This window comes from Planococcus sp. YIM B11945 (genome assembly GCF_050864155.1).
GTDB lineage: Bacteria > Bacillota > Bacilli > Bacillales_A > Planococcaceae > Planococcus.
In genome coordinates this window covers 56,178-113,848 of record NZ_JBOZWR010000008.1, presented here as the reverse complement: position 1 = coordinate 113,848, position 57,671 = coordinate 56,178, and the positions used below count along the sequence as shown (strand labels likewise).

Genomic DNA, 57,671 nt, shown 5'->3' with positions numbered 1-57,671 from the left:
ACGAAGGCGATGTTGTTTTGCTTGAGAATGTCCGCTTCCACCCGGGCGAGGAAAAAAATGACGAAGAACTGGCAAAAGCATTCGCTGCTTTGGCAGACGTGTTCGTCAATGACGCGTTTGGAGCAGCGCATAGAGCGCACGCTTCCACTGCAGGAATCGCCAAGTATTTGCCGGCTGTCTCCGGCTTGCTGCTTGAAAAAGAATTGGACGTTTTGGGCAAAGCGTTGTCTGAGCCGGATCGTCCGTTTACCGCTATTATCGGCGGGGCAAAAGTCAAAGACAAAATTGGTGTAATCGACAATTTGCTTGATAATGTCGACAATCTTTTGATTGGCGGTGGCTTGTCTTATACGTTTTTAAAAGCGCAAGGCATGGAAATCGGCCAATCGCTTTTAGAAGAAGACAAAATCGATTTAGCAAAGTCATTTATTCAAAAAGCGGAAGAAAAAGGCGTGAAGCTGTATTTGCCAGTTGACGTAGTCATTGCTGAGAAATTCTCGAATGACACCGAAACGAAAGTGGTCAACGTCGATGAAATTCCAGCGGATTGGATGGGCTTGGACATCGGGCCAAAAACCGTGGAACTGTATGCAGGCGTTATCGCCGATTCAAAACTGATCATTTGGAACGGGCCGATGGGCGTGTTTGAAATGAGTTCATATGAAAACGGCACAAAGTCGGTGGCCGATGCAATGGCAACAACGGAAGCGTATACCGTAATTGGCGGCGGCGATTCTGCGGCGGCAGTGGAACAATTCCATGTTGCGGACAAAATGGACCATATTTCCACAGGCGGCGGAGCTTCGCTTGAATTTATGGAAGGCAAGGAATTGCCAGGAGTCAGTGCATTATCGAACAAATAAAGTAAAAATGAGGAGGGGCTTTTTTGAGAAAACCAATCATTGCAGGAAACTGGAAAATGTATAAAACGTTTGCGGAAGCAAAAGAATTTGTTGAAACCGTAAAAGGTCTTGTACCCGATGCAAACAAGGTGGATTCTGTAGTTTGTGCGCCTGCTTTATTTTTACAGCAATTGGTATCATCTTCAGAAGAAAGTGCGCTGCAAATTGGTGCACAAACAATGCACGAAGAAAAAGAAGGTGCTTATACCGGCGAAATCAGTGCTGCTCAATTAGTCGATATTGGCGCAACATACGTCATCATCGGCCATTCAGAGCGCCGACAGTATTTCAACGAAACCGATTTATCGGTCAATAAAAAAGTTCATGCGGCGTTTGCTGCAGGCTTAACGCCGATTATGTGTGTGGGCGAAACGGACGAGCAGCGTGAAAACGGCGCAACGGCTAAAGTAGTCGAAACTCAAGTCGAACAAGGCTTAGCGGGATTGTCCGAACAGCAAGTGGCTGAACTGGTCATTGCGTATGAACCAATTTGGGCAATTGGCACAGGCAAAACAGCGACGGCTGAAGATGCCAACGAAGTATGCGGCACGATCCGCAGCAAAGTGGCTTCTTTATATAATGAAGAAACAGCCGGAAAAGTCCGCATTCAGTATGGCGGCAGCGTGAAACCGGCAAATATCGAAGAGTTGCTGGGCATGGAACATATCGATGGCGCTTTAGTAGGCGGCGCAAGCTTGGAATCAGATTCGTTTGTGAAATTGTTGGAGGCGGGTTTACATGCGTAAAGGCGAATATCCTGCGGCCCTCATCATTCTTGATGGATTCGGTTGCAGGAAAGAAACGTTCGGCAATGCCGTAGCGCAAGCGAAAAAACCAAATTTTGATCGCTTATGGGAAAATTATCCACATAATTTATTGACGGCATCTGGAGAAGCGGTCGGTTTGCCAGATGGCCAAATGGGCAATTCAGAAGTGGGCCATTTGAATATTGGTGCCGGCAGAATTGTCTACCAAAACTTGACGCGCATCCATAAATCTATTCGCGACGGCGACTTTTTCATGAACCAAGCTTTTGTGGAAGCTATTACGAACGCCAAAGAAAATGGCAAAGCTTTGCACATCATGGGGCTGTTGTCGGACGGCGGCGTCCATAGCCATTACGAGCATTTATTTGCGCTATTGGAATTGGCGAAGCAGCACGGCTTGAAAGACGTTTATGTGCACGGATTTTTAGACGGCCGCGATGTCGGCCCGAAAACCGCACTAGGCTATATCGAACAAGCGGAACAAAAAATGGCGGAAATCGGCGTCGGGAAATTTGCTTCCATCAGCGGACGGTATTATGCCATGGACCGCGATCAGCGATGGGAACGCGTCGAAAGCGCCTACCAGGTGCTGGTTGATGGGAATGGTTCTACTGCATCATCGGCTATTGAAGGCATATCCCGGTCGTACGATACAGACGTTGTGGATGAATTTGTGGTGCCATTTGCCATTGTCGAAGACGGCAAACCGGTAGCGACCATTCAAACAGGCGACTCGATCATCTTTTTCAATTTCCGTCCGGACCGGGCGATTCAATTGACATCGGCTTTTATTCGGGAAGATTTTAGCGGTTTCCCGAAAAGCGTCAACCATCCGGAAAACATCTCGTTCATCACGTTTACAAGCTACAGCGACGACCTTCCGACGCGCGTCGCATTTTCATCCCAGAATCTTGAACAAACGGTCGGAGAAGTGATCGCAGCGAACGGCATGACTCAGCTGCGCATTGCTGAAACCGAAAAATACCCGCATGTTACGTTCTTTATGAGCGGCGGCCGTGAAGATCTTTTCCCGGGAGAAGAACGAATTTTGGTGAATTCTCCAAAAGTGGCGACTTACGATTTGCAGCCGGAAATGAGTGCGTACGAAGTAACGGACCGCTTGGTTGAACAAATTGAAGCCGATGCACACGATGCCATTATCTTGAATTTCGCCAACCCGGATATGGTCGGGCACAGCGGCATGCTGGAACCGACCATCCGCGCGATTGAAGTTGTAGATGAATGTTTAGGCCGGATTGTCGACGCGCTCCATGCAAAAGGTGGAGCAGCCATCATTACGGCAGACCACGGAAATGCAGATGAAGTAGTAACGATTCAAGGAATGCCGATGACGGCCCATACGACCAACCAAGTGCCGGTCATCGTCACACGGCCGGATGCGGTTTTACGGGACGGTGGCGTCTTAGCTGATTTAGCGCCGACGCTTTTGAAATTGCTGAACATAGCACAACCGCAAGAAATGACTGGAAAACCATTATTTTAAGGAAAAGGGAGCTGTTTTAAATGCCAATTATCACTGACATTCTTGCACGCGAAGTATTAGATTCACGAGGAAACCCAACAATCGAAGTAGAAGTATTCACAGAAAGCGGCGCATTTGGCCGCGCAATCGTACCTTCAGGCGCTTCAACAGGCGAACACGAAGCGGTTGAACTTCGCGATGGCGACAAAAGCCGTTACCTTGGAAAAGGCGTACTAAAAGCGATTGAACACGTAAACAACGAAATTGCAGAAGAACTAGTTGAAAATTTCTCAGTTCTTGACCAAGTTTCCATTGACCAAGCGTTGATCGAATTGGACGGCACGGAAAACAAAGGACGCCTGGGAGCCAATGCAATTTTAGGTGTTTCAATGGCCGTAGCACACGCTGCAGCTGATTATTTGGATGTTCCTCTTTACCAATACTTGGGCGGCTTTAACGCGAAACAATTGCCAGTGCCGATGATGAACATTTTAAACGGCGGAGAACACGCAGATAACAACGTCGACATCCAAGAATTCATGGTTATGCCGGTTGGCGCAGAATCTTTCCGCCACGCGCTTCGCATGGGATCTGAAATTTTCCATAATTTGAAAAGCGTATTGAAAGAAAAAGGCTATAACACATCTGTCGGCGATGAAGGCGGATTTGCACCAAACTTAGGATCGAACGAAGAAGCGCTTCAAACAATTATGGAAGCAATCGAAAAAGCTGGCTACAAACCAGGCGAAGATGTATTGCTTGCAATGGACGTGGCTTCTTCTGAAATCTACGATAAAGAAAAAGGCGTGTACAACCTTCCAGGCGATAACACTGTTAAAACGTCTGCCGAAATGGTTGATTGGTACGAAGAGCTTGCAAACAAATACCCGATCATTTCAATCGAAGACGGTTTGGATGAAAACGACTGGGAAGGCCATAAATTGCTGACTGAACGCATTGGCGACCGCGTGCAATTGGTTGGAGATGATTTGTTCGTTACCAATACGAAAAAACTGGCACAAGGAATCGAACAAGGCGTCGGCAACTCGATCTTGATCAAAGTAAACCAAATCGGCACGTTAACGGAAACGTTTGATGCCATCGAAATGGCGAAACGCGCGGGCTATACAGCCGTTATCAGCCACCGTTCAGGTGAATCGGAAGATGTTACGATTGCCGATATCGCTGTAGCGACAAACGCTGGCCAAATCAAAACAGGCGCGCCTTCACGTACAGACCGCGTTGCGAAATACAACCAATTGCTGCGCATTGAAGACCAATTGGATGATACAGCTAAATATTTAGGATTAAAAACATTCTACAACTTGAAAAAATAAGCGGCAGCCTCCTTTTTTCTATTGCTATTGTCTTAGTTTGAAAAGTTTGATAAACTAAGAGATGTTGTCAGGTTCTTTTTGCAGGAGGTGGAATTTATGCATACGTTGTTATTGACTTTACTCGTCATCGTATCGCTCGCATTGATCGTTGTCGTATTATTACAATCAGGGAAAAGTGCAGGTCTTTCAGGAGCCATCTCCGGTGGAGCTGAGCAACTTTTTGGCAAGCAAAAAGCTCGGGGGATTGACTTGATCCTTCACCGGGTAACGATTGTACTTGCTGCCTTATTCTTTATACTGGCTATCGCCGTGACGAAAGTTTAATGTAGATGATCTACGCCTAACCGGTCTTTGGTTAGGCGTTTTCTTTTTAATATGTATTCATTCGATATTCCGCAAAACCGCTGCGCGAAAACCGTGTGCCCCTGCAGCGTTACACGCTTCGTCGCAAAGGCATTGCCCAAACTTCTTTCGGTCAATACCTTTCCTGCGGGATCGCGCCGAACTAACTCGGGCGAATGCCCGAGTGGATTTCGGCACTTCGTCGCTACGCTGCCCCGCGGAAGTCTCCGCAGTTTTGCTCCATATCAAGAAGCTAATTCGTCATACTATATAAATGTATTTTTATTATCTATGGCGATATCGTATTTAGTACTTTCAAATATCGTTTTATGTAGATAGTTGCATAATTTATACTAAGTTTTTAATTAATTATCTGGAGGGATTTTGATGCGCATTTCGCAGCCAAAACCATTTTTCTTTAAAGCAGGGCCGCGTGCGGTTTTGCTGCTTCATGGATTTACAGGAAATTCGGCCGATGTTCGGATGCTTGGCCGGTTCCTTGAAAAAAACGGTTACACGTCAATCGCTCCTCATTACGCCGGGCACGGGGTAGCACCGGAAGAGTTGCTGGGCACCGGGCCGGTGGATTGGTGGAAAGATGTTGAAGCCGCTTATCAAAAGCTGAAAGACGAAGGCTATGAAGAAATTGCAGTCGCCGGATTGTCATTAGGCGGCGTATTTTCTTTGAAAGTGGGGTATACATTCCCTGTAAAGGGGTTAGTTACGATGTGTGCGCCAATGTTTATGAAGACGACCGATTTGATGTATGAAGGCGTTTTGAAATACGCGCGCGAGTACAAGAAATATGAAGGAAAAACCCCTGAAGTTATCGAAGAAGAGATGAAGAAGTTTCAAGAAACGCCGATGGAATCGCTTGCCGACCTTCGCGCGTTGATCGCAGATGTCCGGGCACACGTGGATTTGGTGTATGCGCCGTTGTTTGTGGTCCAGGGCTCTTTGGATGACGTGATTAATCCCGAGTCGGCCAATATCATTTATGAAGAAGCCGAATCGTTTGATAAGAACATGAAGTGGTACGAGAAATCCGGCCACGTTATTACGCTTGACCAGGAAAAAGAACAATTGCACGAAGATATACTCGCATTTCTCGATTCACTCGAATGGAGTGAATGAGACCGCCAGAAGGAGGAAATTACATGGGAACAAATGAATTATCGCTCGAAAAGCGTTTACTGACGTTTATGCGCGAAGATGCTTACAAACCATTGACTGTCCAAGAAATAGAAGAGCAGTTCGGGTTTGATGACGCGGATGAATTTAAGGAATTGGTGAAAACTTTGGTGCGTTTGGAAGAAAAGGGGCTTTTAATCCGCTCTAGAGCCAATCGCTACGGGGTTCCTGAACGCATGAACTTGATGCGCGGAAGATTTATCGGCCACCAAAAAGGCTTTGGCTTTGTTGCGCCGGAAGAAGCAGGCATGGACGATGTGTTCATTCCGCCGAACGAAGTGAATGGTGCAGTGAACGGCGATACGGTCATGATCCGAATTTCAGAAGGGTCATCAGGCGACCGCCGGGAAGGCTCGATTATCCGCATCCTTGAACGCGGCACGACGAAAGTGGTCGGAACGTTCCAAGACAATAAAGGCTTTGGCTTTGTCGTATCCGATGACAAAAAAATGAACATTGATATTTTCATTGCGAAAGAAAATACCCTTGGAGCCGTCGATGGCCACAAAGTGGTTGTGGAAATTACCGACTGGCCGAACGGGCACAAATCGGCAACCGGCATGGTAACGCAAATTTTGGGCCATAAAAATGATCCCGGCGTGGACATTTTGTCGATTATCCATAAATACGGCATCGAAACCGAGTTTCCGGAAGACGTATTGGAACAAGCGAATAATGTTCCAGAATCCATTGATCCCGCAGATTTGACGGATCGCCGTGATCTTCGCGACCAGCAAATCGTCACCATTGACGGAGCAGACGCGAAAGACTTGGATGATGCGGTGCAAGTGGTGAAATTGGAAGACGGCACGTATAAACTCGGTGTCCACATTGCTGACGTCAGCCATTACGTAACGGAAGATTCGCCGATTGACCGGGAAGCATACGACCGGGCAACGAGCATTTATTTGACAGACCGCGTAATTCCGATGATCCCGCACCGTTTGTCGAACGGCATTTGCTCGTTGAATCCGCAAGTGGACCGCTTGACCTTGTCGTGCGAAATGATTTTCAACGATATGGGCGAATTGCTGTCCCACGACATTTTCCAAAGCGTTATCAATACGTCTGCTCGCATGACGTATACGGACGTTTACGAAATTTTGGAAAACGATAATCAGGAGCTAAAAGAAAAATACGCTGACCTTGTCCCGATGTTCCAATTGATGGGCGAATTTGCAGCAATTTTGCGTGAAAAACGCATGCGCCGCGGCGCCATCGATTTTGATTTCAAAGAATCAAAAGTCTTGGTGGACGAAGAAGGCTATCCGGTTGATGTAGTGGTCCGTGAACGTACGGTTGCCGAAAAACTGATTGAAGAATTCATGCTGGCAGCGAACGAAACGGTCGCAGAGCATTTCCACCGCATGGAAGTGCCAGCGCTTTACCGGATCCACGAAGATCCGAAACCGGAAAAACTGCAGCGCTTTTTCGAATTTGTAACAAACTTCGGAATCGTCGTCAAAGGGACGAGCACTCAAGTGCACCCGGCTGCTTTGCAGCAAATTATCCGTTCAATCGAAGGGCTTCCTGAAGAGCCGGTTATTTCAACGATGATGCTTCGGTCCATGCAGCAAGCGAAGTATTCTGCTGAAAGCTTAGGCCACTTTGGTTTGTCTACTGAATTTTATACGCATTTCACATCACCGATCCGCCGTTACCCGGATTTGATCGTCCACCGATTGATCCGCACGTATTTGATCAACAAAGATTTGTCGAAAGCGACAATCATGCACTGGGAATCAAATATGGGTGACATTGCGGAACATACATCCGAACGCGAGCGACGCGCAGTCGAAGCGGAACGCGATACCGATGCATTGAAGAAATCGCAGTACATGCAAGATAAAATCGGCGAAGAGTTTGACGGCGTGATTTCATCCGTTACGAACTTCGGATTGTTTATCGAATTGCCGAACACAATCGAAGGCTTGGTCCACGTATCAAATATGACGGATGATTTCTATCGTTTCGATGACCGTTCGATGATGATGATCGGGGAGCGCACAAACAAACAGTTCCGCATCGGTGATGAAATCAAGATTAAGGTCATTGGAGTTAAACCGGAAGAGTCGTCGATCGACTTTGAAATTGCCGGCATGATCCAAAGCCCGCGCCGTCCAAGAAGAGATTCACCGAAAGTGATCCGGGCGACGAAAAAAGAAGGCACCGGAACGAAAAAACAAGGCGAAGCGGGTCCAACGCGCAAGCCGAAAAATCCAAAGAAAAAGTTTTATGAAGACGCCGCTAAAAAATCAGGGCGCAGAAAGAGAAAATAAAGGAGCGGCTTAATCGCCGCCCTTTTTCAACTTTATACGGGGTGAGAAAAAATGGCTAAAGGTGAAGGAAAAGTTATCGCGCAAAACAAAAAAGCCTCATTCGATTATTTTATTGAAGAAACGATCGAAGCGGGCATTGTCTTGCTCGGAACTGAAATCAAATCAGCAAGAAAAGGCAAAGTGCAATTGGTCGATGCGTTCGTGCGGATCCGGGGCGGAGAAGCTTGGATTTCAAATATGCACATCGCGCCATACGAACAAGGCAATATTTTCAACCACGAGCCGACGAGAGTCCGTAAATTATTGCTGCACAAAAAACAGATCAATGAACTGATTGGCGTTTCTAAAGTGCAAGGCGCCAACATCATACCATTGAAAATGTATTTGAAAGACGGCTATGCCAAAGTGCTGCTCGGCGTCGGTAAAGGTAAGAAAAACTACGACAAGCGCCAGGATTTGAAACAAAAAGACGCAAAACGCGAAATCGACCGCGCGATGAAAGACCGCAGCCGTTAACACTTGCTGTCTGACCATTATTGTCTTATAATATTGATATAACACATGCACAGAAGTTCTTCTTCCGTGTTCCTTTATAATGAGGGGACGTTACGGATTCGACAGGGATGATCTGGGCTTGGGTTGCGCGTCGGAGGATCGGCTTCGTTACCAACGTACCTATAATAACAGGCAAAACAAACCAAAACCTAGCATTCGCAGCGTAAGCTCGGATCTGCTTTATTCATCCATCGCCCATGTGGCTGGATAAAGCTCAACTTTAGTGGGATACGGTCGGCAGTGCCACTTGAGCTGCCGGCAAGAGATTTTCAAGTTAGTGCCCAGGACGCCCGCCTATTGGCAGATTGGCGCATGAAACCTCAATAAGTAAGCTACACGCGTAGAGGCTCAAGTAGCGGAGTTTCTGGACGCGGGTTCGACTCCCGCCGTCTCCATAGATTAATTTCATGGAGTTTCATAGAACGTCAAAATCCTTGATATACCAAGGGTTTTGGCGTTTTTTGATGTCATGGAGTTTCATGTAATATCAAAAAAACCTAGTCAAAAACCTAGTCAACCTAGTCAAAAACCTCGTCAGTAACCTCGTCACTCAGTGATGGAAAGGTTAAATACTTTTCGAATTTGTCGATTGTTTCAGCTTTTGCTTTTTTCGTTACGTGCGCATAGACATCTAAAGTTGTTTTTACATCCTTGTGGCCTAACCGGTATTGAACTTCTTTAATCGTAGCCCCAGCTTCGAAAAGAAGAGAGCAGTGCGTATGACGTAAACCATGGGTTGTTACTGGATCCAATTTGTATTTTTTTAATATACGTTTCAGCCATGGATAGGTTTTATTAGGTTCGTGTATTTGATTTTCTGTATTAGGAAAAATGAATTGATTTGGTTTTAATGTATTAAAGCCACGCTTGAGGTATTCCATCGCTAATTCGTGTTTCCACTCTTTCAATAGCTGCATCGTTGTATTATCCAGTTTAATGGTGCGAGGCAGTCCATTCTTTGTTGGACCTAGATAAAGACCTTGCTCTCCACGAGCGATTGCTTTATTAATTCGTATCTCGCTGCTAGTGAAATTAATATCTCTCCACATAAGGGCAAAAGCCTCACCTTTACGCATTCCTGAATAAGCAAGAAGGTGGAAGAACGCATAACGTTTTAAATTGTTTTCCTTTTTAAAGCAATTCAGCAATTCTACCAACTGTTCCCGGTTATAAAAATTTTCATTTTCCTCTTCATCGATTGATATCTGTTTTTTCACGACAGGGATTTCGACTAAATTAAACGGATTTCTGTCAATAAAACCGCGTTTCATAGCAAAGGTCAGAACTTTAGCTGCATAGGCTTTAATCATCGTAAAACGTTTTAATTTTTTTGCCCACTGATTCACGTGCTTTTGGCAAATCGCTACATCAATTTTGTCGATCTTGTAATGACCCATAGTCGGCAAAATATGATTCTTAAATATGCGAACTGTTTTTAAGAATGTACTATCTTGAACAGTATTTTCATAATGCTCAATGTAGATGTCATACACATCCTGATAGGTTTCTGTTGCCTGCTTCTTATAAGAGCCGCTATTGATTTCTCCTTTTAACTTAGCCATTTCATCCTTTGCTTCTTTTTGTGTTTTAAAGCCTCGACGCGTGGTACTTAGCTCTTTACCGGTTAATGGATCAACACCAATATAAAGATGGAACATATACCGTGTTGCGTTGTTTTTGAGTTTATAGCTTTTAATCGTTGTTTGCTTACTCATTCTGTTCCTCCTGAATGCTTACGGAGATAAGATTTGGAGGGAGTAGTTAATATAACTACTCCTATATTTTATATTGAAGATTAGCAGTACACAAATAGCACTTCGATAAATCAAGGGTGTAAAGAATAAATGCTTACTGGATATTGAAAAATGAGAAGACGGTATATTGGAAATATAAATAAGACCACATACATTTGAGATTTCAAATGAATGCGGTCTTATCTTTTTTCTTCCTCAGGTAGTAAGGCATTAATAATTCATGTATTCAACAAATAGTTTTAGGGTATCATCTTTAATTTTATCGGTGTGATGAATATAAGTTTTTGTTGTAGTATCTCTGCCAGAATGTCCTAAGCGTTGCTGAATGCCTACTAAATTAGCTCCTGCTTCAATTAATAAAGTAGGATGCGTGTGCCGGAAACCATGTGGTGATAAATGCTTTAAATGATTTTGATCTTGAATAGTCCGACCCCATTTCCAAGTATATGAAGGTTGGATAAGTTGGTTTTTTGTATTTGAGAATATTAATTGTTTTTCGGCATGTTGGCCTAATAAGCCCAGGGTTTTCTCTTGTTCCTGTTTCCATTCTTTTAAAATCTCACTAGTTTTTAAATCAATTTTAATAATACGAGCTTCTCCGTTTTTTGTATCTCCTAAAAATATCTTGCTATCCTCATCTATAGAAATGGCCTTTGTAACATGGATTTCCTTATTTTCAAAATCTATGTCATCCCAATGGAGTGCTAAACATTCGCTTTTTCGCATACCTGTATAGCCTAAAAGACGGTAGAATACGTGAATTTTAGTTTTTCTTTGATTCTTTATAACTTCTAAAAAGGATACCAATTCTTCTCGGGAGTAATATTTGTTTCCTTTAGTTGATTTTTTTTGTTTAGGAGTATCAACTAATTTAAATGGATTTGATTGAATAAAACCGAGTTTAATACCATAAGTCATTACCATAGAAGCGTATGAAACTACAGACTTATAGTTTGTAAGTTGTTCCACCCAGTTAAATGCATGATGCTCACATATCTTAAAATTAATTTTATCAATTCGAAAACTTCCTATAGCAGGTAAGATATGATTTCTAAATAACCCAGTAGTTTTTAGAAAGGTGGAAGGTTTTACTTTTTTTCTGTAGACAAGAGTCCATTGATCGTAAATTTCTTTATAAGTGATAGTTTGCTTCTTTTTGTATGTGCCATCTCTAAAAGAACTCTTTAGCTTATAATATTCTCTTTGAGCTTCTGTATCCTTTTCAAAATTTCGTCGAGTTGTGCATACTTCTTTTCCAGTAAGAGGATCAACTCCTAAGTAAATTTTAAACATATAACGTGTCTCTCCATCTTTGAGTTTGTATGGTTTAATAGCCGGGTTAATGTACATTATGTTCCGTATCTCCTTATTTAAAAACTATATTCTTTGAAAAAATTATCAATTTCTGTTTTAGAAATTCGTTTTAGACTATCTACTTCTGCGATTTTAAGACCTTTTAGTCGGAATTTGATTAGAGTATTGTATGAAACTCCGGCATACTTTGCTCCTTCTTTTAGGGTCAGCCACTCTGTATTCGATTCTTTTTTTGCAAGCATTTTTATTATTTGTAGCAGCATTTCTTGAACTTCAATTATTTGCATTATTAATCTCCTTCAAATTGTTTGATAGTTTTTTATTTAGCAATATGTTAAGCACCTTAAGGCGTAATTCATAATAACTTCAAGATTTTAAGATTTTAAGAGTAAATCTAATTTTTTTAAACATTTTTCATTTTTTCTGTACATACAAAAGAATTTATATTGAAAGTTGAAATTTTATTATCAAGGCTGGAATAGCCGCTCTTAGTTTTTAACTTCATTAAAGCAACATTGGTATTATATCTATAACTTTTACTCATTCGAATACTTTTTCCAATTCAAACTAAGAAAATTTATTACTTGATATACTTCTTATAAGTGGAGTTGTGATGTTGTTAATTCCATTCGAGAAATAATCTTCTGTCTGTATCTCTCCAAAACTGTTCGGAAAAGTGCTTAGAAAATGACGAACGTTCGTAAAGTATTTTGATACTTTTACGAACGTTCTTTATCGTGTGTCCAGTATATTTTAAGGTGTATGGAAAAGTGTACTTTACGAACGCTTTTTATTTAATGAAACTTTAAATTTAAAACATTGTAAAACGATGTACATTGTTATACGATGTAATAAAGGTTTGAATGAGAGGGTGAGCTTATGGATAAGGAAATTATGAAGGGGAGCATTGATATTCTGCTTCTTTCCCTGATGAACAAACGGGACATGTACGGCTATGAAATGGTAAAGGAATTAAAAGAAAGCAGCGAAGAACTTTATAGTATGAGCGAAGGCACGTTATATCCAGCCTTAAAGAGACTGGAAATAAAGAAGTTTCTCGAATCGTACTGGGAAGAATCGAACACTGGGGCAAGACGAAAATATTATCAAATCACAAATGACGGAAAAAAAGAGTTGGATAGAAAACTGAAAGAATGGAAAAAAGTTAGTGAGTTAATCAATGTGTCTACGGAGGGGAAATTATGGGACAAGACATCAAAACCTATCTTGAACGAATCGTAAGCGGACTGGATTGCAGCAATAAAGAAAAACAAGACATTACGGAAGAATTGTCTGGCCATTTATCCATGTTGGTTCAAGAGTATGAAGAAAAAGGATTTGCGCCAGAGCATGCAGTTGCTAGGGCTTTAAGGGATTTCGGTGACGTCGAAACAATTAAATCAGGTTTGCAAAATTCCATTTTGCCCAAGAAGAATTTTTTTCATAAGTTGGGATGGCTATTCTTCGGGATATATTCTGTTGTTGTTCTTTGGCAGTTGCTCATATTTAGGCTTCTCGATCGCTTGGCAAACCAAGATTCATTCAACAGTTATTTCCGTATATACGATGAAGCAGACGGTTTTTTCAGTGCAAAAACATGGAGTTTAAACTCGAATATTGTTCCGTTCAAAAATACCTATCACTATATGGCAGAGTCACAAAATTTTAACCTGGATATTGTTCTTCAAAATACTTTAGGGAATATAGCAGTTTTTGTTCCTTTGGGGATTTTTCTGGTCCTGTTGTTTAGGCGCTTTCATAGTGTCACAAAAGTAGCGATGCTTGGGTTCACCATAACGGTCACGATTGAACTTGCCCAATTCTTCCTGCGAGTCGGTCAATTTGATGTGGATGATATTATCTTAAATACGACGGGTGCTATCCTAGGCTATTACGTCTTCAAGAGTTTCATTAAGACCTGGAGACTTTTACAATCTTCAAAATCTGAAAAAAGCATCACCTAAAGAACGTAGATCCGAATTAATATTGGTTTACATATCATCAAATTATCGGAAGAGAAGAAGTACGAGGATAAATCTCATTTTACTTTTGTATCTATAAGCAGTCCCTTTGAATGTATTTAATCAAATTATTAGAGTCATAGAAATGGAAATAACTATTTAAAAAAACTTACTTTGGGAAAACAAAGTAAGTTTTTATTTTACTCTATTCTTCTATTTAATACTTATCTTGCTTTACTCGGTGTCTTCCTTCCTCAAATTCTCGAGCTTCTTCATTGTAATAATCACTTATTTCAAGGTTTTTATAGGTAGCAGAAGCAGTGTCATAGACGACATCAAAAAATACTTTTAATTTCGATTCATAAGTTTCAGGGTGTATTGCTTCAAGTGCATCCTCTGCAGCTGTAGTCATAACTTGAATTTCGGCTATAACTGTTCCGCTTACAATAAATTCACTACTTATAATATTTACTCCTCGTATTTCAACCTCTGCAAGATTAAATACATTAATATCTGATACTATCCTATGGAAAAGATTTACGTCAATCCAAAGTTCATTAGATAATTTATCATCTGAATCATCCATTAAATATTCTGTTATATAATTTTTTGTTGATTCTAGTTCCAAAAATTCCATAAAGAGAGCAATGTTCCATGGCTGCTTTCTGAGAGACTCAAGTAATTCATTAGTAGCTTTATATGGTTCCATAAAAGACGCATTAAGCACTGCATGCATATCTCTAAACAAAATAAACCGATTTGATCTTTCTTCTAATTCTTCATGAATTTTTCCTTCTTTATTAAAATAATCGCTTGTATTTCCAGTTATTAGATAACATTTTTCTAATTGTCTTTCTTCTGCTAATTTAGCATATGAAAACCATACTATAGCATCACGAAACTCTTGTTTGGATTCTGTAAATGGTTTTATTCTATGGATTGAACGATGTACTAAATCGGGTAGAAAATCATTGCAGTAAGGCACAATATTTATTACGCCTTCTACCTCCAAGCTTTTGAAATACGAATCATAGCTGTTTAAAATATCTTGTATACTAGGAAGTGGCACGATTGGGACATGTATTTGTGGAACTTGGTTAACAGCCCTATGTCCATCTTTGATTTTGTTTAATTGGTCATTCATGAATGTACTATATTGTCTTCGTGTTTCATCTAAAACTACAGTAGATAGATATATAGGGAAATTATGTTGCTGGCAAATGTTTAAAAATTCTTTGCTTAACTTATTGTTCATAAATACATCTTTACCGTTTTGAAATACTGTAGAATCTAAAAAGAAATTCATTTGATACCTCCAAGAGTTATGTGTTTTGTAAAACTTCTATTCATTCGTTTAAAGAAGGCGATTTTTTGGATAATCAAAATTTTATGTTAAATAGAATTTTAGCTTACTCTACAGAAATATTTACAGCTAATTGAAAATGAAAAATCTAAAAAAATGGTCTAAAGATATCAATCAAAGGAGGCAGATATTCAAATCCTTTACCTTTAAATAACTTACTATTGAGTGAAAAACTTTGTTCCAGCTCTACCGGCGATTCTATCGGATAGAATGCTCTGGGTGAATTAGAACTTGGTAAATCCAAAGCTTCGTCTAAAGTCAGATCTTTACCTACTTCGTGAAGATAACTCACTTCTTTTGTTTATTTGTATAGTGTTCTAATAAAATTTTTCTGAGTCTAATATCTTCTTCAAGGGAATGAATTTTAACTTCTAATTCAGTATTAAGTTTGCCGGTCGTTTTTTTCTTTAATCTAGGTAGTAAGTATTCTTTATCAAAATTGCTCTGTAGCAAGGCGTATAAACCCGCTAAAGTTGCAAAATAAGTAAATTGTTCATAAACAGATTTAGACTCAAGTAAATTCATTAATACTATTTTGTCATCTATATTCTGAGTTGCTTCAAAATAAGGAAATACTTGATATCCAATAAGAAATATAAATGTGTATGTTAAGAAGCCAATAAGAACAAAGGAAGTTGCCACTAGAGATATAACGCTGCTTTTAGATATTTCAATTCTAAGAAAGTCTCTAAAAGTAATTACCGAAACTATAATTATTATTACTTTAAAGAAAAATAAACTCATGATTTTCTCCTAACCAAAAAAGATGTAAAATTTCTGTATTACCTGATTCTTCTTAACTCATTTAATTAATTCCACCCATATTCCCTGAAAATATCGCTGGTATTTGCTTTTCTATAACGATACTGTATATTTCAAAGCATACTATTTCAAGCCTTCTATACGTAATAAAAGGGACTTTTCCAAACTGGTTTATACCATTTACAACCTCTAACATTGACAGAGTAAATCGAAATGTAGAACCTCGTTCTGAAAATTACTGCCATGTATCGTTACGATAATTTTTTACAGTTCTTGCTAAATATAATTGTATCATTTGGGCTGACTGGAGCGGACATTAATTTGTAGTTTTCATACTGAATCATGTCCTTTACTATAAAGTCTGAATCAGCCAATTACTTTCCAGCAACAGATTTACATTTGCCGGCAAATTGATCCCCTGCTCCATGAACCGCTCCTTTAATTGAATCACTACAAACATGGCAAAAGCATGCCTATAGGATTGCTCGAATCATAGCGATGGCCAGTAGATTTAAATTATTCATTTTTACTCAGTAAGTCTAAACAGAAATACTCCTTTCATACTTAAAACTATTGTCTTCTTACGTAACTTTTAATGTTAATTAAATTAGAATCTAACGTAAACTTAAATAGGAAACTAAGAGCAAGTTCTAATCTCTTCCTCTACCTAAAAAGTTTAGATTTATTCGTCAAACAGTGGCTTAACGAATAAATATTACCCAAGTTAAGTTTACATATGAGGGAGTATCGGAAGCCATTAGAGAGAAAGAAAATGCTCTTATTTCAGCATCTTCTTTCTCTTTTTATACTTTATTAATGAAAATAAAATGCGACTATCCGTTTACAAACAGTGATTAAAATTAAATCGATTGCAGGGCATATGCCAAGCTCCCTATCATGATAAATTTTAAAAAACCTTATAACTGACTTAAAGGTTGAAATAAAAAAAGGTAAAAACAATCTAAGTTTAGGAATTGTTGTATAATTTAGAAAAGGATAAAGCACTCTTTTATAAAGTGCGATTGTAATATGTCAAAGGGGATGTAGTATGTCTAAAATTAGCGAAGATGTTATTGTGGAAGAAGAATATCAAGAGGAGAAAAGTGAAGAAGAACTAGAAAAAGACAGAATGAAGAGGGAAGAAAAAAAGAGCAAAGCCGATGAATTATGGAAAGCTATTCAAGCTGGTGATAATAAAACTCTCACTACTCGGGTAGCAAACATTTTGAATAGATATCCAGATACTAGAGATTCGGATCTCACTCTGCAAATGCAATATTGGAGAGTCTACAATGGGTTAGATTCCGAGAATATTGATATAAAAAAACTATATAAACTAGAAAAATTGACCTCTATTGCTAGAGCAAGAGCTAAAATACAAAATGAGTATGAGCTTTTTCAAGCCCGGGATGAAGTAAAACGGAGAAGAAAAACGTTAGAAGAGCAAGAAAAAGAAAGTCAGTTATTAGATAAGCCCTCTTATGATTCACTTGAAGTTTATTCTGATGAAACTGGCAAAACTGGAGACTATGTTTTTGTTGCAGGTTTTTGGTTTTTAAATGCGTCAACGAGTTCAAAAATTCAAAGGGATTTTTTGAAGTGGTCAAGTGAGAAGGAAAAAGCGGGCGTAACGATACCGAATGAATTTCATTTCAAAGATTTATCAAATACCAGCCATGATCAGTTGAAACTCTATAAAGAGTTTTTCAATTTTATTATTCAAAATGGAGAAATGGTTAGTTTTAAGGCCGTTGGAGTGAATCAAAGAAAAATTAAGCGAATGCCGGTTACGGAGTTAGTTATCAAGCTTTACTATCAATTTGTCAGATTAGGTGCTGAACATGAAATTAACTCCGAACGAATTTCTCTACCGAGAAAAATTAATCTCACAAAAGATCAAGATGGAGAAAGCGAATTAGTCATTGAGACTATCAAGCAGGAATTAGGAGATAATTTTAAACTTCATTATGACGATCGATTAATAATGGACCAATTAATTACGATGGATTCTCATAAGAACATCTTTTTACAATTTGCAGATTTGTTCGCAGCAGCCATTAATAGGAAATACAACAATCCAGGGAATAACAATAAAGATGAACTAGCTAATTATATTCTAGAATCTGTTAGGTTAAATGAGATCAAATTTGCTGCTAGTACAGTTGAAGAAGAGAATATTGATGCGAATGATAACAGCGATCACTCAGTTTTATTCTTATTCGACTAACAAGAAAATGTTTGTTAAGTAACCATGATATTTATTTGACGAACTATTCAAATTAAAGTAAATTAGCTGTATTCTCATATATTAAATCATTGAATTAAGATGTTTTCAAAGTCAAAAGGAGCCTAGAAAATGTTGATTAATGAAAAACTCTCTCTCCTTTATAATGATTGGCAGAAAAAGCATCCAGGCCACTTTATAGCAGGTGGAGTTGTAGATGAAAGCAGATATGAAGACAGTAGAACCAAGATTTTATTTCTGCTTAAGGAAGTGAATGATACCGAACAAAAAGAGAATTGGTCTTTGGTTCAATTAATGCAAGATCAAATCAGCAGCTTAAAGTTTTACCGAATCTGGGCAATTGTTGGAATATGGATTTTTGGACTACAACAAGGGTTCCCTCCTTATAAAATACTGCTTCCAAACCATCCAGCAAGTATCACAGATGGTTTGTTAAGCATTGCTACAACTAATCTTAAGAAAACAGGTGGAGCTGGCCAGAGTAACCCAGAAGAAATAAAAGAACATGCGCTGCTTAATAAAACTTTATGGATGAAAGAAATTGAAATTATGAATCCGGACGTCATTATTTGCGGTGGCACCTTTTCAATCATTCAAGAAATATTGGGATTCGAGATAACTGAATGCGATTCAGGAGCAAATATTGGAAAACATGAAGATAGGCTTTTTATCGATTTTAACCATCCAATGTATCGGATTAGTCCAAAACTGTTTTATGCTTATTTTAAAGAAACGATGCAAACTTTAGGTTATTAAAAAGGAGAAGAGAGCATTTGAATAGAATGAATTCCTTTACTCAATCCACCGTACCACCAAAAATGGCAGGTTATTTTGTGGATGGTAGTCCTCCAAATATCAATGAAGCAATTGAAAAATTCTCACTAGCTTACAAAAAACAACCACTCTTGGTAAATGAAATGCTCTTTCTTCATCAAAAGGGAATGGAATCTTACGCCGAAAGTATTCGGATTCCTCATTCAGAAACCATTGGAGAAATCTATATGAGAGAGATTTTTCTTACAAATGACAAGAAAAATTTCTTTTCCTTAAGGTGGTCCATTGTAAAGGCTCAGAAAACGATTCAAGAACAAAAAAGACATAAAGAATTCCACCCAGTCACCCTTATGAATATTGCACAAGATGAATTGAATGAATCTCATTTTTCAGTAGCAATACACAATAAGAAACCTGGTATCTTGATTAGCTATGAACCTTGGTTAACCAGTCCTTATTTTCACTTTTTAATTGATGGGAACCACCGGATTGCAGCCAAAGCCCAAAAACAACCGAAAAATGCTCATTATCCAGTTATGATTCTAAATTCCAAAGAAACCTTTGAAACGCTTTATCATAGTTCTGATCAAGCATTCTTTCTCATCCACCTTTTATTTACCTTGAGTATAAATTTAAATGCACATCATTCTAATTTTAATGAGCTAAGTTCTATTTATAGAACATATAAAAATCTAAGTTCGGTATTAAAAAATCAGGGTCATCTTTAAAGAGCTTAATACGAAGATAAAACAATTAACATATGAGAGCTTATTGGATGCGGAGAATAACAATTATTAACATAACGGAGTTTGAGACCGCGAAAAATTATGAATACAAACAAAAAGGAGCGGAAAAATAAATGCCGCTCCTTTCTATTATATAATTTATGCCTCATCTAGAAATCCGAATTCAATTTCAAATACATCGATAGCCTGATGTTCAATTAAATAATCTTGAGCTTCTTCAGGACTAAATGCTTCTATATCCATATCTCCAGTTTTAGAAATTCCATTGGTTTTAGACATTTTAGACATAGCACCACCTTCTTTTAATAAAAAGTATGATCCTTTTTTTGTTTTATATAGAGCCTCGCTATAGTAATTTATATCAGTGGTATATAATTTATTGTCATAGTGATAAAGCCTCGTTGCAGTCTCGCTATTGTACAATTTGTCATTAATAATTTTCTTCATTTTTATATTCTCCAGTCATTTTTTTAGATTTTTTTATAATAATGAAACTAACTCCTCAATTGCTTACTTAATTAAAGTCTCCTTTCTACAGCCTTTTATTTTTGTTATCGTAAGCATTAATATTATAGCTAGCATTTTGAGCTATTTGAATACTTAAAGAAAGGTTTTTGTTACTTATGTACGAGTTTTGACATTTAGAAAAAGAGTGCGGAAATTACGATTATCGCACTCTTTTTTTTTATAACTCTATATCAGGCACTGGTATTCCTCTATTTTTCTAATCATCACAGCCATTTGACATGATACATACCACGTATGGCCACCTACATTATGATAGTTCAGACATAAATGTGGAGGATATTTGCAGAGCTGTCATTGGCATCTTGTTTATTAATTTAATTTGCTAAGGATGAGTTTCTTCTGTTATATATGTGTTAAATAGCCAACCGACATTTCTTATGGAAATCTCCTTTTAAAACATGGTAAGGTATATAGAAATGATGAAGATAAAACGAAGTGGTACAATAATCACATAAAATGTTATCTTTCAAGATAGGAGAGTAATATGGTTTTTAAGTTCTGCCACACTACCGAACAAATCACAAACGAAAACATCTATGGAAGAATTGGTGTTTAGAAGAATATAAATACGAGGGTAAATAAAAAGGGTAGAAGATGCTTGAGTGAAGAACGAAAATCACTAGTACTAAATGTAGATCATATTCTTCAAAATCAGTTCTTGTTAGCTGACTACATAATGGTTCCTGAATATCAAGAGAAGCTTGAAAATGCATCGGTTTCAGATATTCGAAAGGTTATGATGCATTTTCAAAACGAACAAAACGTAGAGGAATTTGCTTCTATTTTTAAAAGCGGATTGTATGAACAATGCACTAACAACAAAAATCGCAACTCTAATTATGATTTTTTGAGTTATTCAAAGCAGTATATAATTTGTAATTTAATATTAGAAAGCAAAATCAGACGGTTGAGGCATTCATCAATGCCATTAATCAAATACATATGAGTGTACGGTTAGAAGGTTTAATAAAAAGTATAGATAGCAAGAAAGATGATATAGAAAGATAGGTGATAACATGATTCTACGTAGATTAGGAAATATCTTCAATGACACCGTTGGGGGAGCTGCTAAAAGTGGAGTGAATGTTGTTAGTAGAGCAGTATCTTCTAAAAACGAGAACGCGGGAAAATACCTTGGCGAAATTGGTCATGTAGTGGTAGACGCTTCAAAAAATGCAGTTGATTCTGTTACCCAATTTGGAGATGGAGCCTTACATACAGGGTACGGTTATATAAAGAAGGATGAACTTCATAAACAACAAGGGTTACACGATTTAAAAGACAGCACTGGAAGAACAATCAAGGGAATTGGAACAGGAATCAAATACACCGTTAAAAGTGCTGGTGTTACCGTTAATGGAATTAGAACCAATGACCGAGAACAATTAGTCAAAGGGTTAAAAGATTTAGGTAAAGTGGCAGCAGTAACAACCTTTGCAATAGGTATCGTAGATATTGTAGATGGAGCGGATAGTGTAGAGGCACAAGAAATTGAAACAAGAAATGACCATTTAGCTGGTTCCACTCACCTAGAAACAGGTGTGCCTTTTGAAACCAAAGTAATCGAAACTCCTTCTGGAGAAGTGGTCGAAGGTTTATTCCCTGTCTTTGATTCTCAATTTAGTGCGGTACTTGCAGAGGAAATGTATTTAGAATCCGATAACACTCATTTTAAAATTGCTAATGAAACGTTATATCAATCTATCATGCAAGACTCTAGCCTCGCTAATCAGTTAGGTCTGTCTCCTTCTGATGTTGAAGCTCTTTCCCACAACGCTACTCCTAGTGGCTTCGACTGGCATCACCACGAACAACCGGGAATTCTTCAGTTAGTAGATGAAGAGGTACATCAAAACACAGGACATACAGGTGGTCGAGAAATATGGGGCGGTGGATCTGAATACAGATAATTTCACTAGCTAGAGAAGAAAGGGGATTTGGAAATGAAAGCAGAAGGAGCTATGTTAATCATGTTTGTTTTAATGGTTACTTTGTTGTGGTGGAAAGTTATACTGCCGATTATTGAACCATTAATAATCATAATGTTAGCATTCTTTTTAATAAAATACATATTAATACCATTGGTCGTTTTCTTATTGGGGAGTATATTATTCCCCCTCGCTCTTTTTTTGGCAAAGGCAGCACTTGTATTAATAGTGCTTTTTATCGTATTTCTGATATTAGGGAATCTGTATTTGAAATTTATTGGGGAAAAATCTCCCCAATAACTAATTAATTCCTTCCACCTATAGTAGAGGGGATTTCTATTAAGTGATTAAGTAGACAAACCCTGCAGCAGTAGCGATCAAACAAAAGGCTCCAATCAAAGCAAAGAACATCCATATAATTGCTACCCATGTATCGCGAAGTGACTCTTAACTCCCTCTTTCTCAAATTTGAAATATTAAATCCAAACTTCGGTCTTATTTTAATAGGGTTTTTGTTAAAAAGTTATTATTTCTCTTTATTATTTAATTCTTTTTTGTTGTTAAATCATGTTTATTTAATAAAATAAGAGTGCGGAAATAGCCAATATCGCACTCTGCTATGTTCTAAAGGAAATTTTAATAGCGTAACTAATGTATCTGTAATTGAAATTGTTAATGCTTAAACTAAAAAACATTTTTTTGATTAAGTTTCGAAATAGCGGATCAGCATTGAATTATATAAAGTCAAAAGGGCAACGTAATAGCCGTTGTCCTTTTTGCATGTCAAAAAATAAAATATCACATATCGTAGTAAAACGAATATCCGGAATTAGGAACAAAAGATTTAATAAAAAAAAATTTTGAAACTTATCAGTAGCGCAGTTATTCATATAAAGACAGCGATCAAGATTTAAAGTAAACGCACATTAATTAATAGTTACTAATAGACGTCACTCATTGTCGATACTATAAAATAACGCCATATATCAAGTTGCATAGGTGACATCCGTTAGATTAGAGACGTCTAAGAGTATCTACTACTGGTAACTCTTATAAGTAACCATGTGTAATAGTCACCTTTAGTGGTTACTTATAAGAGATACCATGCCTGGTAAACATAAAGAATGTCATAGAGGAAGAAATATTTAAATATATATGAACAGCTAATTGGATGCAGCCATTCGATAAAACTATGTATATCACGTTTTAAAACCACATCTAAATTTAGTTTATGAAATACTTTGCGATTTTTGAACCAGTGGTTAAGTAAATAATATATAGGAGAGTGCCGCTAGTTATAACAAAGCAGAGATTTTTTGATTTCGATAAAAGAGGCATATTTCAACCGTGCTTCTTAATCACGGGGAATATATTCATTCACGCGAACTTTATAGAAATTATTAACAATACGATCTAAACTGGTATTCAATCAGTTCGCTAACTGCAGTCGAGTTATTTATTGTTCATATCATTTTATCGAAGGAAAGGTTGCTACAGGTGAAAGAAACGGTATTAAATTCGATTTGAATAAAACTTCTCACAAACTGTTTTTTATTCTTCTAAACAGTGTTCCTATAACGGAAGTAGGTCTTTTTTGGCATAAGTGCTTCTCAAACTTGTCCTTCTTCAGAATTTAAGAAAATTACCCTGTCATATTGATTATGAAGAATATAAGAATAATCCGATTTTAAAAGAAGCAACAGGTAATCCAGCTGCTTATATAAATGTAGTCTAAGAAAGGTACTAGATTTAAGTTCTTTAAAACATTGCTAGTTAGCCTACTGATATGGTTAGCAGTCAAGAACTAAAAAAGAATTTTTTAAAAAGTCTTCAAAAGAGAATTTTAGACGATAAGATATCTAAGTAATAGCCACGTTCTTTTATTTTAAACAATTTAGCGCTTTGAGAGTAATCAGTTTTTCGGTTTAAAATACTATATTACTTAGAGCAAGTTGGTTACTTCGCTGATATATCTCCTAAGTAACATAGTTACCTAGGAGTCAACAATAAAAGAGAAAGAGGGGTGAAAAATTAAAGCGAGGTTTTTACACCAATTTAAATAGAAAAGGAGAAAAAAATGAAAGATAAATTTATCATGAAAGGAAAGGGCAAATCAAGGATTGAGGTGAACGTGGGTGAACTTTTAATGTTGAATTATTTAGAAAAGCATCATTTACTATCAACCGAGCAGTTATTTAAATGTTATACCAAAATATATTTAAGTGAAATTCATCCGTATGCATTTAAAAATCGTCTAAGAAAATTTGAAGAATTTAAGCTTGTTAGATCTTCTAACTTTGCAGAAGGATTTGATGGAGAAAGATTTAAGTATTATACCATTGGGACTGCTGGTATTGATCTATTGATAAAAGAAAAACTATTATCTGATGACTATAATAAGAATCGAATATACCATCGTTTAAACAAAAAAAATGTTCTGCATTTTCTCATGACACAAGAAGTAGTTTTAGGTATTAAGTTGGTTTTAGAGGAAAGACAGAACATGCCAGTCTATAAAGATATGAATTTTTCGTTAAAAACAAAATCTTTGTCACCTGCAGAATATACTTACGATATATGGATACCTAAAGTAAGTGGAACGGTGAGTAGAAATAATAAGGGGGCTAATTATGCAAGAGCAGCTGCTTATATGAAAAGTTCTGGTTCTGAAAGACGAAGTGGACACTATGTTTCCATTATAAAACCAGATTGGATAATGAAAAGATCTTTTATTGATCCGAATGAACAATCAAGAATTCTTAATATCGAGTTGGACACTGGAACAGAACAATGGTCACAAATTGAAGAAAAAATTTGGAGATATTGTATTGTTGCAGAAAGGAATAAAGATTGTAAACATGCTGTGGTATTCGTATTGCCAGATGAAACGTTTTCTATGCGTACTAAATACGGTGATAGGAGCCAAAGAATTAAAAACATGTATATGAATCTAGAGAAAGATACTAAGCTTATAGAAAGAATGAAAGAAGTTAACTTAGACGTAGGTATTAATTCTTTAAAACATATTGGAAGAAGAGCTGCTATTTATTTACAACCAGAGTATTTCGAAGAGGAATAGTATTAAAGTTAATAAAAACAAGGGAAATCCCCAATTTTCATCTGCAGGTAAGCTATTAATTTATGCTTATAACTGCAGATGCGAATTGGGGATTTTTATTTAAAGAAAGGAAGAGGCAGTGATGGAAAACAAAAATCCAAAAAGAGTTGTCATTAAGGAAGAGTTAGTGGAGCTAACTGGTAACTTTACCTTAGCCGTTACTTTAAATCAGCTATTGTACTGGTCTTTAAGGGTTCGTGATAACGATAAATTTCTCTATGAAGAAGTAAATCATAACTCTACTAATACGGAAAAGAACATGCAATATGGCTGGATATATAAAACATCAGAAGAACTTTCTCAAGAAATTATGATAGGCAGCCAAACTACAGTAAGGCGATATTTAAAGGATTTGGTTACAAGTGAGTTTATTTTTGAAAGAAGAAATCCTAATCCGAAATATAAATACGATAAAACGTTTCAATATAGAGTGAACCTTAATAAGATCAAAAAAGATTTAAATAGTAAGGGGTATAAGTTAGACCACTTTGAGGATTATTACAATGAAAATGAAGTTGTGAAGGAAACTGAGCAACGTATTGATAGACCGATAAATCAAGATGAATCTACGAATAATCAATTTGCTTATTCGATGAAACAAAATGAAGCAGCAATACCAGAGATTACTTCAGAGAATACACTTAAAGATATAAATAATAAAGAAGCCGTGAGGAATAATAAAAATTTAATAAAGGGTGAAAAAGCTAAAGAGATAACGCAATATTACTTAGAAAAGAGCAGAAAGCCTTTTTTAACTATCAAAGAAAAAGAAGCAGTTATGCAAATTGTAGAACTAGAATTGCCATATTTAAAAGTTAAAGAACTAATAGATAAATGCTATGAAGACTTTAAAATGAATTCTTCAAATAAATCCATTCACTCATTTAAATATGTTGCAAATTATATATTTCAGCATTACAAATCTCAAGAAACAAAATCAAAAATAAAAAATACTCAGGAGGAAAAATTAGATGGAGAAAATAAACAATCAGCTTATAGAGGTAGAGGAGAATCTGCGGGAGAAGAATGGCTTAAACTCATCCGAAGAAAGAGAGACGGAGGAAATAATGACTCAGGTATCAGATAAGTGTATGTATAAAGAATGTGATGGTACTGGTTTAATTCATGTCATTAAATCCAATTCGGAGTCTTTAATGAGAATATGTCGCTGTCGTAAAGATAAAGAAGTAACAATAAAGCTGCAGTCTGCAAATATTCCATTGGACTTCATGGGATGCTCAGTAGCAAATTTTGACTTAGAAGTTTATAGAGACGAATCAAATAAACAAAAAGCAGAGTTTGTTAAACATGTAGCTAATAAATTCATAGAGAACTTTAATGAATGTAAATCCTACGGGAAGGGGCTATACCTTTCCAGTCATATGACTGGAAGTGGTAAAAGCCGTTTAGCCGTTAGTATCGCAAATGATTTGATTAAACGATTAAACATCAACGTATTGTATACTTCTTCGATTAATATTTTCACTGAAATTAAGAAAACTTTTAGTTCAAATAGCGAATACAAAGAGCATGAAGTTATAAAAGCTTATGCAACGGCAGAATTGCTGATTATAGATGATTTGGGAGTAGAAAAAGCTTCGGAATGGTCAGAGAGTATTTTTACTCAAATACTTGAAGAACGAATGAACAATCGAAAATTAACGATTTTCACTTCAAATATACACATTGAAGATTTATTAAAAAAATATCCAAATGGAAGAGTGCAAAGTAGAATCCAAAAAATGACCTTTCCGCTCGCCATGCCGGAAGAAAGTGTTCGATTCCAACTATCGGAAAAGGATAACTACAAATTATTCGATGAAATATTTTCCAAAGATATTGATTAATTTATTCTTTTACACTTAATTCATTTATTTAGTAAAAGGATACAAAAGGACGTAGAGGCCTCTTTTTTGTTCGGGAGTAAGAGAGGATATAGTCAAATGTAATAAAGAATCTATGTCTTCATTAATATCGATTGAACTAGTTTCGAATTTAGTATCTAAAATCACTTTTTTTCCTTCCAGTTTTAAAAAGAAATCACTTAAAGAGATATTTAGTCCGTTACAAATGTTTGTTAGAACAGATATGGATAACTCCTGTGTACCATTTTCAATTCTGGATAGGGAAGATTGTGCCATGTTAATTTTTTTAGCAAAATCAATCAATTTAATGTTTTTTTCTTTTCTATATTCTTTTATAAGCTTTCCAGCAATAAGGTTATCCATTGTACAATCCTTTCTAAAATGAAAATTCAATTCTAAAAGAAATAACTCTCTTTAAGATCACTAACTATGATTTTAACGTATTATTTATCAGTTTTACAAATATCCAAAAGTAATATAAAATTAAGTGATTCCTTCTAAAGGAATTATTATTAAAAAGGAATTAAAAGGGGAGATAAGATGGTTCAAGGTTTTCAACAGGCAGTCAATAATTTGGTGGAGAAAAGGATAGAAGAAGTCATCAATAGTAAAGAATTTATGTCGTATAATGAAATTCTCGATCATGACTTAGAGGAGAAACTTAAACAGCTAAAACAATTCGACAGTGATGAAGCTAAGATGAATGCTTTAAGTGATTTAAAAGATAACATTTTCGAACAAGTATTTTCACAAACCAATATTGCATATAAAACTGGATTTAATGATGCTTTTATACTTGCAGTAGATATGTTTGTGATGCCCAAAAAAATATAGAGTAGTGAAGGGAGAAATCCAGTGGAGATTTATGATGGTAGACTATTTATTGATGTGTCAACTCTTGTAGAGCATTCAGAAGAAGAAGAGATGAAAAACAAAGCGCATGAAAACTTTACTTCTGAATTATTTACGGAATTAAGAATTTTGTTGGGGAATAAAGGATATATGACTGGCATCATAGGGGTGAATTTAGAGCATGTGGAATTAGCTAAGGAACATGATATAAAGCTGATTAAATCTCAGGTAGACGCTGCAAAGCGCCAAATTAACAGTGTTTATAATAAAGCCAATGATTTTGAATGCGAAATAGAATAGAAGTAACGAAATTCCAAGGCAGATTTTAATGTATTGAACTCTTTGATTATAATTTGCCTAAATTAAACTAAATAAAGAAGGCAGAGAGAAAATGATTAGTTTAATTGTTTTACCAATGAATTTTTTCGATAGGTCCTTGAATATCGAAGAGTTAGAGTTGGAATTAAATTATTATATGCTTGTGCAGTTAAATGAAAATGGTTATGTAGCTATTGAAAATCTTGATAGGAAAATTGCTGAAGAATTAAATGATCTTAGAGAAGATGAAAAATTTTACGTGCCTACAGTTATAGTTTTTAAATACAGAGATAGGGAAATTAGTAAAACTGATTTATTCGTTTATGTATATCTTTGCTTATTAGCCTTCTCAATCGATGATAGTAAAGTAAAACCGCTAAAAAAGGAAATATCCCGTAAACTAGGGAAAAGAAAAACAGAAGTTGAAGAATCATTGAACAATCTTATAACTGTCGGTAAAGTTTTTCAAGATCGAAAAAATAGCGGATATTATATTATTGATGAATTAGCTAATCCGATGAAAGTTTATGAGTTGGAAGCATATTTGAGAAGAGAGAAGAAACAGAATAATCTTCTCGGAATTGTGAAGTAGTACTTTTAAATATCCGATATATAATTGAGCCATTCGAAATTTGGACAACATTAAGTTGTACCTTATATGGAGTGGCTTTTTAATGAAGTTCAAGAACAACTATTTTAATCTAGATTCTCGTTTTGACATTTTTTTTGCATTCAATAGTTCTTACCCAAGCATGTCATTATTGACATGCTTCTACTATAATGAGGATATGTAAGATTTTAACTCAAAGGAGAAAACTAATGATTAACTTTCAAGATAAAGTAAGCTTCATCTGGTCAATTGCAGAAGTATTGCGAGGGCCTTATAAACCGGAAGATTACGGGAAGGTAGTACTGCCTCTTGCAGTACTACGCCGCTTTGACAGCGTGTTAGCGGATACAAAAGAAGAAGTGCTGACAAGCTATGAAAAATATAAAACAATGAATGAGGATGCGCGTGAGCCGATTTTAAACCGGGTTGCCAAGCAAACTTTCCATAATACAAGCAAGTATGATTTTGCGAAGCTATTGACCGACTCGGATAATATTGCTGAAAACTTGCGCGACTATATAAATGGTTTTTCGAAAACGGCCCGGGACATTATGGAACATTTCGATTTTGATCGCCAAATCGACAAGATGGAACAAAATGATTTGCTGTACTTAACAATCAAACGCTTCAGTGAGCTTGACCTGCATCCGAAGACTGTATCGAATGTGGAAATGGGTTATGTCTTCGAGGAATTGATCCGCCGTTTCAATGAGAATGCGGAAGCAGGGGATCACTATACACCTCGTGAAGTTGTACGCCTAATGGTTGGCTTGCTCTTTAATGAAACTGAGGATCTAACTAAACCAGGAATTACACAGACATTATACGACTGTGCAGCAGGGACGGGCGGTATGGGTTCCGTGGGCCAGGACTATTTAAAAGAGCTGAATCCAACTGCAGATCTTGAGTTTTTTGCACAGGAAATTAATGCCGAGTCGTATGCCATTTGTAAAGCCGACATCCTGATTAAAGGGGAAGATGCACGCAATATCCGCCGAGGTAATACGCTGACAGACGACCAATTTAAAGGACAAGCATTTGATTACCTGATTTCGAATCCGCCGTACGGAGTGGACTGGAAGCAATGGGAGAAGAAAATAAAAGGCGAGCATGAGGATCAAGGCTTTGATGGCCGATACGGCCCCGGCACTCCCCGTACGAGCGACGGACAGCTTCTGTTCCTTCTACATCTGATTTCAAAAATGAAGCCTGTGACTGCAGAAAACCCACAAGGTTCTCGTCTGGCGATTATTATGAACGGTTCCCCGCTTTTCACAGGAGATGCAGGTTCGGGTGAAAGTGAAATCCGTCGCTATGTATTAGAAAACGATTTAGTTGAAGGGATTGTCGCGATGCCAAACGACCTTTTCTACAACACCGGCATTTCGACATATATTTGGATTTTGACGAACAATAAAGCACCGATTCGCCACGGCAAAGTAGCATTAGTGAACGCAGTGGACTTCTCGAAAAAGATGAAAAAAAGCCTGGGCAATAAGCGCAATGAGATTACGCAGGAGCAAATCGATGAAATCATGCGTCTTTACGGCAACTTCCAGGAAGGCGAGTTTGTTAAAATCTTTGACAATGAAGATTTCGGCTATCAAAAAATCATTATGGAACGCCCGCTCCGTCTGAACTTCCAATTCAATGAAGAACGCATTGCGCGGGTAATCGAAGAAAAAGGCTTTGCGAACTTGGCGGTTTCCAAGAAAAAAGGCGACAACGGCTTAGCAGAAATTGGAGCTGGGAAAGAAATGCAAACACAAATTATTGAAGTACTGCGCAGCTTCCCAAGCGAAGAACTGTTTAAAAATCGTGAAGAGGTAACCAAATTGCTGAAAGATGCTTTCAAGGCAGCGGGCATTACAATTAGCGCACCTGTCTTAAAAGCAGTGCTTGCTGGTCTGGCTGAAAAAGACGAAACAGCAGATCCCTGCATGAAAAATAAAACAGAAGCAGAACCGGATGCAGATTTGCGTGATACGGAAAGCGTTCCGCTTAAAGAAAATATTGAAGAATATGTTGCTCGTGAAGTCCTGCCGCACGTACCGGATGCATGGATTGACCAATCAAAAACAAAGACTGGTTACGAAATAGCGTTTACTCGTCAATTCTATAAATATACTGCAATTCGCAGTACTGCAGAAATTATAGAAGAAATCAAGACGTTGGAAGCGGAGATTATTGAGCAGTTGGAGAAGGTGATGGGATGAGTAAGTATTCTCTTATAAAATGGAAGTACTTGGCGAAAGAAAATATGATGTATGGTGCTAATGAATCTGCTGAACATGATGACATGTCTTACCCAAGATATATTAGAATTACGGATTTAGACAATGAAGGAAATCTAAAAGAAGATACTTTTAAATCTTTGCCTCCTCAGATAGCAGCACCATATTTATTGTCTGAAGGAGATATTTTATTGGCTAGAAGTGGGGCTACTGTTGGTAAGGCATATATTCATAAAGGTGACCTGAATGCCTGTTTCGCAGGTTATTTAATTAAATTCTCCTCAAGAAAAGATCTTGTTAATCCTAAATTTGTATTTTACTATACACAGACAAAATATTATGCGAGTTGGATTGCAGAAAACACTATACAAGCAACCATTCAAAATGTAAGTGCTGAAAAGTATGCGAATTTACAAATGCCTTTACCGTCGCTAGATATTCAAGATGAAATTGTAAAATACTTAGATATGAAAGTAGATGATTTAAATATAACCGTTTCATCAAAAGAGAGACTTCTATATCTATTAGAAGAAAAACGCCAATCGATTATTACAGAAGCTGTCACAAAAGGACTAAATCCAAATGTAAAAATGAAAGATTCTGGCGTGGAATGGATTGGAGAAATTCCGGAACACTGGGAAGTTAAAAAGGTTAAACATTTTTCGAAATTAGTCGGCAGTGGAAAAACCCCATCTGGAGGTTCTGAAGTTTATTTAGATGAAGGTATACCTTTTTTGAGAAGTTTAAACGTACATTTTGAAGGTATAAGATTAAAAAATTTAGCATTTATTTCAGAAGAAATTGATAACGAAATGAGAAGTACAAGAATTCAACCTTTAGACAACCTCTTAAACATAACAGGAGCATCTATAGGGAGAAGTTGTATAGTGCCAAAAGATTTTGGACGAGGAAACGTGAATCAACATGTGTGTATAATTAGGGTAAATCAAAATAAAATCAATCCCTATTATTTTAATTCAATTATGAATTCGAAGATGGCTATGGACCAAATAATGACAGCTCAAACTGGAAGTTCAAGAGAAGGATTAAACTTTCAGCAAGTTAAAAATTTGATGTTTCCTGTGGCGCCTCTTGAAGAACAAGAAGAATTAAATCGATTCATTTTTACTAAACAAAAAGAAATTTATAACGTGATAAATCGTATTGAATCACAAATCCAAAAACTAAAAGAATACCGCCAATCTCTGATATACGAAGCAGTAACAGGCAAGCTTGACGTACGTGAGTTAATAGCTGAAAAATAGCGAGGTGAGCAAATGAGAATCGATGTGTCAGAAAAGGGTTTTGAAACGAATATTGAAACGTCTTTGATTGGTGCCGGCTATCATAAGCGGGTACTGGAAGGTGATGCTAGTCGTTTATTTAAAGACCATGCCATTGATGTTGAAGAACTTTTTGCGTTTCTTGAGGGTACGCAGCCGCAGCGCATGCGTATTCTAGAGAAAACCTACGGAGCGGATTATAAAGAAAAAGTCTTTGCTCGTATTGTCGACCAGATCAAAAAGCGTGGGTTGCTGGAGTGCATCCGTAAAGGCATTAAAGACCGTGGAGTCTCACTGGATCTCGCTTATAACAAGCCTCCGACAACGATGAACCGCACACTTTATGAGAAGTATGAAAAAAACCGCTTCAATGTCAGCCGCCAAGTGTATTATTCAAACGATAATCAAAATTCACTCGATATGGTACTGTTTTTAAATGGCTTGCCGCTTGTTGTGATGGAATTGAAAAATCCGCTGACTGGACAAACGGTCGAGCATGCGAAAAAGCAGTTGATGCAGGACCGGAATTCGAAAGAACAGCTATTTCAATCCAATTTACGTTCTATCGTGTATTTCGCTGTAGATCCGGATGAAGTGTATATGACGACTGAGTTAAAAGAGAACGCCACTTATTTCCTTCCATTCAACAAAGGGAATAACGGCGGGAAGGGTAACCCAACTGCCTATCATTCCTATCGCACAAGCTATTTATGGGAAGACATTTTAACACCCGATAGTTTGCTTGATATTGTGTACCGTTTTGTATTCGTGAAAAAGGACGATATTCTGGATTCAAATGGAGAAATGATTGCTGAGCGGAAAATGCTCATTTTTCCACGTTATCACCAGCTGGATGTTGTTCGTGAAATTGAAAAGGATCTACACGAGAAATCAGTTGGTACGAATTATTTGATTCAGCACAGTGCCGGTTCCGGAAAAACTAACTCAATTTCTTGGCTATCTCACCGGTTAGCGAAACTGCACGATGAAAATAACGAAGCGGTTTTCAGCAGCGTTATTGTCATCACTGACCGCCGTGTGCTTGATAAGCAATTACAGGATGCCGTTTATCAGCTTGAGCATAAAGCAGGGATGGTAGAGCGTATTGACAAGGATTCAAGTCAATTGGCGAATGCTATTAATAGCGAAACGCGAATTATTATCACAACACTACAGAAATTCCCGTTCATTATGGAGAAAGTTTCTGGATTAAACCGAAAAAAATATGCCGTTATTATCGATGAAGCGCATTCTTCCCAAGGGGGGAAAGCTTCAGCAGCATTGACGAATATTTTATCAGATAAAACTTTGGAAGATGCGTACGAGGAAGACCGTATTGCAGAAGAGAATATGGACGATACTGAAGAAAAAATCATTGAAACGATTTTAAAAAGCGGCAAGCAGGACAATGTTTCATTCTTCGCGTTTACGGCCACTCCGAAGCCGAAGACCCTTGAAAGATTTGGCACTTTAGGAATTGATGGCAAGCCAAGAGCTTTTCACCTATACTCGATGCGGCAGGCGATTGAAGAACGCTTTATTTTAGATGTGTTGGAGAACTATACCGCATATAAAACGTTCTATAAAATCGCCAAAGAAATTGATGATGATCCATTAGTATCCAAAAAGCAGGCGACGAAAAAGCTAGCACAATACGTGTCATTGCACCCGCATAATATCTCACAGAAAACAGAAATTATCATCGAGCATTACCGCAACTTTACACGCCAAAAAATAGGCGGCCGTGCCAAGGCGATGGTTGTTACAGCGAGCCGCCTGCACGCGGTACGTTATAAAATCGCTTTTGACAAATACATCAGAGATAAAGGTTACGATGATTTAAAAACAATCGTCGCATTTTCAGGAACGGTGAACGACGGAAAAATCCCTTATACAGAACCGGGGATGAACGGCTTCGCTGAAAAAGAATTACCTGATAAGTTCCATTCGGATGACTATAAAGTGCTGCTGGTGGCAGAGAAGTACCAAACAGGTTTTGATGAACCGCTCCTCCATACGATGTATGTAGATAAGCCGTTGAGTGGGATCAAAGCGGTGCAGACATTGTCAAGGTTGAATCGTATGTGTCCAGGCAAGCAGGATACATTCATATTGGACTTTGTAAATGATCCAGAAGAAATTCAGGCATCCTTCCAGCCATATTATGAAGCTACAATCTTGTCGGAAACGACGGATCCGAACTTGTTATATGATCTACAGGCGGATTTGAATCCTTTTCAAGTATATACAGAAGAAGAAGTGCAAGCTGTCAATGAGCTTGAAGTAAGTGCTGGCATCAAGAAGTCAACAAAAGCCCAGACCGAATTGAATGCTTGGCTTGATAAAGGAATTGATCGTTTTAAGAAGCTGTCTGAAGAAGAACAGGAAACTTTTAAAAGTACAGCAACCAAGTTTATTCGTACATATGGATTTGTATTGCAGATTGTCACCTTTATAGATGTCGATTTGCATAAACTCTATATTTATCTAACGTATTTATTACGTAAACTTCCGCGTAAAGATACAGATAAAGATTTATTTATAGCTGATAATGTGGCGTTACAATATTATCGCAATCAGAAAGTATTTGAAGGTAGCATCGAGCTAGAGAAGACAGGCGAAGAAGAACTCGATCCACAAAAACATGGAGCGGGTGGCTTAGCTGAAGATGAGAAAGTAAATCTTTCTTCAATTCTTGATAAATTAAATGAGCTATTTGGAACTGATTTCACAGAGACGGATTTCTTATCACGTGAACAAGTAAAAGAAGATATGTTGGCGAGTGAAGACATTCAACGAAAAGCAAAAAACAACACGAAAGACAATTTCAAATTCGCATTCGAAAAATCCTTCATGGACTTTGTCATCGACCGGATTGGCAGTAATGAGAAGTTCTTTATGAAGATTTTAGAGAACGATGAATTTAAGACGTTTATCATGGAAGATATGATGGATGAGATTTATAGTGAAGTGAATAGCTGAAAAGAATTCTCAAACCGACTTCGAATTAGTAAAGTCGGTTTGAGGATTTTTTAATTTCTGTAATTCTTCTTTTCTTGCTTATAACAATTAACTAAGTGTCCCCGATTCTGACAAGATCTTTGTTGAAGAATCATTCGCTTTCAGAAAAAACGAGCTTAAAAACTTAAATTAAATATAGTTATTTTCTGTAAATATTGTTAAAACATTTATCTTTAAATTAAACGAACATGGTAGAATTATACTAGGAGTTTTGGTGTATTCAAGAGAAGACACAACTTATTTATTTTGAATTTTAACAGGTGATTTATGCGGTGAAGTAAAGACTTGAATTAAAGCCGCGACTTTAGAAATTTTTTACCATAATACTAAGAATAGTAGGGGAACAAATGAACGAAAAAGAGTATATTAACAAGTTGCTAATGCTTTTCAGTGATAGGGAAGAGTTATCAAAATATTTTCTTCCTCATATATTAGAGTTAAAGCATAAATTGGAACGGTGGCAAGACGAGTCGATACGAATTGGGTTAATAGGGGTTACGAGTAGTGGGAAATCCACTTTGCTAAATGCACTGTTGGGTGAAAAAATTTTACCGACTGCGGTTCGTCCAAGTTCTGGCTCAATCATAATCTGTTCTAAAGGAGAACGAACTCAAGCTAAGATTTTTTTTGAAAATGGTGAAACAGAGGTTGTAGATGAAAAAAATATTAAAGTGGTTCTAGAAAAATATGGAGATGAATATAACAATGCGGAAAATAAATATAAAGTAAAAGAAATTCATGTGAAATCGCAGCATTTTCTATTGCCAAGCAGTATTCAAATTATAGATAGTCCAGGTTTGGATGCTTTTGGGTTAGAACGCCACGAGGAAATTACATTATCTACATTGTTGCCGACAATTGACCTTTGCTTGTATGTTGTGACTTTAAAATCAAATTCAGATGCAACAACGAATAAAATATTATCTCAAATTCAAAATCAATTTAAACCAATGATTATTGTGCAAAATATGCTTGATTCTATCGAACCAAAAATCGGTGTAAATGGAATAATTGATAAAACACGTAACCAAATAGCAAAGGAGCATATTGAACGAACGAAACGTATTTTGGATAATGTAGACAAAACCTTACATAAAAATGTCGAGATTGTACAATTGTCTGCTAAACGCGCAATTGATGCGAGAAATGAAAACGATGATAAAAAATTAGAGCAATCACAATTGCATCATTTAGTAGATATGGTTGAGATGTATTGCGAAAAAATAGGACCGCAATTGTTTAAAACAAGAGGACGAGCGTTAGTTCAACAAATGGAAACGATTTTATTAGAAGAAGCAAGGCTCGCAGGAAATCAAGCTGCTTTTGAGCTGGAGATTAAGAGGCTAAAGGGGCAAATTGATAAAGATCTGCAAATGTTGGAACAAGCAAATGGCATACTCAATGACCAGAAAATTACTTTAAAGCACCAATTTTCTAAGTTAAATAGTCAAGTTGAAGTAGAGGCGCGAAATGTTAAAAGCCTGGATGAAAAAGATTTTGTTGGTGCTAAGGCTGCTATATCCATAATTAAAAAGCAAATGAGTGATATTGAAAATGATTTTATTAAGGGAATTAAATTAAAGCACGATAAAATCATGAAATTATTTCAATCTAGTGGTGTGGATTTGAATGAATTAATGCGTGGTCTAGTCACACAAAAAAATACCATTCGCCATACAGAATATTTTAAAACAAGTTCTAAAACGAAACAAATATCAAGAAGAATAAGGTCACAAGGGATATTTGGCGGGGCAAAACGTTTTTTTGGAGGAATTGTTAATAAGGACTGGGGTTATGAAACGGTATACGATAATGTCGAGATTCTTGATAAACAAGAAATATGCCAAAACTTGCAGAGCGTCAGTAAGATTATGCAAGAAGCTTTATATCAAAAAATGGATGAGTGGTCTAATCAGTTAGAGGAAGCCATTTGCAGCTTGCAAATATTGTTAGAGGATAAAAGGGAAGCGATAGTTGAAAAAACACAAGCTCGTAAAAATTTGCAAAGTATAGCATTGATTCTTGATTCCATTCGGCAATTTATTAAAGAATTAGAAAAAGATTTAGCTGCCAATGAAGTGAAGGTGCAACAATCTATTAAAAAGATAAAGCATAATAAACCGATAATGCATTCCGGTAAAGTGGTTAACATGGTCATTGAGCCGGCTGCATATTCACTTTATCAAATGAGCAAATTGGTTGTGAACAATATTTATCATACATCATTTAATCATGTGCAATCAGCTAATAAAGAAATCCAAAGTTATAGCAAAACATTAATAATTAGCTGGGATGAGCATAATTTAATTCAATTTATACATCGCTACCCTTCATTAAAGATAAGTGATCAGGACTTACTGGATTTAAAGAAAATGGGTGTTTTGATAGTAGGGAATTATTGTGTGGTATTGGAAAATGCTCCTGCAATGAATCAACAAACATTAATGAGTTGGATGGAGCAATCCGATTTTAATGCTTACTTATTGGTTAATATTGTGCAAGTTGGTCAAGCGAAGTCACAAATTGTGAAGAGCAAGGTTGTTGCGGAATTAAAAAGGAAACAAGTGTTATGCAACATAGTTATGCAATCCTTTATCGAATTTATAGAAAGTGGTGCCTATGAAGAAGCTGCGGAAATGTTTGATGAAGTAAAAAGCTTGGCAATTTTTAAAGACGGTCTTCGATTAATTAATGATCAAAGCCCGCTGTTTTCGTTAATCCATTTAGAGTTAGATCATTCTGCAACAAAAGTACACCATGCGACAAAACTGACGAACTCCATTGAAAAGACAATGCCTTATTTATTAAGTTCTTCTCATATTGCGTTTGCGTACAAACAATATATTAATGCTGTGTCAAAGAGAAAAGGAGTTATTAGCAAATGACAAAATCTGTGATGATTGAAATTGATGAATCGACTAAAGATATCATGTCGGAATTAGAAGAAAGCATAATGGAAAGTATTAAAAAAAGCTTCTCATCCAGTATAGAAAAATCCATTAAAGATCAAACAGGCAAAATTCAACAAATCAATGAAATCGTCCATGCTGAAATGGAGAATATGAAGGATGAAGTTACTTTATCATTCAAGCCGATTTCCAGAATGTCACGTGACGTGGAAGATACTTTACGCAGTGTTATGAAGCTGGAAAAGCAATATACTACCCAAATGCAAGCGGTACAAACTCTACAACATGAACAACTGGAAATAATTCAAAAAGAAATCTCCAGTTTGATTTATGAATTTGAAAAACAAAACGCTGATCTTTTTAAGGAAGGATTGGATAATTTTAAAAAGAATAATTCACTAATCATAGAAGAATTTGCATTAAAAGTTTCTATTATTGAAAAAGATTATACAAACGATTTAAATGTAATTTTGATTCAAGTAAAAGAACATTTGCAGCTACTTGAAAATGTTGCGACAAAATTATCCCAAAAAGAGGAGTATTTTAATCAGCTGTCAACTCAATTGGACGAGCAAAAAAAGCAACAGCAACGAATGTTTGACGAACAGCAACACCATCTTTCAACAACATCGAATGAAGTAATAAGGAGTCTTCGCGAGGAAGCGGGTATTTTTTCTAATAAGTTAACAACTGAATTAACAACAACGATGAACACATTAAAACTAACACAATCAGTTTCAAATGACGCACTGGCTCAATCACTGAAAACTTCAGAAAAGATACAATCAAAAATATTGGAGGATTCAATAACCACACATCGAGATGAACTGCAATCTAACGCGGAATTTATTTTGGATGCGATAAATCAAAAAATCTCTTCACAAGCTTTTCAAGCTCGTATAAATGAAATGGAATCAACGGTATTAGAGGCAATTGATGCGCAACTTTTATTTGCGAAGCTAGCAGAAATAGAAAAAGATTTAGCATATCAGCGATTGCCATTTTATAAAAAATGGTTTGTCAAAAGGGAGGATTTTTAATGTCGACCGGGATATTTGATGATGAAAAGTTTATTTCAATTATAAATAAAGTACTGCCTGATAAAAATCCTATTACTAACTTTACTTATTACGAAAACTTGAAACATAAAATAAATAATCAGAAAAACGATGAGTTTTATATTCCAGTTCTAGGGATTCAAGGTACAGGAAAAAGCAGTTTTATAAATGCATTGTTAATGGACGATTATATACTGCCGGTAGACGCCGATGAAACTACTTGTGTGCCGGTAGAAGTTCGCTATGGAGATAAAAAAACAGTGGTTCACTTCGAAGATAAAAGCCCAATTACAGTTGAACTCAATAAAGAGATTGAGCAGTACGTACATAATAGCTATAATCCCGGAAACGAAAAGCGCGTAAAATTTATTCAAGTATACAAAAAACATAATCTGCTTCAAAATGGCGTGGTTTTTGTGGATTTGCCAGGCGTTGGAAGTTTAACATCAAGCAATGTGAAAACGACAATGGAATATATAGAAAAACTATCGGCTGCTATTTTTATGATTCGCAGCGTCCCGCCAATTTTAAAAAATGAAGCCAACTTTTTAAAAATGGTTTGGCCAAAGTTATCAAAAGCTTGGTTTGTTCAAAATCGCTGGAATGATGAAACGGACAGCGAAGTAGAAGATGGAAAAAAGTTTAATATCGACATTTTAGATAAAATTCAAGGATCCTATAAAATGAATGGTTCTATGGAAATTAAAATTATTAACGTGTACTCGGCTCTGACAGGTAAATTTACTAAGAACCAACAGCAAATTGATGCTTCCGGTATGCCGGTATTTCAAAAGTTTGTTTCAGAAATCACCAGTAATTGGCGCACGATGATTAATGATGAAAAAGAAAATTTAGCAAAACAGGCTATTCTCGATATAACAACAGCCATTCAACAGCAAATTAAACTTTATGAAAAAGGCCCAGAAGAGCATTATGAATTTTTGCGTGAGCAAGAATGCATCATGCAAGAAAAGCTCGCTGAAAATAATAAAGTATTACGTGAACTAAAGAGTATGCTGCGCAAAGAAGAAGGTGAAATAACATCTTGGATTGAATCCAAAGCACAAAGATATACAGAAAATTTACGTGCATCGATACGCCAAGTGGTGAAATCGAATGTTGTAGACGGAAGTCGTCTAGTGGCTGCTTTTAAAGACCATCAAACCGATATTGCCGATGAGGCAATGGAATTATATCTTGAAAAAATAACAGAATTAAAGCTGGAAGTTCAAATTTACTACGATTCCATTCAAATTCAACAACCAGATGGGGAATTTATCAATTTTGAAGAATTTAATAAGAAAGAAAAACTAAAAGTAGAAAAAACAATTCCAACAGCTATTTCTCTTGGCATAGGTGTCGGAACACTTCTATTGTTTTCTAACCCCGTCGGTTGGGCAGCACTGGCAACGGGAACGATCGCTGGCCTTATCGGGACTTTTATAGGCAGCAAATCAAAAAAATATGTCCAAGAAAACCGCCAACGTGAAACTATGAGTGAACTAGAACCAAAAATTCAAGATTTTGCGAGAAATCTAGAAAATTCTTTGAAAATCAATTTACGTGACTTCGTTTTGCATATTGAAAAAACGATTGAGCTAGTTACAGAGCAGCAAGCAGAAATGCTGGAAAAAATATACCAAGAAGTCCGCGACATGCGTTTTGTTGAAATCGATGAATATGAGGCGAAAAAGAAGGCTTTAGAAGATGATCTAGTATTTATACACTCGCTCGGAGAACTAATATGAATTTATTAGAAAATATGAGCAGTATTAAAATATTTGTAGATAAACTTCAAAGCGAGTCTTTTTCCGCAATGTTTAAGCTCTTACAAGAACGTGTAGAATATCCTGAAAGCTTTGTTACAATGCTAGGAGAAACAAGTTCTGGAAAATCATCACTAATTAATGGTCTATTAGGACAAGAAGTAATTTATACTTCTGCCAGGCCAACAACGGGAACAATTGTTGAATTATATGAATATGATATTGATGAAAAAATTACTCCATATGCAATAATGCGCAATGCGAAGCTGCGCAAACTATCAGATGCACAGTTTCACGAGCAGTGTTTATTGCCAAATGAGGATGTTCTGCGCCTTCGCTTACATGTGCCTGTAATGCCGCGCCAACTTCAAGGCATGCGATTGTTCGACACCCCTGGTTATGGTTCGATACATGATAAGCATCAGGAAGTATTGACACAATTTGTTCCAAACAGCGACGTTATCATTTATGTTGTAAATTATCGTGTAGGGATCGGCGAAGCGGATGCTGAATTCCTTCAGTATATTTCTGATTATCTGCAAGAAGAGTTGACTTGCTTTTTAGTAATCAATCGTGTGCCAGAGGGAATAACTGATGAAAACGTTCGTATCAAGGAAATTATTGCATATGCTAAAGATTTGTTGCATGTAGATATTAAACATTTCCTTGTACAATCAATCTCAGGGAATGAAGCAAAGCTGCCAGAAGCACCGGATTTATGGGATGCGGTTAGAAACGAAATCCAATCACCAGAGCGCCAACAACTTGTTAACGAGGTACTGTTAAACTATCAAATTCAGTTGATCCAAGATATTCAATTAGAATGGCAAAAGAAAGTTGTGGGGGTCCGGTTATCCGATGAATCGATTCAACAAGTGCAACAAGAAATCGAAGAGTTGAAGGATAAACAAAAGGAAGCGTATGAGTTAATCCATAAAACATTTAATGGAATAGAAATGAATTTGAAGCGCCTCTTTGAATCAGCCAATTATCATATGGGCCAATCTATTTCTAGCGAAATAAAAAATGCAAACAAGTGGACTTCTGCTGAGGAATGTATTGGCTATACCAGCGCTCATTTAATGCCGAGATATGAAAAGCTAGAACGTAGAAAAATTACGGATTATATAGATCAGGAATTAACGATTTTAAATGAAAAATTAAATGAATTGATAAATCAGGCTTTTATCAACTTTACAAAAAACATAGAAATAATATCAAATGACTTTGAACCAATTATTGAAGGTTTTTCAAAAAAAATTGCCACCAAAACAACGGATACATTATTAAAATCCTTTTTGTCAAAGTTTGGAGGACGTGGTGGTGCTGGAGCAGGCGTTGCTAACTTAGGGAAAAAGGTAATGAAAAAAGCTGGAGATTTAATGAATAAAAAATTCACACGTGATCAATATAACCAATTAGCTAAAGTCTTAAAGAAAGTTGGGGCTACCTCTACCCGTAATTTAACAATTGCGGTCACGATTGTACTGGAAGGAGCTTTCTATATTTTTGAAGCAAACCGATGGCAAGGAAGGCTTTTGAAAGATGTCCAAAAAGCCCTCAATACTTGGCAAAAAGAAACCATAAAAGAGGTTCAGTCGGATATGGCAGAATTGCGCCAAACAAATATTGAAATAGTGGAAGAGTGTTTTGACGAGTTGATTTCCACATTTGATCATTTGGACAATACACTCGAAATTAAAGAAATAGATGCTTGGCAAGAAGAAATTGACAGTCTTCAAGATTTAATAAATGATATGACAAGGGGTTAATATAATGAGTACTCGACGGAGAAGCTTAGAAATTGAAGATGTTGTTTATACAGGTGAAATTCTTGAAAGTAATGCAACGATGTCGCCAACATACGATAATGAATTAGAAAAACTGCAGCATAATAATAACCATGAGTTGAATATTAAAAAAGTCGAGATGGTTGCGGATTTGGTAAAGGCTGCTAGCAAAATCGTTGATATTATTTCTGTGCGAGAGACAAGCAAAGCGAAAGTACAGGAAATGGATGCGGAAATTCGCCGTTTCAAAGCAGAGACAAAGCGAGAAGTGGCTACTTTGAAAGAGAAACGCAAAACAATTGTTTCAAAAGGTGAAATCGTAAGTGATTTATTAGCAAAGTTGGCACCAATTTTAATGGCTAAAGATTTGGATGTAGAGTCTAAAAAAATTGCTGCGGAAACGTTTGAAAAAGTAATTAAAGAGGCTATTGCCGAAAATGAATAAGTTTGAAATTGTCCATATTGTTCTTGCTTTAATCGAACAAAATGAAATCCATAAAGCCAAAAAAGTAATCGCGGATAAAAAAACAGAATTAAGAATTTCTGAAGTGAATGGTGTACGCAAGGAAATCAATGAAATTATTCGCTCAATCAAACAGATTGATAAAGAATTACTGGTTTTTAAATTAAAAAAGATGAAGCTGCAAGAACTATGCCCTGAAATATCTTTTGATTTGGAGAGCTATATAAATGGTCTTTCTAATACAAGAGCCGCATTAGTAAAGCAAAAAATGAAACTTGCAAAACAAAGTGGCAGAGGACTGGAAATTAAAAAAAAGTTTTATTAATACGCGTGATGTTTTAATCTGAAAATCACTCTGTTTATAAAGAATTCTAAATTGTGCATAGCTTTCAAGATTTGAGAGATTAGGTTAGAAAGCTTTATATAGTACGCTTTTTAATTTGCTGATAACTTGCAGAAGTAGAGGAAGTAGGAATTTCATTTAAGTTGCAAGTGAAATTTTGATACTCATATTTAACTTTTCGCTACCAAGAGAAAGAAACAAATGATGAACTCAAATTCGTCATTGTCCACGATATGTGGCTAACCGGAGTTGATGGCTGAGAATATAAGAGATAGCTATAGTAGGAGATGTCATAATGAGTAATCTTGTTGATAGTAATATTACGATTTACGAGGCATTACAAAATATTAAAACAGGTAGATACATAATGCCAGCTTTTCAAAGGCAATACGTTTGGAGCATGGGACAGATTGAAAAACTATGGGACTCCATTTTATTGGATTATCCAATTGCGACATTTTTGTTCTGGCATATTGATAATTCGAACGTGTCCAGGGATACATATTTTTGCAACTTCTTAACTGACGTTACTTTTGATAGCAGAAAGTCAGCTGACAGCACCAATTATGAGCTGACAAGTATAAATGTCAAAACTACGGATACTGCCATATTAGATGGACAACAGCGCTTAACCTCACTGTACTTGTCTTTATTTGGAGAAGCTTTCATTCGGCCGAAAAATGCCCGTAAAAAAGGCGGAGATAAAACAGTCACCAAGCTGTTGATTGAACTGAGTAAAAATAAAATTGATATGGATGAAGAAGAATATAACAGCAAAAAGTTCGATATTAAATTCAGTGAAAAGATTGGCCGAATCAGTCCGACTCAATTCGAATTAAAAAACATTCTAAATGAGAAATTTCAAAAAGAAGAGACAAGGGAAGCGGCAATTGAAGAAGCAATTGTAAACGTTCCAGCAGATAGTAAAGACTATGCTCGGACTATTTTACAGAAGCTTTATAAGAAAATATTTGAAGAAAAATTGATAAGGTATGCTGAAATTACAGATATGAATCAGGACGATGCCTTGGAGATGTTTGTTAGATTTAATAGTGGAGGGAAGCCGCTCCGCAAGTCTGACATTACTATGTCAATTCTTGAAGCTTACTGGCCAAGTGCAAGAAGTGAATTCGGGAAAATTCTGGTTGACTCATACGAAGGGTATGATACTGATTTTGTAATTCGAGCGGCACTCATGTTGTATGGTGATGTGGTTAAATCCAATATCAATAAAGGCATTGCAGAAACGCTGAAAAATGATTGGGTTGAGTTTAAGAAAGCATTAAATAATCTGGAGAATTTACTTAAAGAATTAAAAATTGAAGTTAGTCACTTTTCAAATAGCTGGAACGTGCTGCTCCCCATTATTTATACTATTTATTATAACCATGAATACAGCGCCAACTTAGTTGCGATTCGTGCCTACCTGTTAAGAGCCATATTCTTCACTTATTTCCAATCAGGAACCACCGGAAAATTGCAGCAAATGAAAAGCAATATTAACAGTTTTGACTATGAAATCACAATCGAAATGTTAAACCAGATAAACGATTTACGCGTCACAGAGGGTAAAATAGAAGATGTTTTAAACATGGAAAAAGGTAGCAGAGTTGCAGGAGAAGTCCTTTATTATTTAAATCTGGAGTGGAGAAACAAAAGCTTCAAGTACGAGCAAGATCATCTTCATCCGGACAACCGCTTTAACGGCAGTAAGCCCCCTGCAATTTCAATATCGGATTGGAAAAACTGGCGAGGGTTGCGCAATAAATTGCCAAACCTCCATTTGTTGGAAGGCAGAAGTAATGGAAGCAAAAACGATATGAGGCTTGTAGATTATTACAATGATATGAACAATGAGCAAAAAGAAAGGTTTTTTGAAGAAGCGATGATTTCGGGGGATGTTTCGCTGGAGTTTGAAGAGTTCGAGAAATTCTACGAATCACGGAAATTGGTCTTAACTAAAAAAATCCGAGAATTGCTTGGATAAAAGAGCAGATTATGCAAAATGCAAAACTGCAGTGGGTTATAGATAGAAAAAAACTAGATACTGATAACACCTAATTAATCAGCTCTTAGGTAAAGAAGCAATTCTGCAGACTTCTATACTACACTACTATTGAATGCAGAAAAGTATCCAAAATCGATTTTAGAAATAGAAAATAAAATCTTGAAATCAATAACAAAGATAGCTGTTTCCTCATCCTTACTTATTTAAAAGGTGTGATTCAAATAGAAACAAAACTAATCATTTTACGAGGAAATTCTGGAAGTGGAAAGACGACAATAGCGAAAAGTCTCCAAAATCATTTTGGAGAAGGAACTCTCCTAGTTTCACAAGATATGGTACGACGAGATATGCTGATGGTTCGGGATCGGGAAGGAAATATATCGCTGGAATTAATCAAACAAATTACTGAGTATGGCAAAGACAGGTGTAAAATTGTTATTTTGGAAGGCATTTTTAAGAAACAACTATATGAGAAAATGCTGCTCGATTTAATCTTATTCTATAACAACAACGTTTATGTTTATTATTTTGATTTGCCTTTCGAGGAAACAGTTCAACGCCATAATTCTCGTTCTTTGGCAAAGGTATTTGGGGAAGATTCGTTGAAATCCTGGTGGCTTCCTGAGGATCATCTTGGTGTAGAAGGTGAAAAAGCTCTGACTAAAGATATGACGCAGAAAGATATAAAGAATTTAATTTTACAGCAGCTAGAAGTTTAGTCCTCCATATAATTTGTCCTAGCTTATCAGATTTTTAAACTATGTTGCATTCTTAATTTTAAGTATCATTCATTGCCTAAGATAAAGACCTTATAAGAATGGAGAGCTGAAGCTAACAAATAGCATCAGCTCTCCACTTTTATTTTTAAAGTAATTTGTAATTTAAAAAAATTTACAGTAAAAGATAAGGTGAAATAATCAATTCTTAAATACTAGATTAATAGTTCAGATTTATAAGTATATAACGAAAAAGTTGTGGTATGGTAAATATATGGAAAAGTTTGCCGTAGTAGAGTGTGAAAATTGAGAGGACTGGAGGAAAAGTGAAATGGACTTTGAACTCACTTTTACATTAGTATTAATTGGTTTAATTCTAGGAGTAGTGGTGGCATTTTTCATCAGTAAAAATAAGGAGAAGAACATTAAAAGGACGATTTGGGGAATCACATTAATGATTGTGGTAGCTCCTTTATTTAGCTGGTTGGTTTCTCAACTATATGGGATATATGAAGAAAGTGGTTGGGCAGCCGTAGCTTTATCAGCTATTTTATTTCCTGTCATTTTTCTGGTTGGTTTAATAGTTTGGCTAACAGCGGTTTTTCAAAAGAAGAAAGAAAAAGCTTGAAGTTAATAGATTAAATATAAAAAATTTTATATTACTCTATTTAATCTTTCACTGATAACTAAAATAGCAGCGAATAATAAATAATGAATTTTAATTAATACTGATACTTTATTCCGCATTTTAATGGAGATGAACTCATGATTTCACAGGCTCTTATTTTACAAGACAACAGTATCTTAATGGTTAAACAGTATGTGCAAAGGGGAGACGTTGTTTGGAATTATCCAGGCGGAGGAATAGAAGAAGGCGAAACACCAGAACAGGCATGTATTAGAGAGGTAAAAGAAGAAACAGGATATGACGTCGTAATTAAGAAGCTGCTATTCGAGAAATCCGATAAATATACTTTTATTGCGGAGATAACAGGAGGTAAGCTTTACTTGGATTCTACACATGTAGCCAATAGCGATATAATCGATGTTGCTTGGATTTCGAGAGATGAACAAAGAATATTCGATAACATTACCGCTCCGTTATTAAAACTCTTAATCGATTAAAAATGAAGCATGCGTGATGAATGATATTTTTTATTATTATAGATTGCCAGAAGGAGGGGCGTCATGGAGAGCGAAGACCAAGAAGCAAAACGCCATATTGAATTGAAAAACAAATACTTAGCTGACCTTGAAACGAATTTAGCGGGTTCGAGAAAAGAAGGATTTAAAGAAGGTAAAGAAAGTGTTCTAAAGACGATTATAAAAAATAGACCGGAAATGTCTTCGGAAAGCATCGCAGAAATGTTGGAGATTGACATTGATCAGGTGAAGCGATGTAGAGAAGAATTAAGCAGGCAAAACGGAAGCTGAATATGGAGGATATTTTTTTTGTGTACAGTAGTAGTCTTACCAGTATTTCTAATCAATGAGCAGAGTTTCTACTATATAATAAAGGTTAAAATATGACTAAATAAAACTTATCTCCGTAAGCAATTTTTATAAACCTAGTCAAAACCGTGGTCAGTGTTTTAAAAGGGGATGTAGAAACACTTGAAAACACTGGTATAACTGCATTTTTAACGGAAGCGGGTTCGACTCCCGCCGTCTCCATAGTGAGATAGCTGCTATATGCAGTGGTATCAAGGTTTTAAGAAGTTAGGGATATTGTACGGGAGTTGAACTCTTGTGCGATATCCCTATTTTCATCCCTACATGTTTTATCGATTTTATATTATTATCTTCTAATTTATTAAAATTAGAAGATTTTTTTTCGGGCAAAAAACATGGGGAAGCATTCACATTAAGGTTGATAAGGAAGCAAAAAGTTGCTCGAATGGAAAGGCAATAAGTTGGCAATCGTATTACTTCTATATATACATGGAACTGATACGATAAAGTTCTCCTTTCATGGCTAGACTGTCTATGGGCAGCTTATACGTAACTTTAAAATGACTAAAAAGGATTTCCCCTTTGTTTAGCGAATAAGACTTAATTGAAGAAAGGACAGATCAAGTGGGCAAAGAATCTGGAATAGAGTTTAACGAAAATAATTAATAAAGGGAAGAAGGAGGTGAGTATGTGTTGGAAAAGCTTAGAAAAGTTAAGTTGAAAACGGCTGTATTAATGGGGCTTTGTTTTTACGCTTTGACGATCTTAATACAAGTGCTTATTATGACTGGGATGATTCCTTTAACATGGGTTAATGGCGGAAGATCAGAATCTTTAGAAACTCAGCTTCCACTATCCATTGTCAATATCCTTATTTCTATTATTGGAGTGGCTTTTACAATTATGGTTGGGAGAAACATGTTTCGTAGATATAAAAGTGGAATAACCATTGTAGCTTGGATTTTTGTAGCATTATGGTCTTTTGGGTTTATACAGCAATTGTTAGGGACTCCTTTTGAAAAAATGGTAATGTCGTTACTATTGCTTCTTGGTGTGATTTCGAGCATACGTATGGCGATTGAAAAAAGAGTGGCAGTTACCTCTATTATGAAAAAATGAATCAAAGGCATTTGTTAAAGAAGTTTTGAAAAAGAATATATTCAAAAGCAAGTATATGTATTTTTGTGAACGGGCAGCTAAACTTAACGCATGGAAGAGCGATAAGGGGGACCACTAACCGTGGCAAATGACAATAACAAATTACGCCACTCATTCGAACAAGCCGCCTCTATCTACCAGCAAGCCCGCCCAGACTATCCGGAGGAACTGTTCAATGATTTAATTCAAGCAGCACATCTGAATCCAGGCGATCATTTGCTGGAAATCGGCTGTGCGACAGGAAAAGCGACGCTTCCTTTGGCCAAGCGGGGGTACGCGATTACTGGCATCGAACTTGGTGCAGACCTTGCAGCGGCTGCCCGGCAAAACCTTGCAGGTAGGGACGTGGACATCATCAACGGAAATTTCGAAGACTGGGAGCCGGAGGTTGGGCAAAAGTTTAACTTGGTGTTTGCGGCGACTGCTTGGAAATGGATCGACCCTGAAGTGAAATATCTTAAGGCGTGGCAAGTCCTAGCGCCAGGCGGACATCTCGCTTTTTGGAATGCTGAACATGTTTTTGCAGAAGGTGGGGATCCGTTTTTCCGTGAAATACAGGACGTTTATGCTGAAATCGGAGAAGGGAAACCGGTGGATGACAACAATTGGCCGCGTCCCGGAGAATTGCAGGAGCAACGAGACGAAATAGAGAAAAACGACTTGTTCGAAGTCGTCCACCTTCGGCATTTTCATTGGCAGCTGACTTATCATGTAGAAGAATACATTCAACTGCTCAAAACTTTTTCAGGACACATTTTAATGGAGAAATGGAAGCGAGAAAAACTGTTCAGCGAAATCCGTTTCCGTTTGAATCAGCGCCCCGGTCAGTCGGTCCAGCGGGATTGGGGCGCTGTTCTTCATGTCGCCCGAAGAAAAGAGTGAAGGCAAGAGCTTAAAAATTAACGCTACGCCAATTTAAAAAGGAATGGTGAGACTGGAAATCAGTTTCACCATTCCTTTTTGTATATTACTTTATTGCGTAAATACCGGTCCATAGGCTTTCGGCATCGGTTGCAACAATTCTTGGCGTGCAATAGTTGTATCAAAATTAGGATGATGCGCTTCGATCAATGTTAAGGTCTCAGCCAATACGTCACGAAGCTGTTTCACCGCGATTTCCGGCGGTTCTTTAAACATTGTTTGGAGACGAACCTCGATGTTTTCCGGTTTAAGCTCTAATTCATTCAAGCGTTTGTAAATCCATTTATACGTTGGGAAATAGGATTTGTTTAATGCGAGAAGCAGGATAAACAAGCTGCATTGGATGTTGCTGAGCATGTTGTAGAAGGCTGTCGGGTTGTCGCGCTTTGCTTCAAAGTATATATGCCGCAGGTGGAAATGGGGCAAATAGTCGTTGAAAAAGCGTTCGGTCAGTATCAGCGGATAGTTTTCCACTCGGTTTTTCCAAGGTTGGATATAGTCACGGCCGTACAGAGGAATGCAAAAGCGCATCGTGTCGACAATGTTGCTGGCGTCTAAATCGATGCTTGCATCATCTACAACGCTTGCGAAGCTTGCTTCTTCAATAGAAGAGACTTTGTACCAAATATCGACTGGGAATCCGTCGATAATCAATGCGTTGTGGTAAGAAGAATGTGTTTCGGGATAGCGATGATCGGCTTTTAACTTAGAGGAAATCTCTTGTTTGATTTGCATGCCTGGATCTTTGTCCCAATATAAAAAAAGCTCCAAATCGGAATAGCTGTCTGCGTAGTTCCTGGCAGCCGAACCGCCCACTACGATCGCACGAACGCCTGGGTAATGCGACAACTGCTTTGTCAGGTTTTGAGCGATGGTTAATCGCCATTTTGAGTGGATGTTCACAGAGCGGATTCCTCCTTTGCTATTAGCGTTAACTATACCTAGTGTAGAACAAGTTAAGCGCATCAAGCAAAACTAATGAGTGAGACGCCTTCCTATACCCGCTTAAAAAATGAAAAAGCGGGTAATTTACTATTGTCTTCATTATTTAAAATACAATGCTTTTCATAGGAGGATATCATGGAATACATTTATCTCGGAAACTCAGGTTTGCGTGTCCCGAAATACATACTTGGAACAGTCCCGTTCAGTGGGACGAATGGCTTTGAAGCAGCGGGCGATATTAAAGAAGACGTGGCACGCCGGATGGTGGATATGTCTTTGGACGCAGGCATCAATATGTTTGATACGGCGAATCTCTATTCAAAAGGAGACGCGGAGCGGGTGCTTGGCGCAGCAATCAAAGGCCGGCGCGACAAAGTGCTGTTGACATCAAAAACTGGTTTTCCGATGGACAACCCAAATGCACGCGGCGCTTCCCGCAATAATATTTTAACTTCTATTGCCCAGTCGCTCGAGCGGCTGGGCACAGATTACCTTGATTTGTACTTTGTCCATTTATGGGACGGGCAGACGCCGATTGAAGAAACGGTGGAAACGATGACAGGCCTGGTGAAATCCGGGAAAATCCGCCATTGGGGCGTTTCCAACTACAGTGGATGGGCGCTTGCGAGAACTTTTTCCATCGCTGAAGGTCCCGGGTTTATTCCACCGATCACACAGCAAATTTACTATACACCGGAAGCGCGAGAAGCGGAATACGAACTTTTGCCAGCGGGAAAAGAGCTCGGCATCGGTTCGATGATTTGGAGTCCGCTCGGCGAAGGGCTGCTGAACGGAAAAATTGGGCGCGGTAAACAAGCTCCTGAAAACACGCGCCAAGGCGCCGGGTGGCCGGAGCCTTGGGTGCAGAACCAAGAGCGCCTGTACCAGGTGATTGATGCGCTGGAAGAAGTTGCGGCGAACCACAATGCTTCCGTTCCGCAAATCGCATATGCGTGGGTGCGGGACCGTCCGAATGTTGGACCGATCGTCATTGCAGCGCGCAACGAAAAGCAATTGAAAGAAAACATTGCTTCGTTTGAAATCAAGCTGACTGCGGAAGAACAAGACCGGATCGAATTGGCTGCGCGGCCAGTGCCGATTTATCCGCTTTGGCACCGGGCGATGAGTGCTCCTGATATGGCGAGCCCGTCAGAAATTGCGTATTTAAAAGGCTATCGACAATCCATGAAAATCGACGAATAATCACCAATAAGTTTAATGCCATAGGCACCGGATTCAGAATGACACGTTAGTTCTGGAAACGGTGTTTTTTTGTCTGTTGCGAAAGTAAGCGCCATCAAACACTTAAAGATATTATTTGCAATTATGGAGCAATAAAGAGAAGGGGGAAGGTCGTTTGACAGCATAGAAAAACTCACGTATCGTTAGTATTTGTGAGAAAAAGAAAAGGAGGATGCTATATGAAAAAAGTAACGAATGTTTTCTGGATTGCCTTGGCGCTGGTCATTTTGGCCGCAGCTTATGGCGTAGTAGCACCAGACAATTTCGCTGATGTTACAGGAAATATAGAATCATTCTTGACGTCATCGTTCGGTTGGTATTATTTGTTGATCGTTTCGTTCATGGTGCTATTCTGCCTATTCTTCCTTATCAGTCCGATGGGAAAGATTAAATTGGGGAAAGACCAGGACAAACCGGAATATTCTTTTATCACGTGGATTTCTATGCTATTTTCCGCGGGAATGGGAATTGGCCTTGTGTTTTGGGGATCTGCAGAACCGCTATCGCATTATGCGATCGATCCTGCGACAGCTGAACCTGAAACCGTCGAGGCTTTCCGTGAATCACTGCGCTTTACGTTTTTTCATTGGGGAATCCATGCCTGGGCGATTTATGCAGTAGTCGCTTTAGTACTAGCTTATTTCCAATTCCGAAAAGGCGAGCCCGGCTTGATTTCAGCTACGTTAAAACCATTGTTTGGCGAGAAGATGAAAGGGCCATGGGGCGTAATAATCGATGTAATTGCTGTGTTCGCGACAGCTGTCGGTGTTGCGACAACGCTCGGATTTGGCGCTATCCAAATCAATGGAGGGTTGGCATTTTTGTTTGACGGAATCCCGAGCAATAATTTCACGGTCCAAATTATCATTATTGTCATCGTGACCATTATGTTCTGTGCATCCGCATGGAGCGGATTGAGCAAAGGCATCAAGTATTTGTCCAATACCAATATGGTACTGGCAATCGCTTTGTTAATTCTGGTAATTATACTAGGTCCAACTTTGTTAATTTTAAACACCTTAACCGATACCATCGGGAGCTATATCCAAAATATCGCACAGATGAGTTTCCGGACCTCACCAGTCAATCCGGCAGAGCGCGAATGGATTAACGGCTGGACCATCTTTTACTGGGCATGGTGGATTTCGTGGGCACCATTCGTAGGAATTTTCATAGCACGCGTTTCAAGAGGACGGACGATCCGCCAATTTCTGACAGGCGTATTATTAATTCCTGTGGTCATCAGTTTCATCTGGTTTGCGGCATTCGGGACTACTGCGATGGACGTCCAAAACAGCGGAGTAGACTTAACAGGATTGTTGACAGAAGAAACTTTGTTTGCCGTATTTAACGAAATGCCACTGGGGAGCATCTTGTCGATAGTAGCGATCATGCTGATTACAACATTCTTTGTTACCTCAGCAGATTCCGCGACTTTCGTGTTGGGGATGCAATCAACTAATGGTTCATTGAACCCATCCAACAAAGTCAAGTTGTCTTGGGGAATCGGCCAATCATTGATCGCAGCTGTTTTGCTGTCGACCGGTGGATTGGATGCACTCCAAACAGGCCTAATTATCGCGGCTTTCCCGTTTTCGTTCATCATGCTGCTGATGATGGCTTCTTTCTACAAATCGATCAATTTAGAATACAAAGCACATAAACGTAAGTGATAAAAAGTGTCCGAACAGCCCTCAAAAAATGGCTGTTCGGACATTTTTCGTATTCCTGCTGTTAAAATAAAGTTAGTGGACAATCCTTCGAAATTGAAAAATGGATCGCCCGCTATTCGAAAAAAAGAGGTGCATTCATGGCTGTTTTATTTCTCGTTGTTATATATTTGGCATTTATCAGTTTGGGTTTGCCGGATTCGCTGCTCGGGGCCGCGTGGCCGGCGATGCAACCGGAATTTGGAGCGCCTCTTGAAACGGCGGGTTTGCTTTTTATGGCCATTGCCGGCGGGACCATTCTATCCAGCTTAGCGAGCGGCGCCATTCTGAAGCGGTTTGGCACGGGGAAAGTGGCGCTGGTCAGCTGTTTGATGACAGCAGGCGCTCTTCTGGGCTTTTATGTTTCGCCGTCGCTTGTGTGGCTAGTTCTTTTCGCTATTCCGCTGGGATTGGGGGCAGGGTCGATTGATGCCGGCTTGAATCATTATGTGGCCGCCAATTACAAAGCACATCACATGAGCTGGCTTCACTGCTTTTGGGGAGTAGGAGCTACACTCGGCCCGATTATACTTGCCGCATTTATTGCAGGAGACCATTCGTGGAGAAATGGCTATTTGGCAATTGCCGGCATTCAGTTTGCCATCGTTGTGCTTTTGTTTGTTTCGCTGCCTTTATGGAAGAAAAACGAAAAAGACAACGGAGCTCTAGAAAAGGAGGGGGGCGCTAGTCCCGCTGTTCAACCGATAAAGCCAATGAGAATCAAAGGCGTCAAGTTCGCGTTGATTACTTTTTTGTTTTATTGCGGAGTTGAATCGACAATGGGGCTTTGGGGCAGCAGTTTTTTGGTGAATGTCAAAGGGCTATCCATTGAGACGGCTGCCCGCTGGGTGTCGTTTTACTTTGCCGGCATTACCGCCGGAAGGTTTGTTACGGGCTTTGTCACGTTACGGGCAAGCAACCGGACGCTGATACGCTCGGGGCAATTGATTGCATTAACGGGAGCAATCCTATTGGTGCTGCCGCTGCCGATAATGTTGTCTCTTGTGGGATTCGTGCTTGTTGGATTGGGGCTTGCACCGATTTTTCCGTGCATGCTCCACGAAACGCCGGCGCATTTTGGCAAAGAACATGCTCAAACCATCATGGGCTATCAAATGGCCGTCGCGTATACAGGCAGCACGTTTATCCCGCCATTGCTCGGGTTTATGGCTGCCCAGTCGACCATTGGCATTTTCCCATTCTTTATCACTGCTTTGATTGCGGTGATGCTGCTCGGAACGGAACGGTTAAATGCGCTGATGAAAAACAGAAATCGGCTGGGGAAAGAAAAAGCGGACTCGCCGATGATTTAAGTTTGTTTGTTAAACAAGGCGACGTATTCAACCGAATGCCGCTGCTTTTTTGGGATTGAACCGTATATAATGGAGAAAGTGTTTGGAGTGAATGGAGGATTTTTTTATGATTGAAAGACCACATGTTTTATTAGTAGACGGGATGGCGCTGTTGTTCCGCTCTTATTTTGCTACTTCCGCTGTTGGCCAGTATTTCCGCACGTCAGAAGGATTGGCGACAAATGCGGTGCAAGGATTTGCCCGCCACGTGCTAGCGGCGAAGACGATGATGAAGCCGACGCATCTTGCAGTGTGCTGGGACATGGGCGCCCATACGTTCCGGACGGATTTGTTCGATGGCTACAAGTCAAACCGCCCAGCGCCGCCAGATGACATGCTCCACCAATTCGATTTGGCGAAACGAGTGTCCGAGCAGCTTGGCTGGAAAAATTACGGCGAAAAAGGCATTGAAGCGGATGATTTTATCGGCTCGTTCACGAAGCAATGGCAAGACATAGCCAAGTTCACGATTATTACAGGAGACAAGGACATGCTGCAATTGCTGAATCCTGCTGTCGAGATCGCATTCATGAAAAAAGGCTTCCATATATACGATGTGTATACAGAAGCTCGTTTCAAAGAAGAGTATGGCATTGAACCGACGCAGTTTGCCGATGTCAAAGCGTTTATGGGCGACGCCAGCGACGGCTATCCTGGCGTCAAAGGCATCGGGCCGAAGACCGCGCTGCAATTAATCCAAGAGCACGGCTCGACTGATGGCGTCTTGGCCGCAATCGACCGCTTGAAACCGGCCCAAAAGAAAAAGATAGAAGAGCATAAAGAAATGCTGCTTCTATCTAAAGAGTTGGCGGTCATCAAGTGCGACATTCCGCTCGACGTTTCCCTTGATGAAATTATTGTGCCGAATTACACAAATGATATGGTCCAGCTGTTTGACGACCAGGAATTGAAACTGCTCGCTCGGCAGCTGGAAAAAAGTTTGCTGCCGGCAGTCAACCCGTTTGAATAGGAACAATTTTAACGAAGGTTAATACCTTTTGATTGGCTTGATAAGAAACCGTCCGGAGCTTGCTCGGGCGGTTTTTTTGTCCGTTGTCGTGAATATACAAAATCAAATCATCTGGTTTTTCTTCAAAGCCGACAAGCGGCACCCAGTGGTAATTGTAAGTGGGTTTTAAAAACCAGTGGAACGAAAAATAACGGTCAAACTTCATGGCAAGGGGGCGGCCAGCAAGCAATTCGCTTTTAACTTCTTCTAAACTGCGCGCCTTTTGAATTTTGTAGCGGCTGCCCGCAAGTTTGCGCAAATTTCTTAACAGCCGCCACGTAAACAGCCCGATTCGAGTAGAACCGAGCTGCGCATATAAATCATTGATGCCATAGCTTTTTGTCTCGTGATGCTTTAAGATGGTGGCAGCTGTCACCGGACCACATGCAGAACCGCGCAATTTTTTAGTAATGGATGATTCATACTGGGACATTCCTTCGAATGGAATGATGGCTTTCACAGCTAACGCCTCCTCGTGCATAACGAATTCTTATAAAGCGGGCAAAGACTTTTCGTTTTCACTGATCAGCACTTTTAGCGCTGCCCGGAAATTGGTGTAAACTTCGAGTTCTACTTGAATGCCGGCATGAACGATTTCACGGACAAAGCGCGGATTAAATCCGACATAAAGCGGGCGGAGGCCCATCAGTTTTTGTGCGCTGTTCAATTGGCTCAATTCGCTCGCCAGTTCGTTGTAGTCGAATGATTCCACATCTTCCGTATTAACGCCGGTAAAATCGAAAATCACGCATTCGGTTTCGCGGTGATCCGCAGCGTATTTCAATACTTTCGTCCGAATGGCTTCAAAGCGGTCCCGGTAAATAAATCCAGCAATCGGCACTAAAATGGTGCGGGGCACGATAGAGGGAATGATTGGAACGGACATGTTCTTGATCACTTTCTCATAATGCTTGACCAATTCTTTTAGTTCATTTAATTCTTGTTGCTGATCCATGTTAACACCTCGAGTTTTCAATAGTAGGCCAGGGCAAGAAAGGGTGAACGGCGGCCTAGGCTTTTTGTGCAGATAAAAATTCGGTAACTGATTCCGGCGATTTTGCATTGGCGCTGTGCAAGTGCGCCGTTTTTGCGCCGTTTTTGAAAATCAGCAAACTTGGAATGCCCATAACTTCCCATTGTTCAGCAAGTTCTGGAAGCTCGTCGCGGTTTACGTCAAACCATTTATATTGATTGTATTCTTCAATAATCGGGTCGATAAACATATCCATCCGTGTGCAGTCAGGGCACCAGCCCGCTTGGAATTTCACGATGACTGGGTCATTTCCGTTAATGATTTC

The 57,671-nt window shown here is 38.0% G+C and carries 53 protein-coding genes, 1 tRNA gene and 1 other RNA gene (2 of these 55 cut by a window edge); 44 read left to right on the top strand and 11 right to left on the bottom strand.

The features are described from left to right. The 9 genes from ACRRQV_RS15860 to ssrA all read left to right on the top strand — a co-directional run. Positions 1-863, top strand: the 3' portion of a protein-coding gene (locus ACRRQV_RS15860) for a phosphoglycerate kinase (protein WP_432532641.1). The gene continues 322 nt to the left of window position 1, outside the view; 863 of the gene's 1,185 nt are visible here — the last part of the coding sequence; its start codon lies beyond the left edge, outside the window; its stop codon occupies positions 861-863. A gap of 23 nt (positions 864-886) precedes the next feature. Beyond that, a complete protein-coding gene (tpiA, locus tag ACRRQV_RS15855) occupies positions 887-1,648 on the top strand; it encodes a triose-phosphate isomerase (RefSeq protein ID WP_432532639.1) in 762 nt (253 codons plus the stop codon). Beyond that, on the top strand, positions 1,641-3,173 hold the full coding sequence (gene gpmI, locus ACRRQV_RS15850) for a 2,3-bisphosphoglycerate-independent phosphoglycerate mutase (protein WP_432532637.1): 1,533 nt from the start codon (positions 1,641-1,643) through the stop codon (positions 3,171-3,173). The genes tpiA and gpmI overlap by 8 nt, the downstream gene beginning before the upstream one ends. Positions 3,174-3,193: 20 nt before the next feature. Continuing rightward, on the top strand, positions 3,194-4,489 hold the full coding sequence (eno, locus tag ACRRQV_RS15845) for a phosphopyruvate hydratase (RefSeq protein ID WP_432532635.1): 1,296 nt from the start codon (positions 3,194-3,196) through the stop codon (positions 4,487-4,489). 96 nt (positions 4,490-4,585) lie between these two features. After that, the gene (secG, locus tag ACRRQV_RS15840) at positions 4,586-4,813 is read left to right on the top strand and encodes a preprotein translocase subunit SecG (protein WP_432532633.1); all 228 of its coding nucleotides are present in this window, start codon (positions 4,586-4,588) and stop codon (positions 4,811-4,813) included. A 405-nt stretch (positions 4,814-5,218) separates the two neighbouring features. Next, on the top strand, positions 5,219-5,965 hold the full coding sequence (locus tag ACRRQV_RS15835; RefSeq protein ID WP_432532631.1) for an alpha/beta hydrolase: 747 nt from the start codon (positions 5,219-5,221) through the stop codon (positions 5,963-5,965). Between the two features lie 23 nt (positions 5,966-5,988). After that, positions 5,989-8,301, top strand: a complete 2,313-nt coding sequence (rnr, locus tag ACRRQV_RS15830) for a ribonuclease R (RefSeq protein ID WP_432532629.1) — start codon at positions 5,989-5,991, stop codon at positions 8,299-8,301. 51 nt (positions 8,302-8,352) lie between these two features. Continuing rightward, a complete protein-coding gene (smpB, locus tag ACRRQV_RS15825) occupies positions 8,353-8,817 on the top strand; it encodes an SsrA-binding protein SmpB (RefSeq protein ID WP_432532627.1) in 465 nt (154 codons plus the stop codon). Positions 8,818-8,900: 83 nt separating this feature from the next. After that, positions 8,901-9,254, top strand: a transfer-messenger RNA (tmRNA) gene (ssrA, locus tag ACRRQV_RS15820). Positions 9,255-9,374: 120 nt separating this feature from the next. On the opposite strand, the gene ACRRQV_RS15815 is transcribed toward ssrA, so the two are convergent. From ACRRQV_RS15815 to ACRRQV_RS15805, 3 genes are all read right to left on the bottom strand, one after another. Beyond that, the gene (locus ACRRQV_RS15815) at positions 9,375-10,571 is read right to left on the bottom strand and encodes a tyrosine-type recombinase/integrase (RefSeq protein WP_432532625.1); all 1,197 of its coding nucleotides are present in this window, start codon (positions 10,569-10,571) and stop codon (positions 9,375-9,377) included. A gap of 249 nt (positions 10,572-10,820) precedes the next feature. Further along, positions 10,821-11,960, bottom strand: a complete 1,140-nt coding sequence (locus ACRRQV_RS15810) for a tyrosine-type recombinase/integrase (RefSeq protein WP_432532623.1) — start codon at positions 11,958-11,960, stop codon at positions 10,821-10,823. Positions 11,961-11,980: 20 nt separating this feature from the next. Next, positions 11,981-12,211, bottom strand: coding sequence for a DNA-binding protein (locus ACRRQV_RS15805; RefSeq protein ID WP_432532621.1), 231 nt, complete (start codon positions 12,209-12,211; stop codon positions 11,981-11,983). A 592-nt stretch (positions 12,212-12,803) separates the two neighbouring features. Between ACRRQV_RS15805 and ACRRQV_RS15800 the strand changes: the two genes are divergently transcribed. Next, complete coding sequence (locus ACRRQV_RS15800) at positions 12,804-13,166, top strand: PadR family transcriptional regulator (RefSeq protein WP_432532619.1); 363 nt, start codon at positions 12,804-12,806, stop codon at positions 13,164-13,166. Further along, on the top strand, positions 13,127-13,888 hold the full coding sequence (locus tag ACRRQV_RS15795; protein WP_432532617.1) for a VanZ family protein: 762 nt from the start codon (positions 13,127-13,129) through the stop codon (positions 13,886-13,888). Before ACRRQV_RS15800 ends, ACRRQV_RS15795 begins: the two co-directional genes overlap by 40 nt. A gap of 214 nt (positions 13,889-14,102) precedes the next feature. Here ACRRQV_RS15795 and ACRRQV_RS15790 read toward each other — a convergent pair whose 3' ends face one another. Together ACRRQV_RS15790 and ACRRQV_RS15785 are read right to left on the bottom strand one after the other, a co-directional pair. After that, a complete protein-coding gene (locus tag ACRRQV_RS15790) occupies positions 14,103-15,191 on the bottom strand; it encodes a PIN domain-containing protein (RefSeq protein WP_432532615.1) in 1,089 nt (362 codons plus the stop codon). 345 nt (positions 15,192-15,536) lie between these two features. Beyond that, on the bottom strand, positions 15,537-15,992 hold the full coding sequence (locus ACRRQV_RS15785) for a hypothetical protein (RefSeq protein WP_432532613.1): 456 nt from the start codon (positions 15,990-15,992) through the stop codon (positions 15,537-15,539). Positions 15,993-17,058: 1,066 nt separating this feature from the next. Here ACRRQV_RS15785 and ACRRQV_RS15780 point away from each other — a divergent pair. The 3 genes from ACRRQV_RS15780 (at position 17,059) to ACRRQV_RS15770 (ending at position 19,757) form a co-directional block, all read left to right on the top strand. Further along, the gene (locus tag ACRRQV_RS15780; protein ID WP_432532611.1) at positions 17,059-18,237 is read left to right on the top strand and encodes a DUF3800 domain-containing protein; all 1,179 of its coding nucleotides are present in this window, start codon (positions 17,059-17,061) and stop codon (positions 18,235-18,237) included. Between the two features lie 129 nt (positions 18,238-18,366). After that, the gene (locus tag ACRRQV_RS15775; RefSeq protein WP_432532609.1) at positions 18,367-19,011 is read left to right on the top strand and encodes a hypothetical protein; all 645 of its coding nucleotides are present in this window, start codon (positions 18,367-18,369) and stop codon (positions 19,009-19,011) included. A gap of 17 nt (positions 19,012-19,028) precedes the next feature. Further along, on the top strand, positions 19,029-19,757 hold the full coding sequence (locus tag ACRRQV_RS15770; protein ID WP_432532608.1) for a hypothetical protein: 729 nt from the start codon (positions 19,029-19,031) through the stop codon (positions 19,755-19,757). A 156-nt stretch (positions 19,758-19,913) separates the two neighbouring features. On the opposite strand, the gene ACRRQV_RS15765 is transcribed toward ACRRQV_RS15770, so the two are convergent. Next, entirely contained in the window at positions 19,914-20,222 is a 309-nt protein-coding gene (locus ACRRQV_RS15765; RefSeq protein WP_432532606.1) for a hypothetical protein, read from the bottom strand. A 679-nt stretch (positions 20,223-20,901) separates the two neighbouring features. On the opposite strand from ACRRQV_RS15765, the gene ACRRQV_RS15760 reads away from it, so the two are divergent. The 6 genes from ACRRQV_RS15760 (at position 20,902) to ACRRQV_RS15735 (ending at position 27,196) form a co-directional block, all read left to right on the top strand. Beyond that, positions 20,902-21,249 carry a hypothetical protein gene (locus tag ACRRQV_RS15760; RefSeq protein WP_432532605.1) on the top strand — a complete coding sequence of 116 codons (348 nt, stop codon included), beginning with the start codon at positions 20,902-20,904 and terminating at the stop codon, positions 21,247-21,249. Between the two features lie 70 nt (positions 21,250-21,319). Beyond that, entirely contained in the window at positions 21,320-22,213 is an 894-nt protein-coding gene (locus ACRRQV_RS15755; RefSeq protein ID WP_432532604.1) for an HNH endonuclease, read from the top strand. A 33-nt stretch (positions 22,214-22,246) separates the two neighbouring features. Beyond that, positions 22,247-22,531, top strand: coding sequence for a hypothetical protein (locus ACRRQV_RS15750; protein WP_432532602.1), 285 nt, complete (start codon positions 22,247-22,249; stop codon positions 22,529-22,531). A gap of 1,777 nt (positions 22,532-24,308) precedes the next feature. Next, the gene (locus ACRRQV_RS15745; protein ID WP_432532600.1) at positions 24,309-25,310 is read left to right on the top strand and encodes a replication-relaxation family protein; all 1,002 of its coding nucleotides are present in this window, start codon (positions 24,309-24,311) and stop codon (positions 25,308-25,310) included. Positions 25,311-25,428: 118 nt separating this feature from the next. Continuing rightward, positions 25,429-26,436 carry a hypothetical protein gene (locus ACRRQV_RS15740; RefSeq protein ID WP_432532598.1) on the top strand — a complete coding sequence of 336 codons (1,008 nt, stop codon included), beginning with the start codon at positions 25,429-25,431 and terminating at the stop codon, positions 26,434-26,436. Then, on the top strand, positions 26,417-27,196 hold the full coding sequence (locus ACRRQV_RS15735) for an ATP-binding protein (protein ID WP_432532596.1): 780 nt from the start codon (positions 26,417-26,419) through the stop codon (positions 27,194-27,196). The genes ACRRQV_RS15740 and ACRRQV_RS15735 overlap by 20 nt, the downstream gene beginning before the upstream one ends. 24 nt (positions 27,197-27,220) lie before the next feature. Here ACRRQV_RS15735 and ACRRQV_RS15730 read toward each other — a convergent pair whose 3' ends face one another. Beyond that, entirely contained in the window at positions 27,221-27,577 is a 357-nt protein-coding gene (locus ACRRQV_RS15730) for a helix-turn-helix domain-containing protein (RefSeq protein WP_432532594.1), read from the bottom strand. A 177-nt stretch (positions 27,578-27,754) separates the two neighbouring features. On the opposite strand from ACRRQV_RS15730, the gene ACRRQV_RS15725 reads away from it, so the two are divergent. The 20 genes from ACRRQV_RS15725 to ACRRQV_RS15630 all read left to right on the top strand — a co-directional run bounded on the left by ACRRQV_RS15725 (position 27,755) and on the right by ACRRQV_RS15630 (position 50,077). Then, positions 27,755-28,048, top strand: coding sequence for a hypothetical protein (locus ACRRQV_RS15725; protein WP_432532592.1), 294 nt, complete (start codon positions 27,755-27,757; stop codon positions 28,046-28,048). Positions 28,049-28,069: 21 nt separating this feature from the next. Further along, positions 28,070-28,366 (top strand): hypothetical protein, encoded by a 297-nt coding sequence (locus ACRRQV_RS15720; protein WP_432532590.1) that lies wholly within the window; start codon positions 28,070-28,072, stop codon positions 28,364-28,366. Positions 28,367-28,457: 91 nt separating this feature from the next. Continuing rightward, entirely contained in the window at positions 28,458-28,976 is a 519-nt protein-coding gene (locus tag ACRRQV_RS15715; RefSeq protein WP_432532588.1) for a hypothetical protein, read from the top strand. Positions 28,977-29,203: 227 nt separating this feature from the next. Next, positions 29,204-31,210, top strand: coding sequence for a type I restriction-modification system subunit M (locus ACRRQV_RS15710; RefSeq protein ID WP_432532586.1), 2,007 nt, complete (start codon positions 29,204-29,206; stop codon positions 31,208-31,210). After that, positions 31,207-32,493, top strand: coding sequence for a restriction endonuclease subunit S (locus ACRRQV_RS15705; RefSeq protein WP_432532584.1), 1,287 nt, complete (start codon positions 31,207-31,209; stop codon positions 32,491-32,493). Before ACRRQV_RS15710 ends, ACRRQV_RS15705 begins: the two co-directional genes overlap by 4 nt. A 12-nt stretch (positions 32,494-32,505) precedes the next feature. Further along, positions 32,506-35,493 carry a type I restriction endonuclease subunit R gene (locus ACRRQV_RS15700; protein WP_432532582.1) on the top strand — a complete coding sequence of 996 codons (2,988 nt, stop codon included), beginning with the start codon at positions 32,506-32,508 and terminating at the stop codon, positions 35,491-35,493. Positions 35,494-35,879: 386 nt separating this feature from the next. Further along, on the top strand, positions 35,880-38,417 hold the full coding sequence (locus tag ACRRQV_RS15695) for a dynamin family protein (RefSeq protein ID WP_432532580.1): 2,538 nt from the start codon (positions 35,880-35,882) through the stop codon (positions 38,415-38,417). 11 nt (positions 38,418-38,428) lie between these two features. After that, entirely contained in the window at positions 38,429-39,481 is a 1,053-nt protein-coding gene (locus tag ACRRQV_RS15690; protein ID WP_432532578.1) for a hypothetical protein, read from the top strand. Further along, entirely contained in the window at positions 39,481-41,247 is a 1,767-nt protein-coding gene (locus tag ACRRQV_RS15685) for a dynamin family protein (protein ID WP_432532576.1), read from the top strand. The genes ACRRQV_RS15690 and ACRRQV_RS15685 overlap by 1 nt, the downstream gene beginning before the upstream one ends. Continuing rightward, entirely contained in the window at positions 41,244-43,037 is a 1,794-nt protein-coding gene (locus ACRRQV_RS15680) for a dynamin family protein (protein WP_432532574.1), read from the top strand. Before ACRRQV_RS15685 ends, ACRRQV_RS15680 begins: the two co-directional genes overlap by 4 nt. 4 nt (positions 43,038-43,041) lie before the next feature. Next, complete coding sequence (locus ACRRQV_RS15675) at positions 43,042-43,500, top strand: hypothetical protein (RefSeq protein WP_432532572.1); 459 nt, start codon at positions 43,042-43,044, stop codon at positions 43,498-43,500. Continuing rightward, complete coding sequence (locus ACRRQV_RS15670) at positions 43,493-43,843, top strand: hypothetical protein (RefSeq protein WP_432532570.1); 351 nt, start codon at positions 43,493-43,495, stop codon at positions 43,841-43,843. Before ACRRQV_RS15675 ends, ACRRQV_RS15670 begins: the two co-directional genes overlap by 8 nt. A gap of 313 nt (positions 43,844-44,156) precedes the next feature. Next, positions 44,157-45,848 carry a DUF262 domain-containing protein gene (locus ACRRQV_RS15665; RefSeq protein WP_432532568.1) on the top strand — a complete coding sequence of 564 codons (1,692 nt, stop codon included), beginning with the start codon at positions 44,157-44,159 and terminating at the stop codon, positions 45,846-45,848. A gap of 242 nt (positions 45,849-46,090) precedes the next feature. Next, a complete protein-coding gene (locus ACRRQV_RS15660; protein WP_432532873.1) occupies positions 46,091-46,588 on the top strand; it encodes a kinase in 498 nt (165 codons plus the stop codon). 328 nt (positions 46,589-46,916) lie between these two features. Then, a complete protein-coding gene (locus ACRRQV_RS15655) occupies positions 46,917-47,213 on the top strand; it encodes a hypothetical protein (RefSeq protein ID WP_432532566.1) in 297 nt (98 codons plus the stop codon). Between the two features lie 137 nt (positions 47,214-47,350). Continuing rightward, complete coding sequence (locus tag ACRRQV_RS15650; RefSeq protein ID WP_432532564.1) at positions 47,351-47,710, top strand: NUDIX domain-containing protein; 360 nt, start codon at positions 47,351-47,353, stop codon at positions 47,708-47,710. A 63-nt stretch (positions 47,711-47,773) separates the two neighbouring features. Beyond that, a complete protein-coding gene (locus ACRRQV_RS15645) occupies positions 47,774-48,019 on the top strand; it encodes a hypothetical protein (RefSeq protein WP_432532562.1) in 246 nt (81 codons plus the stop codon). Positions 48,020-48,183: 164 nt separating this feature from the next. Then, positions 48,184-48,259 (top strand) — tRNA-OTHER (locus ACRRQV_RS15640). A 468-nt stretch (positions 48,260-48,727) separates the two neighbouring features. Next, complete coding sequence (locus ACRRQV_RS15635) at positions 48,728-49,156, top strand: hypothetical protein (protein WP_432532560.1); 429 nt, start codon at positions 48,728-48,730, stop codon at positions 49,154-49,156. 120 nt (positions 49,157-49,276) lie between these two features. Continuing rightward, positions 49,277-50,077, top strand: a complete 801-nt coding sequence (locus ACRRQV_RS15630; RefSeq protein ID WP_432532558.1) for a class I SAM-dependent methyltransferase — start codon at positions 49,277-49,279, stop codon at positions 50,075-50,077. A gap of 90 nt (positions 50,078-50,167) precedes the next feature. On the opposite strand, the gene ACRRQV_RS15625 is transcribed toward ACRRQV_RS15630, so the two are convergent. Further along, positions 50,168-51,019 (bottom strand): nucleotidyltransferase domain-containing protein, encoded by an 852-nt coding sequence (locus tag ACRRQV_RS15625; RefSeq protein ID WP_432532556.1) that lies wholly within the window; start codon positions 51,017-51,019, stop codon positions 50,168-50,170. 177 nt (positions 51,020-51,196) lie between these two features. On the opposite strand from ACRRQV_RS15625, the gene ACRRQV_RS15620 reads away from it, so the two are divergent. The 4 genes from ACRRQV_RS15620 to ACRRQV_RS15605 all read left to right on the top strand — a co-directional run bounded on the left by ACRRQV_RS15620 (position 51,197) and on the right by ACRRQV_RS15605 (position 56,334). Next, entirely contained in the window at positions 51,197-52,264 is a 1,068-nt protein-coding gene (locus ACRRQV_RS15620) for an aldo/keto reductase (protein WP_432532554.1), read from the top strand. Positions 52,265-52,482: 218 nt separating this feature from the next. After that, complete coding sequence (locus tag ACRRQV_RS15615) at positions 52,483-53,976, top strand: glycine betaine uptake BCCT transporter (RefSeq protein WP_432532552.1); 1,494 nt, start codon at positions 52,483-52,485, stop codon at positions 53,974-53,976. 137 nt (positions 53,977-54,113) lie between these two features. Further along, on the top strand, positions 54,114-55,325 hold the full coding sequence (locus ACRRQV_RS15610; RefSeq protein ID WP_432532550.1) for an MFS transporter: 1,212 nt from the start codon (positions 54,114-54,116) through the stop codon (positions 55,323-55,325). Between the two features lie 106 nt (positions 55,326-55,431). Further along, positions 55,432-56,334: a 5'-3' exonuclease gene (locus tag ACRRQV_RS15605; protein WP_432532548.1), complete on the top strand. Its 903-nt coding sequence runs from the start codon at positions 55,432-55,434 to the stop codon at positions 56,332-56,334. On the opposite strand, the gene ACRRQV_RS15600 is transcribed toward ACRRQV_RS15605, so the two are convergent. The 3 genes in view from ACRRQV_RS15600 to ACRRQV_RS15590 are tightly spaced (at most 55 nt apart) and all read right to left on the bottom strand, a layout consistent with a single transcriptional unit that may run on beyond the window. Then, a complete protein-coding gene (locus ACRRQV_RS15600) occupies positions 56,318-56,833 on the bottom strand; it encodes a hypothetical protein (RefSeq protein ID WP_432532546.1) in 516 nt (171 codons plus the stop codon). The two genes, ACRRQV_RS15605 and ACRRQV_RS15600, sit on opposite strands and share 17 nt — an antisense overlap. 30 nt (positions 56,834-56,863) lie before the next feature. Beyond that, on the bottom strand, positions 56,864-57,328 hold the full coding sequence (locus ACRRQV_RS15595; RefSeq protein ID WP_432532544.1) for an STAS domain-containing protein: 465 nt from the start codon (positions 57,326-57,328) through the stop codon (positions 56,864-56,866). A 55-nt stretch (positions 57,329-57,383) separates the two neighbouring features. After that, positions 57,384-57,671, bottom strand: the 3' portion of a protein-coding gene (locus tag ACRRQV_RS15590) for a thioredoxin family protein (protein ID WP_432532542.1). It continues 33 nt past the right edge of the window; 288 of the gene's 321 nt are visible here — the last part of the coding sequence; the start codon falls outside the window, past its right edge; the stop codon is at positions 57,384-57,386.

Coding starts and splice junctions, on each gene's coding strand:
- gpmI (WP_432532637.1), top strand. CDS start 1,641: ATGCGTAAAGGCGAATATCCTGCGGCCCTCATCATTCTTGATGGATTC.
- eno (WP_432532635.1), top strand. CDS start 3,194: ATGCCAATTATCACTGACATTCTTGCACGCGAAGTATTAGATTCACGA.
- secG (WP_432532633.1), top strand. CDS start 4,586: ATGCATACGTTGTTATTGACTTTACTCGTCATCGTATCGCTCGCATTG.
- ACRRQV_RS15835 (WP_432532631.1), top strand. CDS start 5,219: ATGCGCATTTCGCAGCCAAAACCATTTTTCTTTAAAGCAGGGCCGCGT.
- rnr (WP_432532629.1), top strand. CDS start 5,989: ATGGGAACAAATGAATTATCGCTCGAAAAGCGTTTACTGACGTTTATG.
- smpB (WP_432532627.1), top strand. CDS start 8,353: ATGGCTAAAGGTGAAGGAAAAGTTATCGCGCAAAACAAAAAAGCCTCA.
- ACRRQV_RS15815 (WP_432532625.1), bottom strand. CDS start 10,571: ATGAGTAAGCAAACAACGATTAAAAGCTATAAACTCAAAAACAACGCA.
- ACRRQV_RS15810 (WP_432532623.1), bottom strand. CDS start 11,960: ATGTACATTAACCCGGCTATTAAACCATACAAACTCAAAGATGGAGAG.
- ACRRQV_RS15805 (WP_432532621.1), bottom strand. CDS start 12,211: ATGCAAATAATTGAAGTTCAAGAAATGCTGCTACAAATAATAAAAATG.
- ACRRQV_RS15800 (WP_432532619.1), top strand. CDS start 12,804: ATGGATAAGGAAATTATGAAGGGGAGCATTGATATTCTGCTTCTTTCC.
- ACRRQV_RS15795 (WP_432532617.1), top strand. CDS start 13,127: ATGGGACAAGACATCAAAACCTATCTTGAACGAATCGTAAGCGGACTG.
- ACRRQV_RS15790 (WP_432532615.1), bottom strand. CDS start 15,191: ATGAATTTCTTTTTAGATTCTACAGTATTTCAAAACGGTAAAGATGTA.
- ACRRQV_RS15785 (WP_432532613.1), bottom strand. CDS start 15,992: ATGAGTTTATTTTTCTTTAAAGTAATAATAATTATAGTTTCGGTAATT.
- ACRRQV_RS15780 (WP_432532611.1), top strand. CDS start 17,059: ATGTCTAAAATTAGCGAAGATGTTATTGTGGAAGAAGAATATCAAGAG.
- ACRRQV_RS15775 (WP_432532609.1), top strand. CDS start 18,367: ATGTTGATTAATGAAAAACTCTCTCTCCTTTATAATGATTGGCAGAAA.
- ACRRQV_RS15765 (WP_432532606.1), bottom strand. CDS start 20,222: ATGAAGAAAATTATTAATGACAAATTGTACAATAGCGAGACTGCAACG.
- ACRRQV_RS15755 (WP_432532604.1), top strand. CDS start 21,320: ATGATTCTACGTAGATTAGGAAATATCTTCAATGACACCGTTGGGGGA.
- ACRRQV_RS15750 (WP_432532602.1), top strand. CDS start 22,247: ATGAAAGCAGAAGGAGCTATGTTAATCATGTTTGTTTTAATGGTTACT.
- ACRRQV_RS15745 (WP_432532600.1), top strand. CDS start 24,309: ATGAAAGATAAATTTATCATGAAAGGAAAGGGCAAATCAAGGATTGAG.
- ACRRQV_RS15735 (WP_432532596.1), top strand. CDS start 26,417: ATGACTCAGGTATCAGATAAGTGTATGTATAAAGAATGTGATGGTACT.
- ACRRQV_RS15730 (WP_432532594.1), bottom strand. CDS start 27,577: ATGGATAACCTTATTGCTGGAAAGCTTATAAAAGAATATAGAAAAGAA.
- ACRRQV_RS15725 (WP_432532592.1), top strand. CDS start 27,755: ATGGTTCAAGGTTTTCAACAGGCAGTCAATAATTTGGTGGAGAAAAGG.
- ACRRQV_RS15715 (WP_432532588.1), top strand. CDS start 28,458: ATGATTAGTTTAATTGTTTTACCAATGAATTTTTTCGATAGGTCCTTG.
- ACRRQV_RS15710 (WP_432532586.1), top strand. CDS start 29,204: ATGATTAACTTTCAAGATAAAGTAAGCTTCATCTGGTCAATTGCAGAA.
- ACRRQV_RS15705 (WP_432532584.1), top strand. CDS start 31,207: ATGAGTAAGTATTCTCTTATAAAATGGAAGTACTTGGCGAAAGAAAAT.
- ACRRQV_RS15700 (WP_432532582.1), top strand. CDS start 32,506: ATGAGAATCGATGTGTCAGAAAAGGGTTTTGAAACGAATATTGAAACG.
- ACRRQV_RS15695 (WP_432532580.1), top strand. CDS start 35,880: ATGAACGAAAAAGAGTATATTAACAAGTTGCTAATGCTTTTCAGTGAT.
- ACRRQV_RS15690 (WP_432532578.1), top strand. CDS start 38,429: ATGATTGAAATTGATGAATCGACTAAAGATATCATGTCGGAATTAGAA.
- ACRRQV_RS15685 (WP_432532576.1), top strand. CDS start 39,481: ATGTCGACCGGGATATTTGATGATGAAAAGTTTATTTCAATTATAAAT.
- ACRRQV_RS15680 (WP_432532574.1), top strand. CDS start 41,244: ATGAATTTATTAGAAAATATGAGCAGTATTAAAATATTTGTAGATAAA.
- ACRRQV_RS15675 (WP_432532572.1), top strand. CDS start 43,042: ATGAGTACTCGACGGAGAAGCTTAGAAATTGAAGATGTTGTTTATACA.
- ACRRQV_RS15670 (WP_432532570.1), top strand. CDS start 43,493: ATGAATAAGTTTGAAATTGTCCATATTGTTCTTGCTTTAATCGAACAA.
- ACRRQV_RS15665 (WP_432532568.1), top strand. CDS start 44,157: ATGAGTAATCTTGTTGATAGTAATATTACGATTTACGAGGCATTACAA.
- ACRRQV_RS15655 (WP_432532566.1), top strand. CDS start 46,917: ATGGACTTTGAACTCACTTTTACATTAGTATTAATTGGTTTAATTCTA.
- ACRRQV_RS15650 (WP_432532564.1), top strand. CDS start 47,351: ATGATTTCACAGGCTCTTATTTTACAAGACAACAGTATCTTAATGGTT.
- ACRRQV_RS15645 (WP_432532562.1), top strand. CDS start 47,774: ATGGAGAGCGAAGACCAAGAAGCAAAACGCCATATTGAATTGAAAAAC.
- ACRRQV_RS15620 (WP_432532554.1), top strand. CDS start 51,197: ATGGAATACATTTATCTCGGAAACTCAGGTTTGCGTGTCCCGAAATAC.
- ACRRQV_RS15615 (WP_432532552.1), top strand. CDS start 52,483: ATGAAAAAAGTAACGAATGTTTTCTGGATTGCCTTGGCGCTGGTCATT.
- ACRRQV_RS15610 (WP_432532550.1), top strand. CDS start 54,114: ATGGCTGTTTTATTTCTCGTTGTTATATATTTGGCATTTATCAGTTTG.
- ACRRQV_RS15605 (WP_432532548.1), top strand. CDS start 55,432: ATGATTGAAAGACCACATGTTTTATTAGTAGACGGGATGGCGCTGTTG.
- ACRRQV_RS15595 (WP_432532544.1), bottom strand. CDS start 57,328: ATGGATCAGCAACAAGAATTAAATGAACTAAAAGAATTGGTCAAGCAT.